The sequence below is a fragment of the Kribbella sp. NPDC051770 genome (assembly GCF_040681455.1).
Lineage (GTDB): Bacteria > Actinomycetota > Actinomycetes > Propionibacteriales > Kribbellaceae > Kribbella.
On record NZ_JBFAYT010000008.1, the window covers coordinates 396,652 to 452,153 of the forward strand.

The window sequence follows — 55,502 nt, forward strand, 5'->3', positions numbered from 1 at the left end:
CACCAGGAGAAGGGCCACCGGCCGCACATCGGCTGATCCTGCTGGACGCCGACGCGCCCCGGCCTTCCCGGCTCCCCGCGCCGCGGGGTGGTTGAGGCGGCCGGGGCAGTTGACCCGGCTCCGCTCAGCGGATCGTAGGGTGGCGGCATGCCGATCCGATTGGTCGGGCGACGGCCGGAGGTGAGTCCGGACCGGCTGCTCTCGGAGTGTGTGCCGCCACCGCGGTTCGCGGACGTGCGGTTCGCGACGTACCGGCCGGCGGCGGGGGAGCCAAGCCAGGCCGAGGCTCTCGGCGTACTGGTCGAGCGGGGCAGTGTGCTCGCCGAGCCGCGGCGGCAGAAGTCGTGGTGGCGGCGGGCTGCTCCCGAGACCGGGAAGCCGGGGATCTACCTCGACGGCGGGTTCGGCGTCGGCAAGACGCACCTCTTGGCGTCGCTGTGGCACGAGTCGGCCGGGCCGAAGATGTACTGCACGTTCGTCGAGCTGACCAACCTGGTCGGCGCGCTCGGAATGCGGACCGCGGTCGAGCAGCTGTCGGCGTACCGGCTGATCTGCATCGACGAGTTCGAGCTCGACGACCCCGGCGACACGGTCCTGATCTCGCGGCTGCTGCGACAGCTCGTCGACGCCGGGGTTCAGCTGGCCGCGACCTCGAACACGCTGCCCGACAAGCTCGGCGAGGGCCGCTTCCAGGCGACCGACTTCCTGCGCGAGATCCAGGCGTTGTCCGGGCACTTCGACGTACGCCGGATCGACGGCCCCGACTACCGGCACCGCGGCCTGCCGGTCGCGCCGACCCCGTGGACCGACGCGGCGGTCGAGGAGGCCGCTGCTGCGCGCAAGAACGCGTCGAGCGACCACTTCGTCGACCTTTACCACCACCTCGGCGAGCTCCACCCGAGCAAGTACGGCGCACTGCTCGACGGGGTGGAGACCGTCGGCATCACCGACGTCCGCGAGCTGACGGACGAGAACATCGCACTGCGCTTGGTGGTGCTCGCGGACCGGATGTACGACCGCGACATCCCGTTGCTGCACAGCGGTCTGCCGCTTGATCGGTTGTTTCCTGAGGCGATGCTCAAGGGTGGGTATCGCAAGAAGTACCTGCGTGCGCTGTCGCGTCTGATCGCGCTCGCGCACGTGGGGATGGACGCCTGAGAACCAGAGCGGCAACTCCGTCTGACACCGTTGTCTGCAACAAGCTGCAAATCCGCCGTGACCCAGGTCTCACCCCAGCCGTGGACGCCACTTCGCGGACCTCCGCACCGACTACGCTCCGGGCTTCAAGGTGCTGAGGGGGGTCCCAGTGCCATCACGTAGGACACTCAAGGAGCACATCGAATGATTCGTCGTACCCTCACGGCAGCGGTCGCCGTCCTCGGCATCGCCGCCGTGGCGCCGCTGTCGGCTTCGGCCGGCCGGCCGATCCCGCAGCCGGCGTTCAAGGCGCCGGTCGCCAACGCGCAGGCCGCGGGCACCTGCAACGTCTCGGTCCCCACCCGGGTGGCCATCAGCAAGCCGCTCCTGGTTCTGCCGGGCAAGGTCAGCGGTGACTGCAACCGGGCGGGCAACCAGTCGCTCTGGGTGCTCAACCACCCGTCCAAGGGCGATGTGAACTTCATCGGCTGGGACGCCGCCGACCCGGACCTGGACGGCACCTGGTGGGTCTACTCGACCGACGCGATCGGTACCCAGACCTTCCAGGGGCGCGGCAGCGGTAACGCCGACGGCACCACGTACACGCAGAACAGCGCTCCGACGACCGTCAAGCTGGCCGCCGGCGCCTGGATCTCGTCGTCGCGCACGGGTGACGTCGTGACCCTCAAGGGCACCTCGCTGCTGTACTCGGTCTCGAACAACGTCTTCTTCAAGCGCTCCGCCGCGGGCGTCTTCCAGTTCCGGGAGAAGGGCTCGACCACCTGGCAGACCCTCAAGGGTGGCCTGTGGACGAACTCGAAGGGTGAGGTCAGCCTTTCGTACAAGTACAGCAAGGTGCGGGACTACCGTTTCTCGCTGTACTCGACGTCGATCAGCTGGGACCTCGGCAGCGCGGTCACCACGCGCTGACGCCGTACCGCCTCCTGCCCTGTCCTCACCGGTTTGTCGGTGGGGATGGGGCAGGATGTTGTCATGGCGAAGAAAAAGGCTGACGGGTCAGGTGCCAGGCTGCTGGACGCGTTGCGGGTGCCGGTCGGACCGGTGGACCTGAGCGCTTACGACACCCGGGCGACCACCGGGTTCGACGGGTCGAAGGACGACGGCAAGGTCGCTCTCGACGCGCTCGGGGCCGAGGTGTCGGACTGGCAGGAGCGGCTCTTCGCCGAAGGGCGCAAGGGTGGCAACCGGTCGGTGCTGCTGGTGCTCCAGGGCATGGACACCTCCGGCAAGGGCGGTGTGATCCGGCACGGCGCGGGGCTGATGGACCCGCAGGGGCTGCGGATCACGTCCTTCAAGGCGCCGACGCCGGCCGAGAAGCGGCGCGGGTTCCTCTGGCGGATCCGGCAGGCGCTGCCCGGTCCGGGCATGATCGGGATCTTCGACCGGTCGCACTACGAGGACGTGCTGATCGCCCGGGTGCGGAACCTGGTCGCCCCGCCGGTCTGGACCCGGCGCTACGAGCAGATCAACGAGTTCGAGGCCGAGCTGGCCGCGAGCGGCGTGACGATCCTGAAGTGCTTCCTGCACATCTCCGCCGACCAGCAGAAGGAACGGCTGGCGGCGCGGCTCGACGACCCGACGAAGTACTGGAAGTACAACCCGGGCGACATCGACGAGCGCGAGCTCTGGCCGGCGTACGCCGACGCCTACCAGGCCGCGCTGGAGAACTGCAACGGCCCGGCGGCGCCCTGGTACGTGATCCCGAGCGACCGCAAGTGGTACCGGAACTGGGCCGTCACGACGCTGCTGACCGAGACGCTGCGCGATCTCGACCCGGAGTGGCCCAAGGCGGACTTCGACGTCGAGGGCGAGAAGGCACGGCTTGCGACCACCTGAGTGGTTGCCGGTCGAGTCGGGGGAGTCGGACACCGAGGTCTTCCGGCGAGCGGACGGTACGGCGTACGCGAAGATCGCGCCGGCGCACGGGGTCGAGGAGCTGCGGGCTGAGCGCGATCGCGTGCTCTGGCTGGCAGGGACCGGGATGCCCGGCGCTCAGGTCCTGGACTGGAGCGAGTCGGACGACGGCGCTCGCCTGGTGACGAGCGCTGTGCCTGGCGTGCCCGCGATCGACCTGCCGGTCGAGAAACGCCAGAGAGCGCTCCCTGCGATCTCGGCCGCGCTCCGAACCTTGCACGAGCTGCCCGACTGCCCGTTCACGCGGCCGCTCAGCGAGGTCGTCGACCAGGCGGCGGACGTCGTGCGGCGTGGTGCCGTGAACCCGGACTTCCTCCGCGACGAGGACCGGCAGTACCGGCCCGAGCAGCTGCTGCAGCGCGTCAAGGACGAGCAGCCGTACGCCGAGAAAACCGCCGAGCTCGTCGTCTGCCACGGCGACGCCTGTCTGCCGAACATCCTGCTCGACCCTGAGACGCTCGAGCTGACCGGCTTCATCGATCTCGGCCGGCTCGGCCTCGCCGACCGGTACAGCGATCTCGCGCTGATGGTCACGCAACTGCTCGACGAGTGGGATCTGCCCGCGGACGCGTTCCTGCGCGAGTACGGTCTGGAGGAGCCGGATCAGCGCCGGCTCGCCTTCTACCTCCAGCTGGACCCGCTCACCTGGGGGTGACCGCCGACCTGGGAGCGTGCGATGGAGACCTTGCGGACCGATGTCGTGGTGGTCGGGCTCGGCGCGTTCGGATCGGCTGCGCTCTGGCGATTGGCGGCGCGCGGCGCTGACGTGATCGGGATCGAGCGGCAGGCGATCGGGCACGCCCTCGGTTCGTCGCACGGGGTCACGCGGCTGTTCCGGATCGCCTGCATGGAGCACCCGGGACTCCCGCCGATCGCGCAGAAGTCGCTCGCGCTGTGGACCGACCTGGGCGCACAGACCGGTGAGGTGCTGATCGAGCAGACCGGCTCGCTCAACGCCGGTCCGCCGGGGAGTGAGCCGGTGGCCGGCGCGCTCGCGGCGGCGCGCACTGCCGGCGTACCGGTTGAAGAGCTGGACCACGCCGCGTTGGCGGCGCGTCAGCCGCAGTACGGCGCGCTCGGCGCGGACGACGTGGGGGTGTGGGATCCGGGCGCCGGCCTGTGCTTCCCGGAGCCGATCGTGCGCGCGCAGGTCGAGGCCGCGCGGGAGCTCGGCGCGAAGGTGTTCGCGCACACGCTCGTCACCGCGGTCGAGGTCGAGCGCGACGGCGTCCTGGTCCGTACGCCGACCGTCGAGATCCGCGCCCAGCGCGCCGTCGTCGCAACCGGCGCCTGGCTCGGCAAGGTCGTCCCCGGCCTCCCGCTCGTCCCGCGGCGTACTCCGCTGTACTGGTTCGAGCCCCGCGACCCGGGATCGGACGAGTTCACGCTGGAGCGCTTCCCGGCGTTCATCTGGCAGCGCACCGGCGGCATCGGCTTCTGGGGCCATGGCTCCGGCGACGGCTACGGCGTGAAGCTCGGCCTCGAGCACGACGGCCACGTCGCCGGCACCCCGTTCGCCGACGCCGACGAGGTCGACCGCTACGTCCACCCGCGCGCCGACGTCGACGAGATCTCGACCGCGGTCTCCGAGGCGTTCCCCGGCCTCGACCCGATCCCGGTGAAGCTCCTCCCGTGCATCGTCACCGACTCACCCGACGGCCAGTTCCTGATCGGCCGCTCTGACGACACCGACCGCCTGGTCATCGCCGGCGGCGACTCCGGCCACGGCTTCAAACACGCAGCCGGCCTCGGCGAGCTCCTCGCCCAGCTCACGCTGGACGAACCGACGTACTGCGACACCACGTTCCTCGACCCGCGCCGGTTCACGCCGACGCCCACCACCCACTAATCTCCGCCCGCGCGCCGCGGCTGAGCGCACGGACCTGGCGGTCAGACGACTTGGTGGGTGGTGGACGTCGGCGGTCGCACGACCAGTACGGCGACCAGCGCCGCCATCACCAGCGCGGTGAGCGCGAACGGGAAGGGCAGGACCGGGTCGAGGAGGACCACCACGACGCCGAGGGGGAGGACGGTGTTGACGACCCGGTCGGCGTTCTCGCGCAGGGCGATCCACCAGATGCCGAGGACGAAGACGGCGACCGGGACCGTCACCGTGAAGGACGCGGCGACCTCGCTGAGCTTGCTGTGGTGGGTCAGGACGTCGATCTCGACCTCGATCCCGGCCGAGAACGCGCCCGCGGCGGCGAACACGAAGTAGTGCACGTAGCCGTAGCGCAGCGAGCGGGCGAACGACGTGATCGCGTGGTGGTGCGGCGGCCAGAAGTAGATCCACCACAGCGCCGCGGTGACGACCAGCGTCAGGACCGAGATCGCCACCAGCGACGGCAGCGACTCGTGCTCGTGCACGGCCTCGATGATCGCGTTCGCCGAGGCGAGCAGGCTCTCGCCGAGCAGGATCAGCGTGAACAGCCCGTACCGCTCGGTGATGTGGTGCGGGTGCCACGGCGTTGTCCGACCGCCGAACTTCTCCGCGACCACCGGGACCGAGATCTCGGCCGCGATCAGCACGAACAGGAACGCGACCGCGAACGGCCCGGACATCAGCAGCCAGAGCAGCCACAGCACCTGGCAGATCGCGATCCCGCCGGCGTAGAGCAGAGTCGTCCGGCGCAGGTCGCCAGGCAGGCGGGAGGCGCGCAGCCACTGCGCGATCATCGCCACCCGCATCACGACGTACGCGAGGACGAGGATCCGGAAGTCGTTCTCGAAGGCCGGCTCGATGCCCGCGGCGAAGACGAGCACACCACCCATCTGGACGAAGGTGAGCACCCGGTAGAGCCAGTCGTCGGTGGCGAACGACGTGGCGAACCAGGTGAAGTTCATCCAGGCCCACCAGATCCCGAAGAACACCATCGCGTACGACGCGAGCCCGTCGAGCACGTGCTTCTCGGTCAGCGAGTGGTGCAGCTGCACGGCGGCGATACTCACCGCCACCACGAACACGAGATCGAAGAACAGCTCCAGCGAGGACGCCGTACGGCCGGGTTCCTCGGGGTCGCGGGGACGCATCGGCAGCAGGCGTGAGCGGGTCAGTTCACCGGCGGTCATGCCCTCGATGGTGCCAGCAACAAGTACCGGGTGCCCTGAAGGACACCCGGTACTTGTCTGAACGGATCAGGCGGTGCGGACCAGCTGCGGACGCGGCGCGGGAGCGGCCAGCGTGAGCAGGTCGAGGCCGGCGACGCCGTACCGGAGCATCACCAGGCGCGCGACCTCGGCACTGACGCCCAGCGGCCGCGAGACCGCGACGGCACCCGCCTTGCGAGCAGTCGTCTCCGCGCGGTCTGGAAGCACGCCGGGGGCAAGGAAGAAGGAGCCCACGGCAACGTGCCGCCGGCCCTCCAGCCGCCACTGCAGCACGGCCTCGGCCGGGCTCGGCGACGCGGCGGTGGTGAAGGCCGCGGTGACCGGCAGCTTGTGCCGCTGACCCCAGAGCCGCGCGAGCCGGGTCACGGCCGCGTTCGCCTGCGCGTCGCTGGAACCGGCGCAGGCCAGCACGAGCGCGTCCAGCTCCCGCACCCGCCCGTCCTTGAGCTCGGCGCGCATCCGCCGGTCGAGCACGTCGAGCAGCGTCTCGTCGTACCCGAGCACGTCGGAGGCGATGATCCGCAGGTTCGGGAACCGGCCGCGTGCCTCGTCAACGACGGCTGGGATGTCGACGCGGGCGTGGAAGGCGGTCGACAGCAGCAGCGGCAGGATCACGACCTCCTCGACCCCTTCGGCGGCGAGCTTGCCGATCACCTGGTACGGCGTGGGCGGGCAGTGGTCGAGGAAGGAGGCTTCGATCCGCAGGTCGTCACGCATCTCCCGCAGGCACGAGACCAGCGAGTGGACGGTGGCGGCCGAGCGCGGGTCGCGGCTGCCGTGGGCGAGGACTACGAGCGCAGGAGCGGTCACAGCAGTTCCCCTTCTTCTTCGTCGATCATGCCGGCTGCGAGCGTCCATCCGTCGTGGGCGTCGATCAGCAGGAAGGATCCGGTGATGGTGTTGCTGGCGTACGGATCGGCGGCCAGCGGTGCGGCGATCTTGAGCTGCACCTTGCCGATGTCGTTCAGGTCGAGCCCGGCGGCGTCGATGACTCCGAGCGTGTCGAGGTCGAGGACCCCGTTGATCTTGGTGACGATCGCCTGGGCGGTCGTGGTGGTGTGCTTGATCAGCAGCCGAGCGCCCACGGCCAGCGGGCGGTCGGACAGCCAGCACACGGTGGCCGACAGTTCCCGGCGGGTGCCGGGGGAGGAGTCGGCGGCGACGATGACCGAGCCGCGGGCCACGTCGATGTCGTCGGCGAGCCGGACCGTGACGGCCTCTCCGGCGACGGCCGAGGGACGCTCGGCGACCGCGGTCGCGGTCGCGCTGACCACGGCCCGGTCGATGCCGGCCACCGACGTACGGCGTCCGGCCGGCAGCACGATCACCTGGTCGCCGACCGAGACGGTGCCGGAGGCGACCGTTCCGGTGTAGCCGCGGTAGTCGCGGTACTGGTTGTCGGTCTGCGGGCGGATCACGTACTGGACCGGGAACCGCAGCGGCTGGCCGGAGGCGTCGGAGCGCCCGGAAGCGCTCTCCAGGAACTCCAGCAGCGTCGGGCCGTCGTACCAGGAGGTGGTCGCGGAGTGCTCGACGACGTTGTCGCCGACCAGCGCCGAGACCGGGATCGCCTGGACGTCGGCGATGCCGAGCTGGTCGGCGAGCTCGGAGACGTCCTTGCTGATGCCGCGGAAGACGGCCTCGTCGTAGCCGACCAGGTCGATCTTGTTCACGGCCAGGACGACGTGCGGGACGCGGAGCAGTCCGGCGACGGCGAGGTGGCGCCGGGTCTGCTCCAGTACGCCGTGCCGCGCGTCGACCAGGATGATCACGACGTCGGCGGTCGAGGCGCCGGTGACCGTGTTCCGCGTGTACTGCACGTGCCCGGGGCAGTCGGCCAGGATGAACGAGCGCTTGTCGGTGGCGAAGTACCGGTAGGCGACGTCGATGGTGATGCCCTGCTCGCGTTCGGCGCGCAGGCCGTCGGTGAGCAGTGCGAAGTCGAAGTCGCCGCCGCGGGCCTCGGACACGGTCTGCACGTGCGCGATCTGGTCGGCGAGGATCGCCTTGCAGTCGTGCAGCAGCCGGCCGACCAGCGTCGACTTGCCGTCGTCCACGGACCCGGCTGTTGCCAGCCGCAACAGCTTGCGCTGCGCGAGCTGCTCGAGCTCGGCGACCGGTGCTTGAGTGGTGCTCATCAGAAGTACCCCTCCCGCTTGCGGTCTTCCATGGCGGCCTCGCTGGCCCGGTCGTCGGCGCGGGTGGCCCCGCGCTCGGTGATCTCGCTGGCCGCGACCTCGATCACGACCTCCGCGGGGGAGGTCGCGGTCGAGGCGACGGCGCCGGTGCAGGACATGTCACCGACGGTCCGGTACCGGACCACGCGCTGCTCGACGGTCTCGCCGGCGCGCGGCTGGGAGTAGGGGCCGACGGCAAGCAGCATGCCGTCGCGCTCGAACACGTCCCGCTCGTGGGCGTAGTAGATGCTCGGAAGCGGGATCTCCTCGCGGGCGATGTAGCTCCAGATGTCCAGCTCGGTCCAGTTCGACAGCGGGAACACCCGGACATGCTCACCCGGCCGGTGCTTGCCGTTGTACAGCGACCACAGCTCGGGGCGCTGGTTGCGCGGGTCCCACTGACCGAACTCGTCACGCAAGCTGAAAATCCGCTCCTTCGCCCGAGCGCGCTCCTCGTCACGCCGCCCACCGCCGAACACGGCGTCGAAGCGGTGCGCGTTGATCGCGTCCAGCAGCGGGACGGTCTGCAACTGGTTGCGGATGCCGTCGTTGCGCTCCCGCAGCCGGCCGTCAGCCAGGTAGTCCTCGACCCGGGCCACCTCGAGCCGCAGCCCGAGCGCGCCGACAGTCGCGTCGCGGTAGTCGAGCACCTCGGGGAAGTTGTGCCCGGTGTCCACGTGCAGCAAGCTGAACGGCACCCCGGCCGGCGCGAACGCCTTCCGCGCCAGGTGCAGCATCACGATCGAGTCCTTGCCACCGGAGAACAGGATCACCGGCCGCTCGAACTCCGCCGCCACCTCCCGAAACACGTGGATCGACTCGCTCTCCAGAGCGTCGAGCTCGGTGACCGTTGCCGTCCCGCTCATGTGTGGAGCCCGCATTCGATCTTGCCCTGGCCGGCCCAGCGGCCGCTGCGCGGGTCTTCGCCCGGCGCGACCTGCTTGGTGCACGGCTGGCAGCCGATCGACGGGTAGCCGTCGTACTGGAGCAGGTTGACCAGGACGCCGTTGTCGGTGATGTAGCCGTCGAGGTCTTCCTGGGTCCACGGCGCGATCGGGTTCAGCTTGACCATGTCGCGCTTCTCGTCGTACTCGACGACCTGGGTGTTGGCGCGGGTCGGCGCTTCCTCCCGGCGTACGCCGGTGACCCAGGCCTTGTAACCGGACAGCACCCGGTTCAGCGGCTCGACCTTGCGCAGCGCGCAGCACTTGTCCGGCGCGGTCGCGAACAGGTCCTTGCCGTACTCCGCGTCCTGCTCCTCGACGGTCTGCTTCGGGGTCGCGTTGATCAGGTTGATCGGCAGCGTCGCGGCGACCGCGTCCCGGGTGCCGATCGTCTCGACGAAGTGGTAGCCGGTGTCGAGGAACAGCACGTCGATGCCGGGGGCAACCTCGGCGGCCAGGTGCGGGAGGGCCCCGTCGGCCATCGACGCGGTCACCACCAGCTCGGGGCCGAAGGTCTCGTGCGCCCAGGCCAGCACCTCTTGCGCCGAGGCGTCGGCTAGTCGTTCGTTCGCCTCCTCGGCGAGCGTCTTCAGGTCTGTACTCATTCCACCGTCACCCGCAGTCCGATCATCTTGAGCTGGAACACCCGTGCACACGGCCGGCACTCCCAGGCGCCGTGCCCTTCCTCCGACGGACGAAGGTCCTCGTCCCCGCAGTACGGGCAGTAGAGAGGTGCAGCGCGTTCACTCACGTCAAAGCCTCCTCTTCGGCACGGACGACCCACTGGGCGAACCGCTCGCCCTCGGACCGCTCTTTCAGGTAGTTCTGGGTGATGCGTTCGATGTAGTCGGTGAGCCCGTCCGAGGTCACCTTGTGGCCGCGCAGCTTGCGGCCGAAGCCGGCGTCCAGGCCGAGCCCGCCGCCGAGGTGCACCTGGTAGCCGGGCACCTGGTTGCCGTCGGGGCCCATCACCAGCTGGCCCTTCAGGCCGATGTCGGCGACCTGGATCCGGGCGCACGAGTTCGGACAGCCGTTCACGTTCACCGTGATCGGTACGTCGAGGTCGGGGATCCGCTCCTCGAGGTCGTCGATCAGCTGGGCCGCACGGGCCTTGGTCTCGACGATCGCGAGCTTGCAGAACTCGATCCCGGTGCAGGCCATCGTGTTCCGCCGCCAGCCCGACGGCCGGGCCTGGAACCCGAGGTCGGCCAGCTGGGCGACCAGCGACTCGACCTTGGCCTCCGGGACGTCCAGCACGATCAGCTTCTGCTGCGCGGTGGTCCGGATCCGGTCCGAGCCGTGCGCGGCGACGACCTTGGCCAGCTGCGACAGCTGCGATCCGGAGACCCGGCCGACGACCGGCGCGACGCCGACGTAGTACAGGCCGTCCTTCTGCCGGTGCACGCCGACGTGGTCACCCTGTACGGCGGGAACCTCGGGCGCCGGGCCGTCGATCAGCTTCCGGCCGAGGTACTTGTCCGACTCCAGCACCTCGCGGAACTTGTCGATGCCCCAGTCGGCGACCAGGTACTTCAGCCGGGCCCGGTTGCGCAGGCGGCGGTAGCCGTAGTCGCGGAAGATGCTGACGACGCCCTTCCAGGCCAGGTGCACCTCGTCGATCGGGATCCAGGCCCCGACGCGCTGAGCGAGCATCGGGGTGGTGGACAGCCCGCCGCCGACCCACAGGTCGAAGCCGGGGCCGTGCTCGGGGTGCACGACGCCGACGAAGCTGATGTCGTTCACCTCGGGCACCACGTCGTGCGACGGGTGGCCGGTCATCGCGGTCTTGAACTTGCGCGGCAGGTTGGAGAACTCGGTGCTGCCGATGTACTTCTCGACGATCTCGTCGACCGCCGGGGTCGGGTCGATGATCTCGTCGGCGGCGATCCCCGCGACCGGGCTGGAGATGATCACCCGCGGGACGTCGCCGCAGGCCTCGGTCGTGTAGAGGCCGACGGCTTCGAGCTTCTCCCAGATGGCGGGCACGTCCTCGACCCGGATCCAGTGCAGCTGGATGTTCTGCCGGTCGGTGATGTCGGCGGTGTCGCGCGCGTAGGTGCTGGACACCTCGGCGATCACCTCGAGCTGCTCGGTGGTCAGCTGACCGCCCTCGATCCGGACCCGGAGCATGAAGTACTTGTCGTCCAGCTCCTCCGGCTCCAGGGTCGCGGTCTTGCCGCCGTCGATCCCGGGCTTGCGCTGGGTGTAGAGACCCCACCAGCGGAACCGGCCGCGCAGGTCGGCCGGGTCGATCGAGTCGAACCCGCCGTGGGCGTAGATGTTCTCGATCCGGGCCCGGACGTTCAGGCCGTCGTCGTTCTTCTTGTTCTCCTCGTTCTTGTTCAGCGGCTCGCGGTAGCCGAGCGCCCACTGACCTTCACCCTTGCCCTTGCGGGGGCGGGCGGGCTTACGCGGAGGATCAGTTCTGGGTGCAGAGGTGACGCCAGTCATCTGGGGGCGTGTCCTTGTCTCTACAGACAGGTGCGCTCTCGCGATGGAGGCTCGAAACGTCGTCGGTTCGATCCGGTCTGCGCGGTGCGCACCCAGCGGTTGATCAGGTGATCAGGGGGCCGTGAGGGGCCCGGGCAGGGTGGCTGTCAGATCATCGAAGGACAACAGATGGCGCTGCGCATCCGCCCGAGGTCGACATGAATGCGACCTACGAGGTGGGTGGTCCGGGCAGCGAGCATGCTCACAACCATCAGCGCAGGCGACTGACAAATCAACTCTCTATCCTGCATCGCGAGATGCGTTCTCACGATGTGGATAAGTGCACCGGGTCGGTCGAGATTGTTTCGCGCTCAAATCGTGATCTGCAAGAACTATTGCACAAGACTTCTTGTCATGCGTACCGTGGTGGCATGAGCCCCGCGAACCGGCGCACCGCCGACCCGTCCGTGATCGCCGCGATCCACCATCCGCTGCGCCGCCGGCTGATCGACCTGCTCGGGGTGAACGGTCCGGCGACCGCCTCGCGGCTGGCCGAGGCGACCGGGGAGCTGGTCGGGAACGTGAGTCACCACCTGAAGGTGCTGGCCGCCGCGGGGGTGATCGAGGAGGCGCCGGAGCTGGCCCGGACCCGGCGCGAGCGGTGGTGGCGGTCGGCGAAGGCGTCGTACTCGTGGTCGATCGCCGACGCCGGGGGAGACCCGGCGGGCGAGCTGGTCGCGGAGACGGCCGAGGAGAGCAATCTCACCCACCACACGACGAAGGTCCGGCAGTGGTTCGGGCTGCGGTCGGAGTACGACGAGCCGTGGGTCCGGGCTGCGCTGTCGACCGAGAGCTGGGTCACGGTGACGCCGGAACGGCTGGAGGAGCTCGGGGCGCGGATCAGCGCCGTGATCCAGGAGTACGCCGATGCGCCGTCCGAGGGTGCGGAGGCGCACCCCGTTTTCGTCTTCGCGCACGCCGTACCGGCCCGGCCGTGACTGCGCTCACGGTCGACCTGCCGCCCCTGCGCCGGGATCGGCGGGTACAGGCCTGGATCCTCTCCGCGGGGATCTCGCAGGCCGGCGACGTCGCCTGGTACGTCGGCCTCGCGTGGAGCGCGACCCAGGTGACCTCACCGGCCGGCGCCGGCCTGGTGATGGGCATCGGCGCTCTGCCGCGCGCGCTCGTGCTGCTGTGGGGCGGCGCCCTGGCCGACCGCCTCGACGCCCGCCGCACGATGATCGTCGCCAACCTCGGCCGGATCCTGGTGCTGGCCGGCGCCGCGGCGGTGACCGCGCTCTCGGGGATCTCGCTCGCGCTCCTGCTGGTCGTCGCCGTGCTGTTCGGCGTCGTCGACGCGCTCTACGCCCCGGCTTCGGGGACGATGCCGCGCCGGATGGTGCACCCCGACGACCTGGTGAAGCTTGCTGCGGGCACCCAGTTGGCGAACCGGTTGGCGGTCTTCGCCGGTGCCCCGCTCGGCGGCTTCCTGGTCGCCCACGGCGGCCTCGCCGCGGTCATGGTGGTGAACGCGATCTCGTTCGCGGTGATCGCCGTCGCGCTGCTGTGGGTGGTCCGCCCGCGCCTTCCGCAGGTCCGGTCGGAAGGGACGTCGGTCCGCGCGGATCTGCGGGCCGGTTTCGGCTACCTGCGCCGCGACCTCCCGGCGCGAACGCTGGTGATCGCGTTCTTCGGACTCAACCTGTGCGTCGGCCCGGTTCTCGCCGTCGGCCTCGTTCAGCGGACGTCGGCCGCCGGCTGGGGCGCCGGGGCGCTGGGTCTCTTCCAGGCCTGCTCGGGCCTGCTCGCCGCGGCGGGCGCCGTCCTGGCGATGCGCTGGAAGCCGTCCAACCTCGCGCGGGCCGGGCTGCTCGCGCTCATCCTGCAAGCGGCCGGATGTGCGGCGATCGGCGTCGTCCCGCGGGCCGGTGTCTTCGTCGCGATGGGCGTCATCGGCTTCACCGCCGGCCTCGCGTCGGCCCAGTTGTCCGCGGCGTTCCAGCAGACCATCGCCCCGGCGTACCTGGGGCGGACGAGCAGCATCGTGAGCCTGTCCGACGACGCCCTGATGCCGGTCGCGATGACCGCGTTCGGCGCGTTGATCTCAGTGGCCGGGATCCCGTTCGCCTGCGGCCTGCTCGGCGCGGTCTTCGCGCTCTTGATGATCTGGTCGGCGAGCCGTTTGGATGGGGTGGCATGAAGACGATCCTGTTCGCGTACCGTGTGAGCGACCTGGAGCGCTCCCTGCCGTTCTACCGGGCGCTCGGCTACACCCAGCTCGGCGACGTGATCGACGCCGGCGACGCCCGTCTGGTCTGGCTGAAGCTGCCGGACGAGTCGAGCGTGTCGTTGGAGCTGGTGCATCGCCCGGCCGACGGCCCGGTCGGGCCCGGCGGCTTCCAGCACCTGGCGATCGACGTAGGCACGCTCGGTCTGGCGCTCGACCGCCTGCGGGCCGCCGGCCTGACGCCGAGCGAACCGGAGCTTCCAGCCGGCCCGGACGGCCCGAAGACCGCGTGGCTCGTCGATCCCGACGGCTACCGGATCGAGCTGGTCGAGTGGCCGGCCGGGGCCGGCGAGGTCTGAAGTCTTGCTGGTGAGCGAGTCGGGCGCTACTTTGTGGCGACCGATAGGAAGGTTTCCTAACGGTTAATCGTCGAGGAGCCGACCGATGCGCCCCCTCCGCCGTACCGTCGTACCGCTCGTTGTGGCCGCGAACCTGGTGCTGGCGATGACGACCACCTCCGCCGCTGCGCCGTCCGCTGCCGGGTTGGTGCGGATCAACCAGCTCGGGTACGCCGCCGGCGCTGCGAAGGTCGGGTACCTGATGAGCGGCTCGGCTTCGGCCGGGGCGAAGTTCTCGGTGCTCGATCGGTGGGGGCGGCGGGTACTGACCGGGCGGGTGGGCACGGACGCGGGGGAGTGGAACGCGGCTTACCCGCATGTGCACCAGTTGGACTTCTCGGCGCTGCGGCGGCCGGGGAAGTACCGGGTGCAGGTCGATGGGTCGGTTTCGCCTGAGTTCGAGGTGAAGGTCGGGGACGGGCTGGAGAAGTCGGCTGCCGACAAGGCTGTCGGGTTCTTCACCGAGCAACGCGACGGCGCGGAGGTGCCGAGCGGTCCGCTCGGGCGCAAGCCGGCGCACCTCACCGACCGGGCTGCCTCGGTGTACGACTGGCCTGTCTTCACCGGACCTGACACGGATCAAACGACCGGGGAGCTGCAGCGCGTCGGCGGTCCGGTCGACGTCTCGGGAGGCTGGTACGACGCCGGCGACTACCTCAAGTTCACCCACATCGCGGCGTACTCGGACTCGTTGCTCTGGGCATCGGCCCGGGACGGCGGCCGGCTGAATCCCCAGCTGCTGAAGGAAGCCCGGCACGGCCTCGACTGGCTCGACAAGATGTGGGACGAGCGGACGAAGACCCTCTACATCCAGGTCGGCATCGGCACCGGCAACGTCGAGGGCACCTTCGTCGGCGACCACGACATCTGGCGACTGCCAGAGGTCGACGACACGCTCTCTGCCCCGGGAGAGCGCTTCCTCAAGAACCGCCCGGTCTTCCGTGCCGGGGCGCCCGGCGAGCTGATCAGCCCGAACCTCGCCGGCCGGACAGCGGCCGCGTTCGCTCTCGCCGCCCAGGTCGAGCTGAACCCGCTCAAGGCGCGCCGCCTGCTCGACACCGCCGCGCAGATCTACGCCCAGGCCAAGACGACCGGCGTCACGCAGCTCGTCACCTCGCTCCCGTTCGCGTTCTACCCGGAGAGCGCCTGGCGCGACGACCTCGAGCTCGGCGCCGCCGAGCTGGCGCTGGCCGCCCAGAAGCTCCGCGACCCGCGCGCCCGGGGCTGGCTGCAGAAGGCCGGCTACTGGGCCGGCCAGTACCTCGAGCACGAAGCCGGCGGCGACACCTTCAACCTGTACGACGTGAGCGCGCTCGCCCACACCGACCTGATCCGCGCGGCCCGGGCAGATCACCGGATCGCGCTCTCCGCCGCAGATGGTCGGAACACGCTCACCGGCGCAGATCACCAGATCGCGCTCTCCGGCGCAGATCGCGGATCCGCTCACCGACCGCAGGTCAACGTGGCCGCGCTCGCCGCGGATCTGCGCGCGCAGCTGGATCTCGGCGTCCGGCGCGCGGCGGACGAGCCGTTCGGCGCGGGCGCGCAGTACGACAACTTCGACGCCGTCCCGCACGCCTTCGGCCTGGCCGCGACCGCGCGGCTCTACCGCTCCGTCACCGGCGACCGCCGCTACGACACCTTCGGCGCCGAGCAGCTGGACTGGAACTTCGGCGCGAACCCGTGGGGCGTCCCGTTCATGATCGGCGTCGGTGAGCACGTCGAGCGCTGCCCGCACCACCAGATCGCGAACATCAAGAACCGGCCGCTGATCGGTGCCGTGGTCAACGGCCCGAACTCCGCCGACCTCTTCGAGGAAGGCCTCGGCGACAACCTCGACAACATGCGCCCCTGCCCGTCGAACGGTGTCGACCGCTACGAACCCTTCACCGGCAAGGGTTCCCGCTACGTCGACGACGTCCGCTCCTGGCAGTCCTCCGAGCCGGCCGACGACTTCGCCGCGATCGCGGTCTACGCGCTGAACCTCTGACGGCCCTCCGCCGAGCCTGGGGGTCGGCGGACGCGAAGAGCGCGTGCTGCCCGGAGGCGGCACGCGCTCTTGCTGGTGGTGCTCAGTTCAGGTCGAGGCCCGGGTAGAGCGGGTGCTTGTCGAGCAGCTCGGCCGAGGCCGCGCGGACCTTGTCGGCGACACCGTCGGCGAGCACGTACTTCGCCTTCGAGGGCGCACCGGCCGACGTGGTGGTCGGGGTGACGCTGGACAGGACGTCGACCATCAGCTCGGCGACGCGGTCGAACTCGTCGCCGCCGAAGCCGCGGGTGGTCAGCGCCGGTGTACCGATCCGGACGCCCGAGGTGTACCAGGCGCCGTTCGGGTCGCGCGGGACCGCGTTGCGGTTGGTGACGATGCCGGCGTCGAGCAGCGCCGACTCGGCCTGCCGCCCGGTGATCCCGTACGACGAGACGTCGAGCAGCACCAGGTGGTTCTCGGTGCCGTCGGTGACGAGCTTGACGCCGCGCTTCATCAGGCCCTCGGCCAGCGACACCGCGTTGTCGGCGACGTTCTGCGCGTACGTCTGGAACTCGGGCTGACGGGCCTCGGCCAGCGCGACGGCCTTGGCCGCCATCACCTGGCTGAGCGGGCCACCGAGCACCATCGGGCAGCCGCGGTCGACGGCGTCGGCGTACTCGGGCTGGCACAGCACCATGCCACCGCGCGGGCCGCGCAGCGACTTGTGCGTGGTGGTGGTGGTGACGTGCGCGTGCGGGACCGGGTCGAAGTCGCCGGTGAAGACCTTGCCCGCGACCAGGCCGGCGAAGTGCGCCATGTCGACCATCAGCGTCGCGCCGACCTCGTCGGCGATCTCGCGCATCTTGGCGAAGTCGACCTTGCGCGGGTACGCCGAGTAGCCGGCGATCAGGATCAGCGGCTTGAACTCGCGCGCGGTGGCGGCGACCTTGTCGTAGTCGAGCAGCCCGGTCTCCGGGTCGGTGCCGTACGAGCTCTGGTGGAACATCTTGCCGGAGATGTTCGGGCGGAAACCGTGCGTCAGGTGACCGCCGGCGTCCAGCGACATGCCGAGCATCTTCTGGTCGCCGAGCGCCTTGCGGAGCTTGGTCCAGTCCTCGTCGGACAGGTCGTTGACGTGCTTCGCGCCGACCTCGGCCAGGGCCGGCGACTCGATCCGCTGGGCCAGGATCGCCCAGAAGGCGACCAGGTTGGCGTCGATGCCGGAGTGCGGCTGGACGTAGGCGTGCGGGGCGCCGAACAGGGCCTTGGCGTGGTCGGCGGCGGCCTGCTCGACGGTGTCGACGTTCTGGCAGCCGGCGTAGAAGCGGTGCCCGACGGTGCCCTCGGCGTACTTGTCCGAGAGCCAGTTGCCCATCGTGAGCAGGGTGGCCGGGGAGGCGTAGTTCTCGCTGGCGATCAGCTTCAGCGAGGAGCGCTGGTCCTCGAGCTCGGCCTTGATGGCGCCCGCGATGGTGGGCTCCACGGCGCCGATCACCTCGAGCGCGTTGCGGTAGGCGGCCGACGCCTTCGCGGCGTCGAAGGGTTGAGTCATCGTCGTCTCTCCTGAGGTTCGCACTTGTCGCGGCACCCAGGCGCACGGTGCCGGCGTCTTCAAGCTCCCCGGTGGTTGTCCACCTCACGCGCCAGTCGCGGTGGTAACCCTAGCGTGCTCAGGACCTCACGACAGGACGCGGTCGACTATCGAACCGAACGGTGTCGTCCGCGGCAGCGTCCCGAACACACCACCCCAGTCACCGGCCAGCCGCGAGGCCACGAAAGCGTCTGCCACGTCAGGTGTCGAGTACCTCACCAGCAACGACGCCTGCAGGCACGCGGCCATCCGCGCCGCCAGCCGGCGCGCGCCCGCTTCGGCCTCGGAAACATCGGAGAGCGCTTCCAGTACGTCGGTCACGGCCGCGTCGAGCCGGTGGTCGGCGCCTTGTGCTTGGCCGACTTCAGTCAGCCAGGCCTGCAGAGACTCCGGGCGCCGCAGCGCACGCAGTACGTCGAGCGCGTTGACCGTGCCCGAGCCTTCCCAGATCGAGTTCAGCGGGGACTCGCGGAACAGCAGCGGCAGCCCCGACTCCTCGACGTACCCGTTGCCGCCCAGGCACTCCAGCGCCTCGGCGACCATCATCGGCGTCCGCTTGCAGACCCAGAACTTGGCCAGCGGGAGCGCGATCCGGCGGAACGCCTTGGCCTGCTCGTCCCCTGACTCGGAGGCGTCGACCGCGGCCGCGAGACGCATCGAGAGAGCGGTTGCTGCCTCGCTCTCGATCGCGAGGTCGGCCAGGACGTTGCGCATGGCGGGCTTGTCGCGGAGGAGGTCGCCGAAGGCGCTCCGGTACGACGTGTGCCAGGTCGCCTCGACGAGCGCGCGACGCATCAGCGCCGCCGAGCCGAGCACGCAGTCCAGGCGGGTCGCGGCGACCATCTCGATGATCGTGCGCACCCCGGCGCCTTCGTCGCCGAGTCGGTAGCCGATGGTGTTGCGGAACTCGACCTCGCTGGAGGCGTTGGAGCGGTTGCCGAGCTTGTCCTTGAGCCGCTGCAGCGCGAAGACGTTCCGGTTGCCGTCGGCAAGGACGCGGGGGACGACGAAGCAGCTCAGGCCCTCGGGAGCCTGGGCGAGGACGAGGAAGACGTCGGCCTGGGGGGCTGAGCAGAACCACTTGTGGCCGGTCAGCAGGTACTCGTCGCCGTCACCGGTCGGGGTCGCGGCGCCGAGGCCGCCCGCGTCGCGGCCGGTCGGGGTCGCCGCGCCGAGGCTGCCCGAGTTGGCGCCCGAGCCGCCGCCGCGGCCGGTCGGCGTCGCGGTGGTGAGGTTCGCGCGCACGTCCGAGCCGCCCTGCTTCTCGGTCATCCCCATCCCGGCGAGCACACCGTGCTTCTGCCCGACCGGGAGCCGCCGCGAGTCGTACTCGGTCGCGGCCAACGCCGGAACCCATTGTGCGGACAAGGTTTCCGACGCGCGCAGCGCCGGCACCGCGGCGTACGACATCGAGATCGGGCAGCCATGACCCGGCTCGACCTGCGACCAGACGTAGAACCCGGCGGCTCTCCGCAGGTGCGGCGACGACTCGGTGCTGGTCCAGGGCGCCGCCTGCAGGCCGAAGCCGACGGCCCGGTCCATCAGCCAGTGCCACGACGGGTGAAACTCGACCTCGTCGATCCGGTGGCCGTAACGATCGTGCGTCTTCAGCGCCGGCGAGTTCTGGTTCGCCGGAAGAGCATGAGAGAGCGCTTCCTGCGATCCCGCCAGTTCTCCCACCGCCGAGAGGGCCGGATCTTTCACCAGGTCCGCATGCGGGCGCAGAGCGTCACCGAGGGACGCGTCCTGGGTGAAGAAGTTCACTCCCTGGAGTGGGGGAGCCTGATTCGTTACCGCGAATGGGTCCGCCATGTCAGTACGGTAAGCGGTATGGCACGCTCTGGGTCAGCGCGAGGCGGTGGGACGTCGGTCTCACTCGCCTGGGTGCGACGTATCCCCGCGACGACCTGGAAGCTGATCACCCAGACCGTCGGCACCTGTCTGCGCTACCGGGTCACCGGCCTGGCCGCCGAGGGAGCGTTCTTCGCGATCCTCTCGCTGCCGCCGCTGATCTTCGGGCTGGCCGGCTCGATCGGTTTCATCGCCAGCCGGTACTTCGAGGTCGAGACGATCGAGGACATCAAGATCCAGATCGCCGATCTGGCCGCCCGCGCGCTGACCGACGACTCGGTCAAGACCGTGATCGTGCCGACCCTGAACCAGGTCCTCAACGGCGGCCGCCCGGACGTCATCTCGATCGGTTTCGTGCTCGCGCTCTGGTCCGGCAGCCGGGCGCTGAACGTGTTCGTCGACACCATCACGATCATGTACGGGATGGGCGGCAAGCGCGGTATCGTCCGGACCCGCGCGCTGTCGTTCAGCCTGTACTGCGCGGCGCTGGTGATCGGCGTCATCGTGCTCCCGCTGGTCCTGGCCGGCCCGGACGCGGTCGACGCGCTGCTGCCGCACCGGCTCGACTTCCTGAACCAGCTGTACTGGCCGGTCGTGACGATCCTGTCGGCAGGCTTCCTGAACACGCTGTACCACCTGTCGGTCCCGGTCCGGACGCCGTGGGTCTCCGACCTGCCGGGCTCGTTCCTGGCGCTGTCGATCTGGATCCTCGGCAGCTTCGTGCTGCGCTGGATCCTGCAGAGCACCGTCGGCGGTACGTCGATCTACGGGCCGCTGGCGGCGCCGATCGCCGTACTGATGTGGCTGTACATGACGGCGATCGCCGTACTGATCGGTGCGGCACTGAACGCGGTGGTCGACCGGCTGTGGCCGCACAAGGCGCGGCGCGAGGCGACCGAGCCTGTGATGAAGGCCGAGCCGGACCCGCACCACGAGGACCAGCCGCTGACCCAGGGCGAGCTGCGGCCGGAGGTGAAGCTCGCGCGGACGGTCGAGGCGATGTCGCCCGGGTCGCCGGTGGATCCGCCGGGGCACGCGGTGGGGTATCCGTCGAACGAGGCGCCGGAGAAGGAGCCGACGATCCCGGAGAAGCCGAAGGCGCCAGCCGCTGCGCCTGCTCCTGCTCCTGTTGCTCCTGAAGAAGCGAGCGTCGAGCGCGCCGACGCGGACAAGGTCACCCAGTCGAACAGCACCGAATCCACCCCGCAGTAATTCCCATGCGACGCCTCGCATCTCGACCTACGCTTGCCGTACCGCGACCGACACCACCGAAGGGAGTTGAGACGACCATGAACTCCGATCTGGCCCACGAGGACCACCGAGCCGAGGGGCCCGCTCACTCCCGTACCGTCCGGCCGCCGAGCTGATCGCCGCGGCCGGACCTCCCGAAAGGTTCGTCGCACCATGTCAGCAACGCTCGCGTCCCTCGGCCTCGACCCAGCCACGGCCGACTACCTCTCCACGCTTCCCGACGGCCTGATCCAGGGCCGCGTCATCCGCGTCGACAAGGGCCTGTCCACGGTGCTCACCGAGGACGGCCCGGTCCGCGCCAGTTGGTCCGGCAGTGTGCTCGGCGCCGTCGCCGAGGACTCCCAGACCGCGCCGTGCACCGGCGACTGGGTCGCCCTCCGGTACTGGCCCGACGACCGGATCACGCTCGAGGCGATCGCTCCCCGGCGTACGGCGATCGTCCGCGCCGAGGTCGGCGGCTCGTCCCGCGGCCAGGTGCTCGCGTCCAACGTCGACGTGATCGCGATCGTCGTCGGCCTGATCCCGGAACCGAACATCGGCCGCATCGAACGCTTCCTCGCCCTGGCCTGGGAGAGCGGCGCGCATCCAGTCGTCGTCCTCACCAAGTCCGACCTGGTCGGCGACGCGGATTCGATCGCCGAGGACGTCGCCACCGCCGCGCCGGGCGCCGACGTGCTGGTGTGCAGCGCGACGACCGGCGCCGGCATCGAGGCCGTCCGCGAGCTGCTCGCGGGCAATGCCACGATGGCCCTGCTCGGCGTCAGCGGCGCCGGCAAGTCGTCGCTGGTCAACGCGCTGGCCGGCGTCGAGCTTCTCGACGTACAAGCCATCCGCGAGGACGGCAAAGGCCGGCACACGTCCGTACGCCGTGAGCTCATCCCGCTGCCACAGGGCGGCGTCGTGATCGACACGCCCGGGCTGCGGGGGATCGGTCTCCAGGAATCCGGCGAGGGTCTCGCGGCCGCGTTCCCCGACGTCAGCGGGCTGGCCGACCAGTGCAAGTTCAAGGACTGCGCCCACCAGACCGAACCCGGCTGCGCCGTACGACGGGCTCTCGACGACGGCACGCTCCCGGTCCGCCGCTACGAGAGTTGGGTGAAACTCCAGCGCGAAGCTGCGTTCATGGCCCGGCGTACGGATGCTCGGCTGCGCGCCGAGGCGAAGAAGGAGTGGGCCCGCCAGACTAAGAACTACCGCAAGGACATCACCCCACGGCAGTGAAAGACTCGCCGCATGAGTCGATCGGTGCTGGTGACAGGAGCTTCCCGGGGGATCGGCGCGGCGACGGCCAAGGCTTTCGCCGCGGCGGGCGACCGCGTCGCGGTCCACTACGGCGCGTCGGCCTCTGCCGCGGCAGAGGTGCTGGAGGGGTTGCCGGGGGAGGGGCACGTCGTCGTACAGGCTGACCTCGCGGACCCGCTGGCCATCCGCCGCATGGTCGACGAAGCAGCCTCCGCTCTGGGCGGCATCGACGTCCTCGTCAACAACGCAGCGGTCTACTCGGCGCACCCGATCCGCAGTACGTCGTACGAGGGCTGGCAGCAGGCCTGGGCCGACACCCTCGGTGTGAACCTGATCGGCGCCGCCAACGCCTGCTGGTGCGCCGTCCAGTACATGCATCGCGGCGGCCGCATCGTCAACGTCTCCTCCCGAGGCGCCTTCCGCGGCGAACCGAACCAGCCGGCGTACGGCGTGAGCAAGGCCGGCCTGGTCTCACTCTCCCAATCCCTGGCGCGGGCACTCGGCCCCGAAGGCATTGCCGTCACCGCCATCGCCCCCGGCTGGACCACCACCGACATGGCCGCCGAGGCTCTGTCGGGCGACGGCTACGACCGCCGCCGCATGGAGAGCCCGCTGGAACGCGTAGCCGCCCCTTCGGAAGTCGCCGCGGCCATCCTCTACCTGGCCTCACCCGCCGCCGAGTTCGCCACCGGCACCGTCCTCGACTTCAACGGCGGCTCGCACCTCCGCCTCTGAACTCCTCCGCGGTCATCCCGAACACGATCACGTCCTGATAGGCCCCCGCCAGGAACTCGTGATCCCGCAACAGCCCTTCCCGCTGAAACCCCAACCGCTCCTGCAGCCCGATCGACGCCGCGTTGAACGCGTAAACCCCCGCCTCGGCCTTGTGGTACCGCCGCTCCTCGAACATGAACCGCAGCAACAACGTCACCGCATCCCGCGCATACCCCCGCCGCTGATGCTCCCGCCCCACCGCGATCCCGTAACTGAACCGCCCACTGCGCCGACTCGTCTCGTTCGTCGAACAAGCCCCCACCAGCGTGTCGGAGTCCAGCGCCACGATCGCCAACTCCAGCCGATCGTCCTTCTCCCCGTGCGTCGCCCGCCCCTCGGCCCACCCCTGCATCGCGAACGCAGACCGCGGCGCATGCACCATGTCCACACTCCGCTGCATCTCACTGTCCTGATCGAACCGCAAGAAGTCAGCCCAGTCCTCAGGCTCCACCGCCCGCAACCGAACCCGCTCACCCACCCAAACAGACCCCATGCCGAAGCATTCAAACAGCGCCCGGGCTCAACAGCCATGCAATAGGAGGAACTGGAGGTTGGTGTTCATGCGGCCGAGGAGGAGCGCTTGGGCTGAGGTCGCACCGGCCGGAAGGGTGGACGGCGAGCTTTGGTGCGCCGGCGAGGCGCCCGCCGAGCGAAGCGAAGGCCCATCCGGCCGAGCCTGCACGTTCCGCCTCGTCCACCTGCTCGAACCACACGCCGCCAGCGCCGCGGGCTCGCGCCCGCCGGCGCCTCCTCGCCACTGCCGAGCGAAGCGAAGGCCCCGGCCGGAGTTGCCTCGACGTTCCGCCGTTGCCACCGACTCAAGCCACCCGGAGCGGATGCTGGTGGTTCAACGCCATGCGGTGCCAACTCCCGGCGGTCGAGCGGAGTCACGGCTGTGCGGTGATGCGGCCGAAGGCAAGTCCTTGGGCTGAGGTTGCACCGGCCGGAAATGCGTGGAGGGTCAGCGCGAGCTGTGCGAGGGGTCGTCGCCGAGCGACGGCTGGGTGGTGATGCGGCCGAGGACGAGTCCGTGCGCTGAGGTGGCATCGGCCGGAAAGGCGTCGAGGGTGGGGCGAGAGCTGTTGGGCTGGTGGCCGAACGGGGGTGCAGAGTTGGCGGGCTCAGCCGGTGGACGACCTGGCCACAGCGCTGAGCGGAGCGTTGGCCGAGCGGTGATTCGGCCGAGGAGGAATCCTCGGGCTGAGGTCGCATCGGTTGGGAAAGCGGAAAGTCGCCGGAAGGTTTGGTTATGCCGGCCAGGCACCGCCGAGCGAAGCGAAGGCGAAGCCCGACAGGCGACGCCAGCCACAGCAGCCGAGCGAAGCGAAGGCTCAGGGGGTGCGGGTGGCGAAGCCCCCGCAACGCGGCAAGCGAAGCGCAGCCGCACAAATGACGGAAGCGGCCCGGCTCGCGCTTTCCGCGAGCACAGACCGCTGCCGATGACGTGGACGATACTGGGATCGAACCAGTGACCTCTTCCGTGTCAGGGAAGCGCGCTACCGCTGCGCCAATCGTCCGGGGAATGAAGTTTGCGAGGTGGAGACGGGATTCGAACCCGTGTACACGGATTTGCAGTCCGTTGCCTCGCCTCTCGGCCACTCCACCACAGAGTCTCAGCCTGCTGACCTCTTCCGAGCGGACGACCGGGTTCGAACCGGCGACCTCAACCTTGGCAAGGTTGCGCTCTACCAACTGAGCTACGTCCGCACTCTCACCAGGAGCGTTTCGCTCCCTGCGAGAGCAGAACAGTAGCGCACTTGGGGCGCGGAAGAAAAATCAGATTCGCCCCTGGACAATGTGACGATGAGCAACCCTCCGCCACCCGCGCGCCCCCTTGCCATCCGGACGAAAGACGCCCTCGAAAGACTCGCGTCCGAGGTCGACGCCTGGGTCTCGACCGCGTCCGCGGACGGTACGCCGTACCTGGTCCCGCTGTCCTTCCTCTGGACCGGTACGACGCTGATCCTGTCGACCGCGTCGAAGAACCCGACGAGCCTGAACCTCCAGGCCAACCCGCAGCTCCACCTCGCGATCGGCGGCACCCGCGACGTCGTCCTCGTCACCGGTACGGCGGAACGCTTCACCCCGACGCAGGAGCAGGGCGACGCGTTCGCCGAGAAGTCCGGGTTCGACCCGCGGGCGCTCAAGGCGACGTACCCGTTCTTCGAGGTCACCCCGGTGCGCATCCAGTCCTGGCGCGAGGCGAACGAGCTCGAGGGCCGCGACCTGATGCTGGACGGCCGCTGGCTCAGCTGAGGCCGTCCGACCGGCTACCTCCCCTTGGCCTCGCGCAGGATCGCGGCGATCTTGTCGTACCCCCGCTTCTCCGCATGCTGCAACGCCGTGACCCCGTCACGATCGGCAATCGCCGGATCAGCCCCCGCCGCGAGCAGGATCTTCACGATCTCCTGCCACGCCTCGCTGCCCTTCCCGAGGATCACCGCCTCCAGCAAGGCCGTCCACCCGAGATCGTTGACGTGATTGACGTTGATCCCGGTCCGTACGACGCGCCGCACGTACTCCACGTGTCCGCGCTCACTGGCCGGGATCACCGAAACACCCCCGTACCGATTGCGCAGCGCAAGATCCGGCCGCGCCGGGAGCAAGGTCTCCAGCATCGCAACGCTCCCCGTCACCCCAGTGACCAGCCAAGCCGAGTCCTTTCGATCATCCTGCGCATCCGGATCCGCCCCCAGCCCGACTAGCAACCGCGCCACCTCGACCCGGTCGTTCAACGCCGCCAGCAACAACGCCGTACGCCGCTGCCCATCAGCCGACTCGATCGACGCGCCAGCAGCCAGCGCAGCAGCAGCTGCGTCAGCATCACCAGCCGTAGCCGCACCCAGCAGCGCCGCAGCAGGGGAGCCGGGCCGCTCAGCCTCCAGGACAGCACTCACCGCCTTCTGCCCGAGCTTCCGAGCCCCCTGGACCGGCGTGACCCCGTCCCGCTGAGCCGGCTTCGCCCGGTCGGCTCCAGCCGCGACCAGCAACCGCACAGTCTCCACGTACTGCGGTGTGCCCTCGCCGAGCAGCACAGCCTCGTGCAGCGCAGTCCACCCAAGCCTGTTCACGTGATCCACCGCCACCCCCGCCTGCAGCAACCGCCCGACCACTGCCGCGTGGCCACGCTCAGCCGCCCGGATCAGCGCCGTACCGCGGTAGCTGTCGAGGCTCCGCACGTCACCGCCGTGCTGCAGCGTCAGGTCGAGCAGCTCGACGTACCCCTCGCTGGCAGCGATCAGAAACGCGCTCTGCACGGTGTCATCCACCGCGTTGACGTCAGCGCCCGCGGTGATCAGCCGGCGCGCAGCAGCGACGTCGTTCTTCCAGGCGGCGGCGATGAGTTGCTGGTCCAGATCAGTCGGCACAGTGAGCCTCGGAGTAGTAGCGGATGTGGTCGGAGAAGCGGCAGGCGGCGCGGCTTCGGGCGCCGAGCAGCCCACGGTCGCCGCCATCACGACGACCGTAGCTACCGCGAGCGAGGCCTTCATCGGCGCGGCGGGTTCAGCGCGACCACCTGGTACGGCGGAGCCGCGACCTGCTCGTCGAACTTGCTGTCGACCAGCAGCAATCGCCCCTGCGCGAGCTTCGCCGTGGTGAACACCCGCTCCGGGTCGGTCGGCGTCGCAGCGACAAGCTGCGCCGACCGCCCGTCCGAGGCCAGCCGCAGCGTGCTCAGCACCTTCGAGAAGTTGCGCACCACCCACAGTGTGCGCCCCTGCTGTACGAGCCCGTCGGCGTTGACCAGGTCCGCCGTACCGGCATCGACGGCCGACACCGCGCCGGTCCGCAGCGAGAACCGCCACAGCTTGCCGACGTTGCCCTGGGCCACGACCAGCGCGGACCGGTCCGGCGACAGCACGATGCCGCCGAGGTTGAAGCCGGTCTGTGTCGGGATCGTCGTGGTCGCGTCGGCCCAGGTCCGGATCGTCCAGCGACCGTGGTGCTCGGCGACCCGGAACACCTGCGGCGCGTTCGAGTTCGTCACGTAGGCCGCGCCGTCCGGGCCGATCACCAGGTCGTTCAGGAACGCGTTCGGTACGCCGGTCCGCAGCGCCGCGAGCAGCCTCCCGTCGCGGTCGTACACCCACAGGTCCGGCGCGCCCGGGTGGTCGATGCCGTTCGGCCCGCCGGCGACGTACACCCGGCCGCGCGCGTCGACGGTGACCCCGCGAGCGGTCCAGCGCCCGTCGGTCCCGTCACCGGCCAGCCACTCGGTCGCGGCGTCGGAGCGCAGCCGGCCGCGGTGGATCTCGCCGCCGGTGGTCTCGGAGACGTAGAAGCGCTGCGCGCGGACGTCGTACCCGATGCCCTCGTACTTCGATCCGCCGGAATCGCCCGGCAGCTCGTACGTCGTGGAGCGGGCGGACGCCGTCGGGACGACGACCCCGGCGAGCGCGACGGATAGGACGAGGGTGGTGCACAGGGAGCGGACGGACATCGGAAACCTCTCATCGGCCGAACAGGTTGGTCACATTCAGATTGCCGCGTTCTGCGACTCCGGCCGACGGGAATTCGGCCACCTGTGGATAGCCGAACGGATGATTCGGAAGGCGCCGCGACGGGCCTACCATCGGCAGGACATGACGACTTCACAGACACCGGCCGCCGTGCTCGGCCAGGCCGGCGGGCTGGTGAAGGCGCTGCACACGACGTTCGTCGTCCTGGTGCTCGCCTCAGCGGTCCGCTACCTGACCGGTCACGGGTTCGGCGACCAGGCGCCCTGGATGCTCGCGGGCGCTGTGGCACTGCTGGCGACGTACGCCGCAGGGCCGGTGCTGCGCGGCTGGGTGTGGCTGGCGTTGCTGGTGCTGGTGTGGTTCGGGCTGGTGCTGCTGGCGCCGTCGTTCGCCTGGTGCGCCGTACCGCTGTCGTTCGTGGCGCTGCGAGTGCTGGCGTTCTGGCCGGCCTGTGCGGTCGTCGCCGGGATGGTGGCGACGGTAGTGGTGCAGTGGACGCGCATGGCTGACCGGCTGGACCCGACGATGGTGCTGGGCCCGGTCTGCATCGCCGTACTGGCTGTTGGCGCCTACAGGGCGCTGGAGCGGTACGCCGCCGCGCGGCAGGTGCTGCTGGACGACCTGCACGCGGCGCAGGGGGACCTGGCTGACGCCCAGCACCAGGCAGGCGCGCTGGCCGAGCGGGCGCGGCTCTCGCGAGAGCTGCACGACAGCGTCGCGCAGGGCCTGTCCAGCATCAACCTGCTGCTGCAGGCCGCCGAGAGCGAGTGGACCGACCGGCCGGCGGCCGCGCGTGAGCATGCGGCTCAGGCGGCGGCTACTGCTCGGGATGGGCTGGATGAGGTACGTCGAGTGGTCAGGGACCTGGCGCCGGCTGAGCTGACGAGCTCTGGTCAGCCAGCGCTGCCCGGTGCGCTCCGGCAGACAGGTGCGCGGCTGGCTGCGGCGAGCGGGGTCGACATCCGGGTGCAGGTGCACGGGACGCCGGTGTCGCTCGGGGCTGAGGTGGACACCGCGCTGCTGCGCACTGCGCGTGGTGCGCTGGCCAACGTGCTGGAGCACTCAGCGGCTACGACAGCTGTCGTCACGCTGACGTACCAGCCGGACGCGGTGTTCCTGGACGTCCGCGACGACGGCCGCGGCCTCGGACCCGGCCCGACTGATCCGGACCGCGGACGCGGGCTGGCCGGGATGCGCGATCGCCTGAGCCACCTCGGCGGCACGCTGGTGCTGGAGAGCGAGCCGGGCGAGGGTACGGCGCTCGCAGCGTCGATCCCGCTGGCTGGAGCGCCGTCGTGATCCGGGTCGCGCTGGTCGACGACCACCCCGTCGTACGGGCGGGGATGCGAGCGCTGGTCGAGGGCCAGGACGATCTGTCCGTCGTCGGCGAGGCCTCCGACGCGCACAGCGCCGTGCAACTGGTGGCGGCGATCCGGCCGGACGTCGTACTGATGGATCTCAACCTCGGCGACGGCCCCGGCGGCGCGGAAGTGACGGCTAGTCTGCGAGCGCTGCCCGAACCGCCGTACATTCTCGTCCTCACGACGTACGACACCGAGGCTGACATCACCAGCGCCATCGACGCAGGCGCCTCCGGCTACCTTCTCAAAGACGCCCCACCCGACGACCTCTTCCGCGCTATCCGCGGCACCGCCCGCGGCGAGACCATCCTCGCGCCGGCGGTCGCGGCGCGGCTGATCCGCCGTACCGGGCCTCAACTCACCGAACGCGAAGTCGAGATCCTCGGCCTCCTCGCGACCGGCGCCGCCAACCGCGAGATCGCCCGCCGCCTCTTCGTCAGCGAGGCCACGGTCAAGTCCCACCTCTCGCACATCTACACGAAACTCGAGGTCGACACCCGCGCCGCGGCCGTCGCCCGGGCGATCGAGCAGCGCATCATCCGCCCACCCAGCTGAGCCCTTGTCGTCTTGATCAGCGCTCCGTAGCGTGCCCCGGAAGGCGTGGGGGGACCACGCGCGCTGATGTTCCGTGGGGGAGCAGATGAAACTCAGATCAGTCCTGGCTGCGCTTTTTGCGATCGTGCTGACAACGACCGCGCTACCAGCCCAAGCAGCGGCACCGAAGAACGGCTACCTCGTCTTCTCGCAGCAGTTCACGACGATGGTGACGCAGCTGCCGAACGCGGCGTCGTACGTGTTCCTCGGCGTCGGCCAGAACCCGAAGTACTCACCCGACGGCACCCGCGTCGCCTACTTCCGCGACGAGGAGGCCCGCCCCGGCACCGACATCTGGGTCGAGCGCCTCTACGTCCGCACCCTGACCACCGGCACCGAGACCGTCGTCGCCGAGTTCTCCCAGGACTTCACCGACCGCACCCTGACCTGGGCCCCCGACGGAGCCTCCATCGTGTACGCCGAAGGCCGCAGCCTGTACCGCGTCGTGGTCAGCACCGGCGTCCGCACGGTCGTCTGGCACTCCGGCACCCTGATCGCCGAACAACCGGCGTACGCGCCGGACGGCACTCGGATCGCCTTCGTCACCCACCTGTACTACGAGAACGACGCGCGCTCGATCACCACGGTGAAGCCGGACGGCACCGGGCTGCATACGGTCTTCGCCGGTACGGCTGGGTCGAACAACGAGTACCCGGACTGGTCGCCGGACTCGAAGACCATCGCGTTCGTCACCAACAAGTACGACGCTGCTCGGACTGAGCTGGTCACTCTGCCGCGCAGCGGCGCGGGCGCGCCCTTCCGCGTGAGCCACACCGCGCATCCGTCGTCGCACGACCTGGCCGGTGTTGCGTGGTCTCCGAACGGCAAGAAGATCGCGACGCTGGAGGCGTATCCGGAGTACCTGCCGGGGGAAGGGCCGTTCGACGAGCGGCGGGTTGTGCGTGCTTACACGCCCGATGGTGCGTCCGTCACCCAACTGACCAATCCCATCCCCGGCGATGGCACGGGCAACCCGCCCGGGTTGGACTGGGCCCCGAAGGTGTCCTGAGCAACTGAAGCGCCGGTGCGGCCGAGGAGGTTGCTTTGGGCTGAGGTCGCACCGGCCGGGAATGCGTTGGGAGGTGGCCTGCGCGGGTAGCTGCCGAGCGATGCGAAGGCCCACCCGCCAGACCACCCCAGCCACAGCAGCCGAGCGAAGCGAAGGCGCAGGGGGTGCGGGTGGCGGAGCCCCCGCAACGCGGCAAGCGAAGCGCAGCCGCACAAAATGACGGAAGCGGCCCGGTCCACGCTTTCCGTGGACACGAGCCGCCGCCGATGACGTGGGCGATACTGGGTTCGAACCAGTGACCTCTTCGGTGTGAACGAAGCGCGCTACCACTGCGCCAATCGCCCGTCGGGTTTTCGTGTTGCTGGTGTTGCTCGGGAGAAACCATAGCGCATGGAACGGCGACGTACGAAACCGGCCGGGCTACTCTTGCTGCAGGACGGAGACCCCGTCGCGTTGGAGACGTGATTGTGACTTTCTCGCACGACACCGAGCACGCGCTCGGCACGCTGGTCCGGCTGGTGAACACGCTGCCCGGGCCGAACAGCCAGGTCGACACGATGGACTCGCTCGAGGATCTGGAGAAGTTCGTCCAGGAGCGTGAGTTCAGCGCGGTCGGGACGCTCACCGAGACGGACCTGCAGGAGGTCCGGGATCTGCGGCCGTTGTTCTCGCCGGTGTTCACGACCGGTTCGGACGCGGAGGCGGCGGCGATGATCAACGCGATCGTCGCGCGCGGTACGACCACGCCGCGGCTGACCAACCACGACGGTCACCCGTGGCACATCCACTACTCGCGCGACGGCGCGTCGCTGACCTGCCGGATCACGGTCGAGTGCGGGATCGCGCTCGCCCAGGTGATCTCGGCCGGCGAACGCGAACGGCTCCGCCGCTGCGAGGCACCGGACTGCGACGACGCGTTGATCGACCTGTCGCGGAACCGGTCCAAGCGGTACTGCGACGCGCGCACCTGCGGCAACCGCCTGCACGTCGCGGCGTACCGGGAACGCCGCAAGGCGTCGGGGGAGTAGCAGCTCCTCGTACGACGTACGCGACGAAGCCGCGCCGGTGTGAGCACCGGCGCGGCTTCTCGTTCTGCCTGTACGGCGTACGGCCTACGGGTCGACGTCCTCCGCGGACCGCTCGGCGAACACCTTCGCGACCGCCGCCGTGACCTCGCCCGGCGCGGCCAGGTCGCGCTCGTCGGCGCGGTGGATCGCCTGCACGTCGCGGGTCGTCGAGGTGAGGAAGATCTCGTCCGCCTCGGCCAGCTTGGCCAGCGGTACGTCGCGCTCGACCGCGCCGAACCACGCGATCACCAGCCCGCGGGTGACACCGGCCAGCGCGCCCGACTCGAGCGTCGGCGTGACGAGCTCACCGTCGTACACGCAGAAGATGTTCGAGCCGGTGCCCTCGCACAGGTCACCGACGGTGTTCGCGAAGATCGCCTCGCTGGCGCCGCGCTCCTTCGCGTAGGCGAGGGCGCGGACGTTCTCGGCGTACGACGTGGTCTTCAGCCCGGCGACCGCGCTGCGCTCGTTGCGGACCCACGGGACCGTGACGATCGCCGAGGTCGGTGCCGGCGCGGTGATCGCCTGCGAGGCGACGACGAGCGTCGGGCCGGTGGTGCCGCGATCCGACGACAGCGGCGAGACGCCGCCGGTGTACGTGATCCGCAGCCGGCCGAACGCGATGTCCGGGTCGGCCTTCACCACGGTCGCGATCGCGTCCTCGACCTGGGCGACATCCGGTGCCGGCAGCCCCAGCCCGGTCGCGGAGCGGACCAGCCGCTCCAGGTGCTTGGTCACCGCGAACGGCTGCCCGTCGACGATCTTCAGCGTCTCGAAGACACCGTCACCCGTGGTCAGCCCGTGATCCAGCACCGACAACCCCGTCGAGGCCGGGTCCGGCAGTACGGCCCCGTTGAGCCAGACGATCATTCCTGCTCCTTCCAACGGCCCACACAGTAGCTCTCGGTACGCCGATTCGTCTTACACCGTTGGGATTTCGGCGTGAGCGGCGTGATCAGGCGGTGAACGCAGGGTGACGAAGGGGTACCCCGATTTTTGTTCTCACGCCTGGATGGGCTACTGTTCTTCTCGCGCCGGGGAACGAAAAACCGGTCGCAACGCGGACGTAGCTCAGTTGGTAGAGCGCAACCTTGCCAAGGTTGAGGTCGCCGGTTCGAACCCGGTCGTCCGCTCGGAGAGGGTATCCGGCAGGCCAGCTTTCTCACCTGGTGGAGTGGCCGAGAGGCGAGGCAACGGCCTGCAAAGCCGTGTACACGGGTTCGAATCCCGTCTCCACCTCTGAACAACTCAACACCTGGACGATTGGCGCAGCGGTAGCGCGCTTCCCTGACACGGAAGAGGTCACTGGTTCGATCCCAGTATCGTCCACGTCATCGGCAGCGGTCTGTGCTCGCGGAAAGCGCGAGCCGGGCCGCTTCCGTCATTTGTGCGGCTGCGCTTCGCTTGCCGCGTTGCGGGGGCTTCGCCACCCGCACCCCCTGAGCCTTCGCTTCGCTCGGCTGCTGTGGCCGGGGTTGCCTGTCGGGTTCGCCTTCGCTTCGCTCGGCGGTGCCTGGCTGGGGCGGTCTGCCAGGGGACTTTCGCTCCGCTCGGCGCTGCGGTTGCTCACCGGACCAACCCACCCGCGAACTCCCGGCCGGTACAGCCTCAGCCACCAGCAGCCGTGTCGGCCGCATCAGCACTTCAGGACACCAGCCGGTGTACGCCGGAACGCAGCGGACAGACCAGCGGCGGAGCGGGCGCCTCGGCCGTGGGCGGGCGGCCAGGGGCCTTCGCTCCGCTCGGCACCTGTAGTTGCCCGCCGGAGCAACCCACCCGCGAACTCCCGGCCGGTAGAACCTCAGCCACAAGCAGCCATGTCGGCCGCATCAGCACTTCAGCACACCAGCGGGTGTCCGCCGCAACGCAGCGGACAGATCGGCGGCGGCGCGGCGGGCGCGCGCAAACAACATCGCCCGATGGGACTTTGCACCGACCATCGCGTTCTGTCCGGTAACTCCCCGGGCAGGATAGGTTTCGCGCGGTGATCAGTGAGGGTCACGCGGATGACTTCTGGGGGGCATGTGTCTGGCGCTGCTGGGGGCGGGTTCGAGGGGTTCGAGGCGCTGGTTGAGCTGGTGCGGTTGCGGTATCGGCGGTGGCGGAAGTGGTTGGGGCGGGAGGACACGCCGCCGATGTTGGCTTGTGTGCAGCCGACGTTGCATCAGCGGCCGGGCCTGCTGGCAGGGATCGGGGAGCAACTGCGGCCGCGGGATCGGCGGCAGAAGCCGGTGCCGTTCGGGTACGTCGATCTGGGGTCGCACCGGACCACGCGGTCGGATGCGGATCATGATCTGGCGCCGATCGATGTGAAGGACGTCGAGCAGCTGCGGACGGTGCTGGCGGCTGTGACCGGGCAGTTGGGGACGGGGAACGGCGGCAACTACAAGTTTCGGCGGTTCTTTCTCGTCAACTGGTTGATGAAGATCGAGGTGCCGGAGCCTGAAGGTGGGCCGCCGGCGATCAGCGGCCGGATGTTTCGGCGGACGCTCGCGACCGCGGGGGATGACGGCGCGGCGGCTGCCCGGTACGCCGTGGAGAGTCTGCCGCGGTTCGTCGCTGCGGGGCTGCTGTTCGTGGTGATGGGATTCCTACGAGTCCTGCACAGCGGTCGGATCCCGGGGCGCTACCGCTGGTTTCGGAACCAGGACTTCCTGCCGCGTGGCGACGACAGCTTCGCGGAGCTCGCGTACCGGATCACCGCTCACCAGTGGCGGTCGCAGGATCCGGGACAGATCGCGCGGCTGCTCGTCGGCGCGTTCTTGCAGGATCTTCGGGAGGCCTATCCTCGCCGCGGTCTGCTCCGCAGGTACCGCACGACCTTCCCGATCGTGCTGCTCGACGGGATCACGCGCGACAACGGCGGCTACCCGCTGATCCGGACCGTCGCGGACGTACGGAACGCGACGCGCACGTTCGACCCGCTGCTGCTGATCACGTCCAGCCGCCTCGTGCCGCCGTTGGCGGAGCCGCCGGCCGAGGACTCGTCGTTGGAGAGCAAGACCCCGGCGGAGCTGGTGCAGGGGTGGAACGAGCGGATCGAGGCGTTGAGCCGGCGGCGGGAGATCGTTGCCTGGATCATCCCGATCACCGTGCACGCGCGGGACGAGAACGAGCCGGCGGGGCCGCCGGCGCGGTTCCTGAGCCGGCCGCCGACGCCGTGGCGGCGGACGCGGGTCGCTCGTGGGGTGGCGGCGCTGGTCGCGCTGGCGGTGATCGGTGGCAGTTACACGGCGTACGGCGTGGTCGACGACGAGCGCCGCTGCGGTGACGGGTTCCAGTGGCGGGACGGGACCAGCTGGGTCGGGTCGGACCCGATCGCGGACTCGGTCGCGCGCATCGACGGCACCTGCGTCGGTGTCTCCGACGGGTCGAACAGCCTGCTGCTGCCGAGCACGCAGTTCGACGACGTGCGCGGCCTGATCTTCGCCCAGAACGAGAAGGTACGCCGGGTGCACGCGGAGACCGGTCGCCCGTTGATGACGCTGGTGTTCGTCGCGGCCGTGGCCGACCAGGTCGGGATCGACAACGCCCTGGCCGCGCAGCGCGAGCAGCTGGCGGGGATGGCGGTCGTCCAGGCCCGGCAGCTCGATCGCAACCGCGACGGCGAGCCGCTGCTCCGCGTACTGATCGCGAACGCCGGGCCGCAGCTCGGCCACACCAAGTTCGTGGTCGACCGGTTGCGGGTGCTGATGAAGGACGACCCGAGCATCGTCGCCGCGACCGGGCTGCACGAGAGCCGCGAGTCGACGCAGGCGATGGTCAAGGAGCTCGCCTCGGCCGGCATCCCGTCGATCGCGGCGACGCTGACCGCGGACACGATGGTCGACACCTCGCGGCTCTACTTCCAGATCTCGCCGCAGAACCGCCGCGAGGCCGCGGTCGCCGCGGCGTACCTGAACCAGTTGATGGCCTCCGGCAAGGACGCGTTCGGGCACCGGCTCACCCGCCGGGCGCGGCTGTACAAGTCCGCCGACCCGAAGGACACCTACAGCCAGAACCTGGCCGCCGACCTCCAGGAGAGCCTCGCGCAGCGCGGGATCGCGGTCACGACGAGCGAGATCCGGCCCGACGGTCAAGGCGCGGGTGGGACGGACGCGGAGGCGGCCGGCCGGGACGCGTGCGACGCCGCGGGTGCGGCCGTCCTGTACGCCGCCCGCGGGCTGGTCGACTTCCAGGCGTTCCTCGACGGCATCACCGATCGATGCCCGAAGCAACCGCCGTACCTGCTGGCCGGGGACGACGTCACCAAGCACGTCGCCGAGCGTGCGGTGAGTGCGGCGAACCGGGCGGTGCCGTACCAGTACCTGTCGCTCGCGATCGCGCCCGAGCTCGGGGGAGCGGCCTCACCGGCGGCGGCGAACTTCTACCAGCGGCTGAAGGAGCTCTTCGACTACGAGGGCGACCCGCAGCGGTCGCGCACGCTCGACGGGCACGCCGCGCTGAGCTTCGACGCCGGGTACAGCGCGGTCCTGGCGGTCCGGTTCCTGGCCGAGAACAACATCGCGATCAGCAGCGCGACGCTGTGGCCGGCGTTGCTGTCGATCACCGACCACGCGGGGCAGCAGCGCCGGTACGAGGGCGTCACCGGGACGATCGACTTCGGTGGGCGGATCGACCAGCGGGTGCCGGTCAACAAGCCCGTCTACATCGTCACCTTCAAGGACGGCCGGGCGACGGCGAAGGACAACCTGGTCTGCGGTGCTCCCGCCGGTCGCGAGAGCACCCTGACCCGGCCGTGGTGCCCGATCGATCAGTAGTAGCGGCGCAGGTCCGGCCAGAGCTGCGACCACGGCTTGGCCGGGCCGGTGCAGACGAGAACGTAGGCGCCTTGTTCCTCGTTGTCGACGTCGTGGCCGTTGTCGACGCGGGCGGCTTCGGTGCAGGTGCCGAAGTGCGACTCGTACTGCGGGGCGCGTTCCTGGGTCACGACGACGACTGGGCCGTCGTGGTCGTCGGGCGGCGCGGGCCAGTCGGCGTAGCTCATGTGGCCCGAGTACGCCGTGGGCAGGTCGGTGCCGTACTTGGCGAGCGCGCCGGCTTCGCCGTAGTTGGAGGCGAAGATGACGGCGCGGGCGCGATCGTCGGCCGGGAGCTGCTGCCAGACGGTCGTGACGGCGCGGGTGAGTTCGGGCCAGCCGATCTGTTCGCCTTGCTCGGCGTTCACCGGGAGGACGAGGTTGACGGCCGACTCGGGGAGCACCGGCAGAGTGAACGCGGCGGAGGTGATCGCGGTGAGGAGGGCTGCCGCGGCGAAGACCGTACGGCGTACTGCCTGACGCCCGCCGTGAAGCCAGTCGAGCGTCGGTTGGGTGCCTGCGGCAACCAGCACGAGGAGCAGCGGCAGGGCGTAGTACGACTTGCCGCCGGTCGCGAGGACGATGACGCACAGGATCGGGTAGGAGAGCGCGACCGGGCGCGACCAGCGCAGCGCGGGCGTGCGCCAGAGGCGTAGGAAGCCCGCGATCCAGACCGGCAGGAGGAAGGGGGAGAGCTGCGCGATCTGGAGCGGGACGAACATGATCCGGTTCTCGGTGCCGTCGTCCTCGCTGATGCCGCCGGCGACGATGAGCTGCGGCCAGTCGTTCGCGGCCTGCCAGATCAGGTTGGGAGCGGCGATCAGGGCGGCCGCGGCGATGCCCGCGGGGAGGTGCCAGGTCTTCAGGACGCTGCGCGGACCAGTGACCAGTACGGCGATCAGCAGCGCTGCCAGCGGAAGGACGACGAGGTACTTGTTCTCCAGCGCGACGCCCGTAGTGACGCCGAGCGCGATCCACCAGCGCGGGTCGTTCGTGCGGAGCAGGCGGAGCGCCAGGAAGGCGATCACCATCCAGGCCAGCAGGTCGAACGTCGCGGTGGAGACCATGTGGCCGGTGCCGAGGACGAAGCCGGACAGCGCCGTGCAGACCGCGGCGAATATCTGAGCGTTGCGCTCTCCCGCGAGCTCGCGCGCGATCAGGGCGACGACGACCACGGTGAGCGCGGCGCTGAGCGTCGCGACGACGCGCAGGCCCATCGGGTTGTCGCCGAAGAGCGTGATCGAGATCTTGGCGAGCAGTGGAGTGAGCGGCGGCTGGTCGGTGTAGCCCCAGGCCAGGTGGTCGGCGGCGACGCGGAAGTAGAGCTCGTCGCGGTGGTAGCCGTACCGGCCGGACAGCGCGGTGAGCACGGCGGCGACGGCGAGAGCAATGAGAGTGACGGGGACGGTGGCGAAGGCAGGGACCGACGGGCGCGTCATGCGCGAATGTTGCCAGTCGGCGGGGGCCTCAGCTAGGGCTCGAGCAACTCGGGGGAGCGCTCTCTGTCGAGCAGGACGACGCGGCCGGCGAGGGCGTCGTCTTCGATCAGCCGGACGACTGTGTCGGTGAGGGTTTGGAGGGGGATCAAGGCGGGTCCGCGCTCGGCCGGTGGGAGGGCTTCGCGCTCGGCGATGCCGCGGTCGGTGGCGACCCAGTCGGGGACGACGCAGTTGACGCGGACGCGATGGGTTTCGCGGAGCGGCGCCAGTGTGCTGGTGAAGCGGATCAGGGCGGCTTTGGCGGCGCTGTATTCCGGGGAGACGTGCGGGCCGAGCCCGCGGCCGGCGGTCGAGCCGAGGTTGATGACGACGCCGCCGCCGGCTTCGCGCATGGGGTCGAGGACGAGCTGGGTGGCGAGCATCGGGGCGCGGAGATTGAGGTCGAGTGACGCCGACCAGCGGGCCGGGTCGGCGTCGGGGAAGCACGGGCGCAGGACGGCGCCACCGCCGGCGTTGTTGACGAGGATGTTGGGGCGAGTGCGGTCGAGGAGCGCGGTGAGCGCTTGGTCGTCGAGGACGTCGAGATGTTCGTACTGCGCTGAAATGGTTCTGGCAGCTTCCTGTCCTGCTGTGTCGTCCACGTCGACGAGGACGACCTCGGCCCCCTCGGCGGCCAGCCGGGCGGCGATCGCTCGGCCGGTGCCGACAGCGGCGCCGGTGACCAGGGCTCGTTTCCCGGAGATCTCCATGCGGCCCACCCTGCCCGGCGGCACCGACAGAACTGGTTGGTATGAGACAGGGCACTTGTCTGGAGCGGGGTTGGGTGTTTTGGTATGTCAACCTGCCCGCCGAGAGGAGGCTCGGATGACGCTGCTCTACGAGCAGATCAGTGCGCACGTGCTGGAGGAGATCCGCAGCGGCGTGCTCGGGCCCGGTGACCGGGTCGCCTCCGAGATGGAGCTGGCGGCGCAGTTCGAGGTCAGCCGGATCACGTCGAAGCGCGCGCTCGAAGTGCTGCGGGAGGCGGGGCTGATCGAGCGCATCCGTGGGAAGGGCTCCTTCGTCGTCCAGGACCTGCCGGACCTGGAGGGCGTCACGACGCCGCTGCGCGGCCGGATCCGGAGCCGGCCGGCGCGCAAGCGCCCGGGGACGATCGGCCTCGTCGTACCGGACGTGTCGGAGGCCTACGGACTGGAGCTGCTGCGCGCGATCGAGGAGCGCTGCGCCGATCACGGCGTCCACCTGCTCGTACGCCGTACGCGGGGCCGCCAGCCCGACGAGGAGAAGGCCGTCGACGCGTTCGTCGCCTCCGGCGAGGTGGACGGGATGATCGTGTTCCCGGTGCACGGCGACTACTACAACGCGAGCCTGCTCCGGCAGGTGCTCGACGGCTACCCGATCGTGCTCGTCGACCGGCACCTGTCCGGCATCCCGGTGGCGGCGGTGCACACCGACAACGTCGCGGCGGCGCGGGCGCTGACCGAGCGGCTGCTCGAACGCGGGCACCAGGAGATCGCGTTCGTGTCGCCGCCGCCGCTGAACACGTCGAGTATCGAGGAGCGGCTGAAGGGTTTCCGCGCGGCCTTCGGAGAGCGCTCCCCGAGCGATCTCCGGGCGCACCAGCTCACGACCCTGCGCGCGACTTTGCCGGGGTCGTTCACCCCGGAGAGCGTGGACGCGGACGTCGCGACGATCCGCGCGTTCCACGCTGAGTCGCCCGAGGTCACGGCGTACGTCGCGTGCGAGTACAACCTGGCGCGGATGCTCGACCGGGCACTCGCGTCTCCGGGCTCTGCGTCGCGGACGGCCTCGGCCGGCAGCCGCTCAGCGCCGGTGATCGCGTGCTTCGACTCCCCGGGCGACCCGATCTCCGGTACGCCGTACCTGCACGTCCGCCAGGACCAGGAGGAGATGGGTCGCCAGGCCGTCGACCTGCTGCTGGCGAGGCTGCGCGGCGAGACGGTGCCGAACCTGTCCCTGGTCCCGTTCCAGCTGGTCGATGCCGACGACAACTGACTTTCGGCAGTACTGCGGTGACGTCGTCGGTGTGTAGCGTCGGACGGTGACGTGGCGGCGGGCGGGTGACCTCGGGCTGTGGGCCGGTCTGTCCTTCCTCGTGGTCGCAGAGAGCGGTTCCCGGGGCGACCCGTACTGGTTCATGGGCGGGTGCGTCGCGCTGCTGGCCGTCGCGGTGCTGCTCCGGCGGACCAGGCCGCTGATCGCGCTCTCCGCGGTGATCTTGGCCGAGGCGGTGATCATCGGCGGTGCGACCATGAACGCGACGCTGGGGACACCGGTCGCGCTGGTCCCGGCGATCTCGGTGTTCGCGTACCTGGCCGGGCGGCGCGAGACGCAGCTCCGGTCCTTCGTCGCCTTGTCGAGCGCGGCGGTGGTGCTGGTGCTCGCGTTGATGCTGATCCTGGCTCACGACATGTCGGTGGCCGACTCGGTGCTCAGCTGGCTGGCCGTCGTACTGGGCACGCTCGTGTTCGCCGTGATGCCGTGGCTGATCGGCCGCTACCGCGCGCAGCAGGCGCTGCTCGCGACCGCTGGGTGGGAGCGCGCCGAGCGGATCGAGCGGGAGCAGCAGCTCGAGGTCGACCAGGTCCGGCTGCGAGAGCGCTCTCGGATCGCTGAGGACATGCACGACTCGGTGGGCCACGAGCTGAGCCTGATCGCGCTGCGCGCCGCCGCGCTGGAGGTCGATGCGGAGCTGCCGGAGCGGCACCGGCGGGCCGCGACCGAGCTGAGAGAAGCGGCCGCGACGGCGACCGAGCGGCTCGGCGAGATCATCGGCGTACTGCGGGACGCGGAGGCGCAGGCGCCTGTCGTGCCGAGTGACGAGTCGGTCGCGGAGCTGGTCGAGCGAGCGGCGGCGTCAGGGCTGGCGGTGCGGCTGGTGCAGGAGGGCGCGGCCGAGGCGTCGCCGATGGTCGACCGGGCGATCCACCGCGTGGTGCAGGAGTCGCTGACGAACGCGAGCAAGCACGCTCCGGGCGCCGAAGTGGTGGTCACGCTGACGCGCCGCGAGGACGAGATCGTGGTGAAGGTCGCCGACACGGGAGCGACGCGGGCCGCGGAAGTCGTGTCGAGTGGAACGGGGCTTGCGGGACTCGCCGAGCGCGTGCGTTTGGTGGGCGGAACGCTAACCGCAGCACGGTCCGGGACCGGGTTCGAGGTCGTCGCTCGCGTACCGCGAGGCGGCGGCCGGCCCGAGCCCGTCATCACCCCACGCACCGCCACCGCCGACGAGCTCGACGTCGTACGCCGGCGAGCCCGCCGCGGCCTGGTCACCGCGCTCCTCGTCCCGGCCGGCCTCGCCGCCGCGATCGGCGTCATTGCCCTCGGCTACTACCTGGTGACCGGCTTCAACTCGGTCCTCCCGCCTCCCCAGTATGACGCCCTCCGGATCGGGCAGAGCCGAGCCGACGTCGACCCCGTGCTCCCCAAGATGCAGATGCTCGACCCGCCACGGCAGCGCGCGACCGAGCCCGACGGCTGGAACTGCCACTACTACCGCCCCGACGGCCCGTTCTCGATCACCTACGCCTATCAACTCTGCTTCCACGACAACGTTCTGGTGTCCAAGGCGATCGTCCAGACCGGATCGATCGCGCCGACACCGGAGACCACCACCGGTCCCGAACCGGAAGAAGGGTCCCGATGATCAGGGTGCTGCTGGCCGACGACGAGGCGATGGTCCGGGCCGGGGTCCGGGCGATTCTTGCCTCCGACGACCGGATCGACGTGGTCGCCGAGGCCGGTGACGGGGCCGAGGCGGTCGAGCTCGTGCAGAAGCACCGGCCGGACGTCGCGGTGCTCGACATCCGGATGCCGCGGATGGACGGGCTCGCGGCCGGTGCGGAGATCCGCCGGACGACGCCGGACACGGCGGTGGTGATGCTGACGACGTTCTCCGAGGACGCCTACATCGCGAAGGCGCTCGGCGACGGCGCGAGCGGGTTCCTGCTGAAGTCCGGGGACCCGCGGGAGCTGATCGCCGGGCTGAAGGCGGTCGCGGACGGTGCGGCGTACCTGTCGCCGAAGATCGCGCACCGGGTGATCGCCGAGCTCGGTGCCGGCAGCGGCGGCGGCCGGATGGCCAGGGCTGCTGAGGCGAAGGAGCAGATCGGCGTCCTGAGTCCACGTGAACGCGAGGTGCTGGCGCTGGTCGGCGCCGGGCTGTCCAACGCCGAGATCGCCGCGCGGCTGTATCTCGTCGAGGGCACCGTGAAGGCGTACGTGAGTGCCGTACTGACCCGGCTGGACGTGAAGAATCGTGTCCAGGCAGCGATCATCGCCTACGAAGCGGGCCTGGTGAACTGACCGCGTTGTTGGCTGACGCCGCAATGGGTACCGGCGTCACGTGGCCGGAAGGGGCCGCCGACGCTCCGGCGGGTGACACCGGATGGACACTTGGTCATGGGATAGTGGGACCTCCCGGCGGGACCGTTGCCCGGGAGGACCAGCAGAGCCGGGGCGGCGGCACCGCCTCGTTGAGAGAATCAGGGGACCCAGGTCGTGACCGACTCGCACAACTCCGGACAGCACAAGGACCGGGAAGCGGCGGCGGCCGAGGTCCGGAGGATGTGGCAGCCGACGCCGTCCTGGAGCCAGCCGGACCCCGGCGCCCAGGCCGAGCCCGAGGCGACCGAGCCCGCCGAGGAGAACCAGGACGCCCTGGCTCAGGAGTTCCCCGGCGACTCGTGGTCCAAGCCGAGCCAGCCGGGCCAGGCGACGCCGTACAGCAACAGCCAGCCGGAGGCCGGTACGCCGAGCAGCGCCGGTGCTGGTAGCGGTAGCGGTGCTGGTGCGCACAGCGCCGGTACGGCGGGCGCCCACAGCGCGAGCACGCCCGAGCCCGAGACGAACCCGTGGGGCTCCAGCAAGGCGAGCAGCGGCGAGGCCAGCTCGTGGAGCATCGCCAACCCGGGCTCCGCGAGTGGTGCTCCCACCGGAGCTCCGGCCGCGACGCCTGCGGCAGCAGGTCCGCCCGCTGCCGACCCGTGGACGCAGCCGGCCGAGCAGCCCGAGCAGCAGGCGCCGCAGCTGTCTCCCACCGCCCAGCAGTTCTTCCCGCAGGGCATCCCGAACCAGCACCCGCAGCAGCCCCAGCGCGAGGTGTCGTACCGCGCCGAAGAGCTGATGCAGGCGCTGCCGCTCCCGCGGGAGGCCCCGGCCGAGCGCGGTGTCCGCAGCGTGCTGCGGCTGCGTCCGGGCAGCTCCGAGCGGGTAGAGCGGATCGCTCGCGCCACCGCGGCGACGGCGTTCCGGCGTCCGGTGACGATCACCGTGGCCAACCCCAAGGGCGGCTCGGGCAAGACGCCGACCACCCTGCTGCTGGCCGGTGCGCTCGGCCAGGCCCGTGGTGGCGGTGTGGTGGCCTGGGACAACAACGAGCTGCGCGGCAACATGCACCTGCGCACCCACGACACCAACGCCCGCTCCACCGTCACCGACCTGCTGCAGGCGATGCCGATGCTGACCCAGCCGGACGCCCGGCTCGGCGACGTCGCGGCGTACCTGCGGCACCAGGTGGCCGGCCAGTACGACGTGCTGACGTCCGCGACCACGACGTACTCGCAGATCGAGGCCAAGGACTTCGACCAGATCCACCGGCTGCTGAGCCGCTTCTACAAGGTGCTGGTGATCGACACCGGCAACAACGAGGGCTCCAGCAACTGGCGCGAGGCGATGAAGGCGTCCGATGCGCTGGTCATTCCGATCAAGTGGAAGAGCCTGTCCTGCGCTGCCGCCGTGCAGATGCTGGAGGAGCTCGACCACCAGGGCCCGGAGGCCCAGCGGCTGATCCGGCGCGCGGTGATCGCCGTCAGCAACGGTCCCGGCGACGTCAACAAGGAGGTCGAGAAGCAGCTGCGCCCGTACTTCGAGTCGCGCGCCGCCGCTGTCGTCGACATCCCGACCGACCCGCACATCGCTGCTGAGGGTGCGCTGGACCACTCGGCGCTGCAGCCTTCCACGCGGCGTGCCGGGCTGGAGCTGGCGGCCAAGGTCGCCGAGCAGATCACCATCGCGCTCAACGTTCCTCGCTGAGTCGCTGAGTCGCTGAGAGGAGGGGGCTTCCGCTGGGAAGCCCCCTCCTTCTGCGTGGGTCAGGCGTCGCGCCGCTCCAGCACTCTGAGCCCCAGCGCGAGTCCACCGACCGCCCACACCACCAGTACGCCGAGAGCGGCCGCTGGTGACAGCAGGTCGCTGCTGCCGCCCAGGAACGCCTCACCCGCGCCGCCTGGCAGCAGCGCGGCCAGCCACTGCAGTGCGCTGATGCTGCTCTGCCCCAGCATCAGCGGGACGACCATCAGCAGCAGGAACGCTGCCGTCAGCGTGCCGGCGGTGTTGCGGATCAGGAACGCGATGCCGGCTGTGAAGAGCCCGGCGAGCATGGCGTAGACACCGATCTGCAGCAGCTCCGTCACGAGCGCCGACGCGGTCCAGTCGGCCCAGCGGCCGGCTGCGAGGCCGGCGCCGACTGCTGCGACCAGGCCCAGCAGTGCGCCGTACAGGAAGAGCACGGGGGCCAGTACGACGGCCTTGCCGAGGACAACGTTCCGGCGTACGGGCGTCCACTGCACGGTGCTGCGGATGCTGCCGGTGGCGTACTCCGACGTCACCGGGACCATCGCGAACGCCGCGATCACCACCTGCACGATCATCAGCGCACCGACCGCCATCGCCCCGACTTCTGCAGGCGGAGCGGGCAGGCGGTCCGGCGCTGGGTTGTCGCGTTCGAAGGCCGCGCTGAAGCCGAGCTGGAGCCCCAGCAGGCCGGTCAGCAGCACGGCGCCGACCATGTTCAACCAGGTCGAGCGGACCGACCAGAGCTTCGTCCACTCCGACGCCACCGCGCCGCGCAGGCCGCCGGACGTCGACGTGTGGTGGACGGTGATGGTTGCCGTACTCATCGTTCTCCTACGGTGGTGAGCTCGACCTCGAGCTGAGGTTCAGGGGTGCGCCTCTTGCGGCGCTGGTGCCGGACGACCTCGACCAGCAGCGTGACGGCCATTGCGAGACCGATGCCGAGGAGCACGCCCTTCAGCGGGTTGTCCTCGAAGGCCTTGCCGCCGATGTAGCCGACCAGGGAGCAGTAGACGCCCCAGCTGATCGCTGCAAGTCCGGCGAAGAGCGAGAACTTGCGGGCCGGGTAGCGGACCGCTCCCATGGTCAGCGTGACCGCGGTGCGACCGCCGGGGATGTAGCGGGCGACCACCAGGACCAGTCCGCCGCGTTCGGCGAGTGCTGTGCGTGCCCACTGGGTCATGGCGTGCCGCTTGGTTCCTGGCTTGGTCCTGTCGATCAGCCGGCCTCCTGCGCCCCGGCCGAGGAAGTAGGAGACGTGGTCGCCGAGGAAGGCACCTGCTGCGGCGATCACGATCACGCCGTACAGGTTGGGCTCGCCGGTGGCTGCGAACACTCCAGCGGTGACGACCAGCGTCTCGCTGGGGATCGCCGGGAAGAACCCGTCGAGCGCTGCGAAGCCGAAGAGGGCCAGGTAGATCCACCAGGAGGACATCAGCTCCTCGGTGAAGTGCAGGATCGCGTCACTCATGAGGCCACCGCCATGCCGTACTGCACGCTGTCAGCAGTCAGCTCCATGTAGGCCTCTTCCAGCGACGCCTGCTGTGTGGACAGCCCGTGCACCCGTACGCCGAGCTCGTAGGCGAGGTCGCCGACCCGCTGCACCGGTACGCCGGTCACGACGAGCTGGTCGCCCCTGGACTCGACCTGCTCGGCCTCAGCGGTCAGCCGGTCCCGCAGGGCCGCTCTGGCGTTGGCGTCCGGGACTGTGACGTGCACGGAGGTCCGCGACGAGCCGGCGATCACCTGGTCGATCGGTGCGTCGGCGATCAGCCTGCCGCGGCCGATCACCACCAGCTGGTCCGCGGTCAGCTGCATCTCGCTCATCAGGTGGCTGGACACGAAGACGGTCCGGCCCTCCGCCGCCAGCGAGCGCATCAGCTGCCGGACCCAGCGCACGCCGTCCGGGTCGAGGCCGTTGACCGGCTCGTCGAACATCAGGATCTCCGGGTCGCCGAGCAGCGCGCCGGCGATCCCCAGCCGCTGGCCCATGCCGAGCGAGAACTGACCGGCGTGCTTGCCGCCGACCTCGTCGACACCGACGATCCGCAGTACTTCGTCGACCCGGCTGACCGGTACGCCGTTGCTGCGGGCCATCGCGACCAGGTGGTTGCGGGCGCTGCGGCGCGGGTGCAGCGCCTTCGCGTCCAGCAGTGCGCCGACCTTGGCCAGCGGGACCGGCCAGTCGGCGTACGGGCGGCCGTCGACCAGTGCCTGCCCCGCGGTCGGGCGGTCGAGGCCGAGGATCATCCGCATCGTGGTGGACTTGCCGGCGCCGTTCGGACCGAGGAAGCCGGTCACCCGGCCCGGCGAGATGGTCAGGTCGAGCGCGTCCACGGCGGTCGTTCCGCCGTGGTGCTTGGTGAGTCCTGCGAGGGTGATCACGGCTGCCCTTCCGGTTCCTGGAGTGTGCTTCGAACTTAGAAATCCGGAGGGGGCCGGCACATCGGACCAACGGCTGGACGGACCCCCGACTTTCGTCAGGTCGGGGCTACGACCGGGGGACCGCGGCCTGGCCTGTGGATGGCGTGTCAGGGCCTGCGGCGGAAGTGGATACCATCACTGCGTGACCGGCAGCTGGGCCGATCACGCAGACCCGAGGAGAGCAACGTGTCGGAAGTCAAGGTCCATCTGATCGGCGTCGAGGGCGAGGCTGAGCGGAGTGTGACCGAGACGACGACGATCGGGGAGCTGTTCGCCGAGCTGTTCGGCCAGGACCGCTCCGCCATCGCCGCCCGGGTCAACGGTGAGCTGCGGGACCTGTCCCGGGTGGTCGCCGACGGTGACGAGATCGAGCCGGTCAAGGCCGGTTCCGAGGACGGCCGCGCGATCATCCGGCACTCGACCGCGCACGTGCTCGCGCAGGCGGTGCAGGAGCTGTTCCCGGAGGCCAAGCTGGGCATCGGCCCGCCGGTCGAGAACGGGTTCTACTACGACTTCGACGTCCCGACTCCGTTCACCCCCGACGACCTGGGTGCGCTGGAGAAGAAGATGCAGCAGATCATCAAGGAGCGGCAGCGGTTCAGCCGCCGGGTGGTCTCCGACGACGACGCGCGCAGCGAGCTGGCCGCCGAGCCGTACAAGCTGGAGCTGATCGGGATCAAGGGCTCCGCGGCCGACGCCGCCGAGGGGGCCTCGGTCGAGGTCGGTGGCGGCGAGCTGACGATCTACGACAACGTCCGGCGCGACGACAGCGTGGCCTGGAAGGACCTGTGCCGCGGGCCGCACGTGCCGGCGACCGGTTACCTGGGCAACTTCAAGCTGATGCGCACCGCGGCGGCGTACTGGCGGGGGAGCGAGAAGAACCCGCAGCTCCAGCGGATCTACGGCACGGCGTGGGAGTCCCGCGACGAGCTGAAGGCGTACCTGACCCGGCTGGAGGAGGCCGCCAAGCGCGACCACCGCAAGCTCGGGACCGAGCTCGACCTGTTCAGCTTCCCCGACGAGATCGGCTCCGGCCTGGCCGTCTTCCACCCCAAGGGCGGCGTGCTGCGCAAGGTGATGGAGGACTACTCCCGCCAGCGCCACGTCGAGGACGGCTACGAGTTCGTCTACTCGCCGCACATCACCAAGGCGCAGCTGTTCGAGACCTCGGGCCACCTGGACTGGTACGCCGACGGCATGTACCCGCCCATGCACCTCGACGAGGAGCGCGGGCCGGACGGCGAGATCCGCAAGCAGGGGCAGGACTACTACCTGAAGCCGATGAACTGCCCGATGCACAACCTGATCTTCGACGCGCGCGGGCGGTCCTACCGTGAGCTGCCGCTGCGGCTGTTCGAGTTCGGGACGGTGTACCGGCTGGAGAAGTCCGGTGTCATCCACGGGATGACCCGGGCCCGCGGCTTCACCCAGGACGACGCGCACATCTACTGCACCCGCGAGCAGATGCGCGACGAGCTGAAGAACCTGCTCACCTTCGTGCTCGGCCTGCTGGCCGACTACGGCCTCGACGACTTCTACCTCGAGCTGTCGACGAAGAACCCGGAGAAGTTCGTCGGCTCCGACGAGGTCTGGGAAGAGGCGACCGAGACGCTGCGCGAGGTGGCCGAGTCGTCTGGTCTCGAGCTGGTCCCGGACCCGGGCGGCGCCGCGTTCTACGGCCCGAAGATCTCCGTCCAGGCCCGCGACGCGATCGGCCGCACCTGGCAGATGTCGACGATCCAGCTCGACTTCAACCTTCCCGAGCGCTTCGAGCTCGAGTACACGGCTTCGGACGGTTCGCGGCAGCGGCCGGTGATGATCCACCGGGCGCTGTTCGGCTCGATCGAGCGGTTCGTCGCGGTGCTGACCGAGCACTACGCCGGCGTCTTCCCGCCGTGGCTCGCGCCGGTCCAGGTGATCGGCATCCCGATCACCGACGGGCACGTCGACTACCTGTTCGAGATCGCCCAGCAGCTCAAGGCGCAGGGCATCCGGATCGAGGTCGACGCCTCCGACGACCGGATGCAGAAGAAGATCCGCAACGCCCAGAAGTCGAAGGTCCCGTACATGCTGATCGCCGGCGACGAGGACATGGCCGCGGGCTCGGTCTCCTTCCGCTACCGCGACGGCACCCAGAAGAACGGCGTCCCGATCGCCGACGCGATCACCGAGATCGTCGAGTCGGTCCAGAAGCGCGTCCAGGTATGACGGATCCCGGGGCGACTCCTCCGGGTGCCGGGGGACCGCCGTCGCCCGGAGCGCAGCCGTCGGCGGCCGGCGGGCGGCCGCCTGGTTCGCCGTACGAGCCGGACGAGTTGGTGGAGCAGGTGGGGGTCGGCGACGCCGACCCGTTCCTGCGGTTGTGGACGCCGCACCGGATGGCGTACATCGCTGGCGAGAACAAGCCGACGAGCGACGCCGAGGGTGCGTGCCCGTTCTGCCGGATCCCGTCGCTGCCGGATGCCGACGGGCTGATCGTCCAGCGCGCGGGGGCGGCGTACGCCGTACTGAACCTGTACCCGTACAACCCCGGGCACCTGATGGTCGTCCCGTACCGGCACGTCGCGGACTACACCGAGCTGACTCCCGCGGAGGTCGCCGACGTCGCCCGCCTCACGCAGGAGGCGATGGTCGCCGTCCGCGTGGTCTCGGCGGCGCACGGTTTCAACATCGGCATGAACCAGGGCGAGATCGCCGGCGCGGGCATCGCGGCACACCTCCACCAGCACGTCGTCCCGCGCTGGGGCGGCGACACCAACTTCATGCCGGTGATCGGCCAGACCAAGGTCCTCCCGCAACTGCTCGCGGACACCCGCTCCCTCCTCGCGAAGAACTGGCCGGCGGAGGCCTAGCGGAGGAACAGCGGCAGGAGCGGGTCGACGATGTCGAGCAGGGAGGCCAAGGGGATCTCCCGGGGTGGGTCGGTCAACGCGCTGACGCGGACCACTCGGCGGCCGTTGCGGAAGACCAGTTCTCCTTGGGCGGGCAGATAGTAGCCCGGTCGGCCGATCGGGGCCGAGCGCGGCGGGGGAGTCTGGTTCGCCTCGGGGATCGTGTCGGCGTTGAGGGACTCGACGATGGCGACCGTGGCTTCGGTGGTGCCCCAGATGCAGGTGAGGGCTCCGTTGACGCGGTAGTCGCGACGGAGCTGGACGAGGACACCGATGAAGCGCTCGGCCATCGCGTTCGACACCTGGCAGGCCGCGTCGGACTGGCGGGCCGGGCGGATCACCTGCGGTACGGCGTTGCGCGCCGAGACCGCGACGCGGAGCAGTTCGCCGTCGGGGAGCCCGGAGGCGCTGGTGACCCGGACGATGCGGTCGCGGGTCTCGAAGACGATCCCGCGGCCGCTGGTCCGCGCACCCGGTCCGAGATCCCGCGCTGAGCCGCCGAGCTTGTCCGCGGGCTCGAACATCCCGAGCGTGTTCGCGACCCGCTCGAGCGTCCCCGGGTGCGCCGGGAGCGAGCTGACACCGATCGTCACCGGCTGCCCGCCGACGACGAGCGTGCACAGGTCGAACGCCGGCAGGCCGCCGTCGTTCCACCCGAAGGCCTTCGCAACCCACTTGCTGCTCGGCCGCCGTACGAGGTTCTCCGGCGCGGCCACCGCCGCGCAGGCATGTGGACCGGCCTGCCCGACGCTGCCGTCCACACCTTCGGGTTGTGGCGGTGCGATCACAGTAGGCACCACCGCAACTGGCCGCGGCGGCTCCACCGGCGGCTCGTCCGCCCGCTGTGCGACCGAGCAGCCAGGCAGTAAGCCGACGGCTAGCAGGAGGAGGCCAGTACGGCGTACCGGCCGCATCAGGTCGCTCCGATGCAGTGGGCGAGTGGAGGCGGGGTGGTGCTTGCGGGGAGCGTACGGGGCGGGTGGAGGTGGAGGAGGTCGGTTCGGGGCACCGCGCGGGGTAGGTCGGTTGGGCGGGCGAGGCGGAGGTGGTCGGCTCCGCGCACCGCGCGGAGCAGTTCGCTCGCGCGCACCTGGTGGAGCTGGCCTCCTGTGGGCAACAGCAGGCGCAGGGCGGCGCGGCGTACCGGCGCAAGTTGGCCGGTTCGGTGGGCCGGGCGGGGGTTGGGCATGGGGGTCTCCGCGGCCGGGGGGCTTGGGCGGGTGATGCCATGGTGCGCCTCGGGTGTGCGGGTTCGCCAGTGCTGCCGGAGCGGCTGGGAGGGGTGTCGGGGTGGCGCTGTCACCTGTTGGTGGCCGGGCTGGACTACGATCGCGTCGCCATGCTTAACAGATTCCGGCAGTTCTGGACCAAGGTGATCACGCCGATCGCCACCCTTCTGCTGCGGCTCGGGGTGAGCCCGGACGCGGTCACCCTGGTCGGCACGATCGGCGTCGCCGCGGGTGCGCTGGTCTTCTTCCCGCGCGGGCAGCTGTGGATCGGGACCCTGGTGATCACGCTGTTCGTGTTCTCCGACCTGATCGACGGCTACATGGCGCGGACGTCGGGCACGTCGTCGAAGTGGGGCTCCTACCTGGACTCCACCCTCGACCGGCTCGGCGACGGCGCGATCTTCGGCGGGCTCGTGCTGTTCTACGCCAACTCCCGCGCCGGCGACTCGACGCTGATGGCGGCGGTGACGCTGTGGGCACTGGTGATGGGCGCGACCACGTCGTACGCGCGGGCGAAGGCGGAGAGCCTCGGCCTGCACGCCAGCGGTGGTCTGGCCGAGCGGGCCGACCGGCTGGTGTCGGTGCTGGTCGTCGGCTTCTTCTCCGACGTGTTCAACCTGCCGATCCTGCTGCACATCGTCCTGTGGTACCTGGCGATCGCCAGCACGATCACCGTCGTGCAGCGCACGCTGTCGGTCCGCAAGCAGGTCCTCGCCGATCCGGCCAACGCGGGCCTCGGTACGCCGCCGAGCGGAAACGCGGGTACGCCGACGGGCGGCAGTACGGCGCCCGGCGGCGGTCCGCTGGCCGATGGCAGCTCGGCCCCCGGCGGCAACGAGCCTCCCGCCGACGGCCCCGAGCACCCCAGCTCCACCAGCTGACGATGGACGGTCTGCGCCAGCGCTCGGTCGACCTGGCCTTCGCGCTGGCGTGGGCCCTCGTACGCCGCCTCCCGGAGCCGGTGGTGACCTGGCTGTTCACCCGCGCCGCCGACTTCGTCGTCAAACGCGACGGCAGCGGCGTCCGCCGGTTCCGCGCCAACCTGGCCGTTGTCCGCCCGGCAGCCACAGCCGACGAGCTCGATGCGCTTGTCAGCGCCGGCATGCGCTCCTACCTGCGCTACTGGCAGGAGGCATTCCGCCTCCCCGAGTGGGACGACGACCGCATCGTCGGCCGCGTCCGCACGGTCAACGAGGAGCGCCTCCGCGACGCCCACGCCGCCGGCAAGGGCGTCATCTGCGCCCTCCCGCACCTCGCTAACTACGACCACGCCGGCGCCTGGGCCGGGCGCACCGGCATGCCCGTCTCGACCGTCGCCGAGCGGCTCAAGCCCGAGTCGCTCTTCGACCGCTTCGTCGCCTACCGCGCGAAGCTCGGCATGGAAGTCCTTCCGCTGACCGGCAGCGACGAGCACGTGTTCGGCGTACTGGCCGAGCGCCTTCGCGCGGGCGGTTTCGTCTGCCTGGTCGCCGACCGGGACCTGTCCGAGCGTGGTGTCCCGGTCGAGTTCTTCGGACGCAAGTCCCGGATGCCCGCCGGCCCGGCCGCGCTCAGCGTCCGCACCGGCGCCCCGCTGATCCCGGCGACACTCCACTACGACGGCCCCGACCTCGTGATCACCTTCCACCCGCCGATCCCGCGCGAGGGCGGTCCGGCCGCGATGACGCAGCGCTGCGCGGACGCGTTCGCCGAAGGCATCGCCGCGCACCCGCAGGACTGGCACATGCTGCAGCGCATCTTCGTGGACTGACCGATGCGGATCGGCATCGTGTGCCCGTACTCCCTCGGTACGCCGGGCGGCGTGCAGAACCACGTCCGCGACCTCGCCGAGGCGCTGCTCGCCCGCGGCCACCAGGTCTCGGTGCTCGCCCCGGTCGACGACGACCAGGTACCGCCGTACGTCGTGTCGGCCGGTCACGCGGTCGGCGTCCCGTACAACGGCTCGATCGCCCGCGTCACCTTCGGCCCGCGCACCGCGGCGCGGGTCCGGAACTGGCTGGCCGACGGCCGGTTCGACGTCGTTCACGTGCACGAGCCGACGACCCCGAGCGCGTCGATCCTCGCGCTCTGGGCGGGCGACGGCCCGTTCGTCGCCACGTTCCACACCTGGCAGGTCCGTTCCCGCGCGATGAGCGCCGCGTCCGGTCTGCTCCGGCCGGCGCTGGAGAAGCTCGACGCCCGGATCGCGGTCTCGGAGAACGCCCGCTCGATGATGGTCCAGCACATCGGTGGCGAGGCGGTGGTGATCCCGAACGGCCTGTACGTCGACCGCTTCGCGGGCCGGGTCCGCCCGGAGTGGCGTGGCACCGACGGCACGATCAGCTTCATCGGCCGGATGGACGAGCCGCGCAAGGGCCTCGCGGTGCTCCTCGCCGCGGTTCCCGCGCTGGTCACGCAGCGGCGCGGCCTGAAGGTGCTGATCGCGGGGACCGGCCAGGGGGAGGAGGCGCGGCGCTCGCTTCCGGCGTACTGCCGCGACAACGTGATCTTTCTCGGCGCGATCGACGACGAGGCCCGCGCGGACATGCTGGCGGGCTCGGATCTGTTCGTCGCGCCGCACCTGGGCGGCGAGAGCTTCGGGATCGTGCTGCTGGAGGCGATGGCCGCCGGCGCTCCGGTCGTGGCCAGCGACTTCACCGCCTTCCACCAGGTCCTCGACGGCGGCCGGCTCGGGGAGCTGTTCGAGCCCGGTTCGCCGGACGCGCTCGTCGCGGCGGTTCTGCGCCTGCTCGCCTCGCCCGACGAGCGCGGCAAGCTGCGCGACGCCGGGCTGTCCGCCGTCCGCCGGTACGACTGGTCGACGCTCACCGACGAGATCCTGGCCGTGTACGAGCTGGTGGTCAGCTGAGGCAGCGGCGATCCTCGCGCTGATCTGTGACGGGTTGAAGCGGCCTACACCTCCTCCGCGAGGCCGACGAAGATCCCGGACGGGCCGCGCAGGTAGCAGAGCCGGGTCGTGTCGCCGTACTGCGCGATCTGGCCGGCCAGTTCGCCGCCGAGCGGGCGCAGCCGGGCGACGACGTCCTCGATGTCGGTCACGGAGAACATCACCCGGTGCGTGCCGACGATGTTGTGCGGCGGCTTCTGCGGCGCGGGTGCGGCGACAGGGGAGAGGTACTGCGAGAGCTCGAGCCGGCCGGGTCCGTCCGGGACCTTCATCATCGCGATCCGGCAGTGGACGCCGTCGAGACCGACGCACTGGTCGGCGAAGCCGCCGACGACCTCGCCCTCACCTTCGAGCGTCAGGCCGAGCTCGGTGAAGAAGGCAACCGCAGCCGTCAGGTCGTCGACGACGATGCCGACGTTCTCCATCCGCTGGAGCGTCATGGTGGTTCTCCTCGGGTCGGGCGGCCGGTGCGGCCGCTGGTGACCCTAGGACGAAGCCGGTCCGGGCTCCTCGACATCGCGGCGACGGAAAGCTTCGAGCAGGCTCGCGCGCGAAGCGGAACTCAGCGCATCGGTGGGCAGGCTGTTGAGCGCCCGCGTCGTGCGCCGGACCTGGTCGAGGTAGTGGTCGCAGCCCTCGCAGCCGTCGAGGTGCGCGACGAAGGCCTGCTCCTCGGCCGGGGTGAGAGCGCGTTCCAGGTACGCCGTGACCTGTTCGACGAACTGCCGGCACTCGAGCTCGTTCACGAGGATTCCTCCTGGGTGTAGTACGTCTCCAGCCTGCCGCGCACGAACGCACGGGCGCGGTGCAGCAGCACCCGCTGGTTGGCCGCGGTGATGTCGAGCAGCTCGCAGACCTCGTCCGAAGCCCAGCCCTCGGCGTCGCGGAGCGCGATCACGATCCGCTGCCGCTCCGGCAGCTCCTCGAGCGCGGCGATCAGCAGCTCCCGTACTTCGGAACCGAGCGCTCCGCTCTCCGGCCAGCGGGCCGGCGGCTCCCACCAGTGCCCGGGGAACGGGTCGCCGTCGGCCTGGAAGCGGCGCGGGTCGACCGAGATCGCGCTCTCCAGTTTCTCGGTCGGGACGATCCGGTGCTCCCGGATCCCGCGGCGCTTGGCCGTGTTGGTGAGGATCCGGTAGACCCAGGTCCGCAGCGACGAGCGTCCCTCGAACCGGTCGAGGCCCTCGACCACCGCCAGCCACGCCTCCTGCACGACCTCGGCCGCCGACTCGTCGGTCGAGACGTAGCTCCGGGCGAGCCGGAGCATGCCGGGGGACCAGCGGTCGAGAACGAGCGAGAACGCGCTCTCTTCGCGCGCACACAACCGGCGCACGAGCACGGTGTCCACGGGCAGGTCCTCCATCGGTTCAGGCTAGTGACCGGTGGCGGGCGACCCACAGCAACGCACCGGCGGCCAGGACGACGGCGCCCGCGAGCAGCCAGCCGGCGCCGTACACGTCGGTCTCCTGCGTGACCGCGCCGAACCCGAGCGCGAACGGCGTGAACAGCAACCAGGAGACGGCGCTGATGCCCGACGCGACGCCGGTCCGGATCGTGGAGTCGACGGCGTCGTGCACCAGGTGGCTGACGTGGATCCCGATCACCACGACGAGCACGGTGAGCGTCACGATCGCGACGGTCAGCACGGCCAGGCTCCCGCTCGTCAGCAGTACGCCGGAGCAAGCGAGCATCACCAGAGCGACCGTTGCCGCGGGCAAGCGCCGGTTGAGGTGCAGCCGCCCGGCGAGCAGCCCGCCGAGGCCGAGCGCGCTCACGACACCGGCCCAGAACGGCCCGTAGAAGCCGGCCGGCGCGTCCAGTTCGAGCAGCCACAGCGGGCCGAACTCGTACATCGCCTGCAGGATCAACGCCGCCAGCACCGCCGCCGTCGCCACCGGAACCAACCGGCCGCGATGCAGGATCGCGCGCACGGTCACCCGCAGATGCTCGCGCAGCGGAGAGCGCTCACCTGTCTCGTGCAGCCGCGGCTCGCGGAACCGGGAGAGCGCGATCAGCGACCCGGCCACGAACGGCAGCGTCACGAAGTACGTCAGCCGGGTCGACGACACGGAGGCGATCCACCCGCCGGCGAGCGCGCTCGTGACGAGCGCGGCGCTCTCGATCAGCCGGATCCGCCCGATCTCCCGCTCGTACGCCGTACTGGTGCCGGTCTGTTCGAGCACGCTGTCGTAGACGACCGCCTCGACGGTGCCGG

51 protein-coding genes and 7 tRNA genes (2 of these 58 only partly in view) are annotated in these 55,502 nt (G+C 70.3%); 31 read left to right on the forward strand and 27 right to left on the reverse strand.

Going from position 1 to position 55,502, the window contains the following annotated elements:
* The 6 genes from AB0M01_RS26905 to solA form a co-directional block, all read left to right on the forward strand.
* Positions 1-36, forward strand: the 3' portion of a protein-coding gene (locus tag AB0M01_RS26905; protein ID WP_363674196.1) for an alkaline phosphatase family protein. The gene continues 1,260 nt to the left of window position 1, outside the view; the window shows 36 of its 1,296 coding nt (coding positions 1,261-1,296); its start codon lies beyond the left edge, outside the window; its stop codon occupies positions 34-36.
* A 111-nt stretch (positions 37-147) separates the two neighbouring features.
* Entirely contained in the window at positions 148-1,158 is a 1,011-nt protein-coding gene (gene zapE, locus AB0M01_RS26910; RefSeq protein ID WP_363674198.1) for a cell division protein ZapE, read from the forward strand.
* Positions 1,159-1,341: 183 nt separating this feature from the next.
* Complete coding sequence (locus AB0M01_RS26915; protein WP_363674200.1) at positions 1,342-2,067, forward strand: hypothetical protein; 726 nt, start codon at positions 1,342-1,344, stop codon at positions 2,065-2,067.
* Positions 2,068-2,130: 63 nt separating this feature from the next.
* Positions 2,131-2,994 carry a PPK2 family polyphosphate kinase gene (locus AB0M01_RS26920; protein ID WP_363674202.1) on the forward strand — a complete coding sequence of 288 codons (864 nt, stop codon included), beginning with the start codon at positions 2,131-2,133 and terminating at the stop codon, positions 2,992-2,994.
* Positions 2,981-3,727 (forward strand): aminoglycoside 3'-phosphotransferase, encoded by a 747-nt coding sequence (locus tag AB0M01_RS26925; RefSeq protein WP_363674204.1) that lies wholly within the window; start codon positions 2,981-2,983, stop codon positions 3,725-3,727. Before AB0M01_RS26920 ends, AB0M01_RS26925 begins: the two co-directional genes overlap by 14 nt.
* Before the next feature lie 21 nt (positions 3,728-3,748).
* On the forward strand, positions 3,749-4,921 hold the full coding sequence (gene solA, locus AB0M01_RS26930) for an N-methyl-L-tryptophan oxidase (protein WP_363674206.1): 1,173 nt from the start codon (positions 3,749-3,751) through the stop codon (positions 4,919-4,921).
* 41 nt (positions 4,922-4,962) lie between these two features.
* On the opposite strand, the gene AB0M01_RS26935 is transcribed toward solA, so the two are convergent.
* The 7 genes from AB0M01_RS26935 to AB0M01_RS26965 form a co-directional block, all read right to left on the reverse strand.
* A complete protein-coding gene (locus tag AB0M01_RS26935) occupies positions 4,963-6,141 on the reverse strand; it encodes a low temperature requirement protein A (RefSeq protein ID WP_363674208.1) in 1,179 nt (392 codons plus the stop codon).
* Between the two features lie 66 nt (positions 6,142-6,207).
* The gene (locus AB0M01_RS26940; RefSeq protein WP_363674210.1) at positions 6,208-6,990 is read right to left on the reverse strand and encodes a sirohydrochlorin chelatase; all 783 of its coding nucleotides are present in this window, start codon (positions 6,988-6,990) and stop codon (positions 6,208-6,210) included.
* The gene (locus tag AB0M01_RS26945) at positions 6,987-8,318 is read right to left on the reverse strand and encodes a GTP-binding protein (RefSeq protein WP_363674212.1); all 1,332 of its coding nucleotides are present in this window, start codon (positions 8,316-8,318) and stop codon (positions 6,987-6,989) included. Before AB0M01_RS26945 ends, AB0M01_RS26940 begins: the two co-directional genes overlap by 4 nt.
* Positions 8,318-9,223, reverse strand: a complete 906-nt coding sequence (cysD, locus tag AB0M01_RS26950; RefSeq protein WP_363674214.1) for a sulfate adenylyltransferase subunit CysD — start codon at positions 9,221-9,223, stop codon at positions 8,318-8,320. Before cysD ends, AB0M01_RS26945 begins: the two co-directional genes overlap by 1 nt.
* Positions 9,220-9,906, reverse strand: a complete 687-nt coding sequence (locus AB0M01_RS26955) for a phosphoadenylyl-sulfate reductase (protein WP_363674216.1) — start codon at positions 9,904-9,906, stop codon at positions 9,220-9,222. Before AB0M01_RS26955 ends, cysD begins: the two co-directional genes overlap by 4 nt.
* A complete protein-coding gene (locus AB0M01_RS26960) occupies positions 9,903-10,052 on the reverse strand; it encodes a hypothetical protein (protein ID WP_166665480.1) in 150 nt (49 codons plus the stop codon). The genes AB0M01_RS26955 and AB0M01_RS26960 overlap by 4 nt, the downstream gene beginning before the upstream one ends.
* Positions 10,049-11,752, reverse strand: coding sequence for a nitrite/sulfite reductase (locus AB0M01_RS26965; RefSeq protein ID WP_363674218.1), 1,704 nt, complete (start codon positions 11,750-11,752; stop codon positions 10,049-10,051). Before AB0M01_RS26965 ends, AB0M01_RS26960 begins: the two co-directional genes overlap by 4 nt.
* Before the next feature lie 410 nt (positions 11,753-12,162).
* Here AB0M01_RS26965 and AB0M01_RS26970 point away from each other — a divergent pair, with 410 nt between their 5' ends.
* The 4 genes from AB0M01_RS26970 to AB0M01_RS26985 all read left to right on the forward strand — a co-directional run bounded on the left by AB0M01_RS26970 (position 12,163) and on the right by AB0M01_RS26985 (position 16,346).
* On the forward strand, positions 12,163-12,729 hold the full coding sequence (locus AB0M01_RS26970; protein ID WP_363674220.1) for a helix-turn-helix domain-containing protein: 567 nt from the start codon (positions 12,163-12,165) through the stop codon (positions 12,727-12,729).
* Entirely contained in the window at positions 12,726-13,931 is a 1,206-nt protein-coding gene (locus AB0M01_RS26975) for an MFS transporter (protein WP_363674222.1), read from the forward strand. Before AB0M01_RS26970 ends, AB0M01_RS26975 begins: the two co-directional genes overlap by 4 nt.
* Positions 13,928-14,317 carry a VOC family protein gene (locus AB0M01_RS26980; protein WP_363674224.1) on the forward strand — a complete coding sequence of 130 codons (390 nt, stop codon included), beginning with the start codon at positions 13,928-13,930 and terminating at the stop codon, positions 14,315-14,317. The genes AB0M01_RS26975 and AB0M01_RS26980 overlap by 4 nt, the downstream gene beginning before the upstream one ends.
* 85 nt (positions 14,318-14,402) lie before the next feature.
* Positions 14,403-16,346 carry a glycoside hydrolase family 9 protein gene (locus tag AB0M01_RS26985; protein WP_363674226.1) on the forward strand — a complete coding sequence of 648 codons (1,944 nt, stop codon included), beginning with the start codon at positions 14,403-14,405 and terminating at the stop codon, positions 16,344-16,346.
* An 82-nt stretch (positions 16,347-16,428) separates the two neighbouring features.
* Here AB0M01_RS26985 and AB0M01_RS26990 read toward each other — a convergent pair whose 3' ends face one another.
* Both AB0M01_RS26990 and AB0M01_RS26995 read right to left on the reverse strand, forming a co-directional pair.
* Complete coding sequence (locus tag AB0M01_RS26990) at positions 16,429-17,877, reverse strand: glycine hydroxymethyltransferase (RefSeq protein WP_363674228.1); 1,449 nt, start codon at positions 17,875-17,877, stop codon at positions 16,429-16,431.
* 126 nt (positions 17,878-18,003) lie between these two features.
* The gene (locus AB0M01_RS26995) at positions 18,004-19,728 is read right to left on the reverse strand and encodes an acyl-CoA dehydrogenase family protein (RefSeq protein ID WP_363674230.1); all 1,725 of its coding nucleotides are present in this window, start codon (positions 19,726-19,728) and stop codon (positions 18,004-18,006) included.
* Between the two features lie 72 nt (positions 19,729-19,800).
* On the opposite strand from AB0M01_RS26995, the gene AB0M01_RS27000 reads away from it, so the two are divergent.
* The 3 genes from AB0M01_RS27000 to AB0M01_RS27010 all read left to right on the forward strand — a co-directional run bounded on the left by AB0M01_RS27000 (position 19,801) and on the right by AB0M01_RS27010 (position 22,995).
* Positions 19,801-20,979 (forward strand): YihY/virulence factor BrkB family protein, encoded by a 1,179-nt coding sequence (locus tag AB0M01_RS27000; protein WP_363674232.1) that lies wholly within the window; start codon positions 19,801-19,803, stop codon positions 20,977-20,979.
* A 192-nt stretch (positions 20,980-21,171) separates the two neighbouring features.
* Entirely contained in the window at positions 21,172-22,239 is a 1,068-nt protein-coding gene (gene rsgA / locus AB0M01_RS27005) for a ribosome small subunit-dependent GTPase A (RefSeq protein ID WP_363674234.1), read from the forward strand.
* A gap of 12 nt (positions 22,240-22,251) precedes the next feature.
* On the forward strand, positions 22,252-22,995 hold the full coding sequence (locus AB0M01_RS27010) for an SDR family oxidoreductase (protein WP_363674236.1): 744 nt from the start codon (positions 22,252-22,254) through the stop codon (positions 22,993-22,995).
* Here the strand turns inward: AB0M01_RS27010 and AB0M01_RS27015 are convergent.
* The 4 genes from AB0M01_RS27015 to AB0M01_RS27030 form a co-directional block, all read right to left on the reverse strand.
* Positions 22,967-23,527, reverse strand: coding sequence for a GNAT family protein (locus tag AB0M01_RS27015; RefSeq protein WP_363674238.1), 561 nt, complete (start codon positions 23,525-23,527; stop codon positions 22,967-22,969). The genes AB0M01_RS27010 and AB0M01_RS27015 overlap by 29 nt on opposite strands.
* 952 nt (positions 23,528-24,479) lie before the next feature.
* Positions 24,480-24,551: transfer RNA gene (locus AB0M01_RS27020), tRNA-Val, on the reverse strand.
* 17 nt (positions 24,552-24,568) lie between these two features.
* A tRNA-Cys gene (locus tag AB0M01_RS27025) sits at positions 24,569-24,639 on the reverse strand.
* Positions 24,640-24,668: 29 nt separating this feature from the next.
* A tRNA-Gly gene (locus AB0M01_RS27030) sits at positions 24,669-24,741 on the reverse strand.
* Between the two features lie 96 nt (positions 24,742-24,837).
* Between AB0M01_RS27030 and AB0M01_RS27035 the strand changes: the two genes are divergently transcribed.
* Entirely contained in the window at positions 24,838-25,290 is a 453-nt protein-coding gene (locus AB0M01_RS27035; protein WP_363674240.1) for a pyridoxamine 5'-phosphate oxidase family protein, read from the forward strand.
* 14 nt (positions 25,291-25,304) lie between these two features.
* Here AB0M01_RS27035 and AB0M01_RS27040 read toward each other — a convergent pair whose 3' ends face one another.
* Complete coding sequence (locus AB0M01_RS27040) at positions 25,305-26,402, reverse strand: ankyrin repeat domain-containing protein (RefSeq protein WP_363674242.1); 1,098 nt, start codon at positions 26,400-26,402, stop codon at positions 25,305-25,307.
* A 119-nt stretch (positions 26,403-26,521) separates the two neighbouring features.
* Positions 26,522-27,475, reverse strand: a complete 954-nt coding sequence (locus AB0M01_RS27045; protein WP_363674244.1) for a gluconolaconase — start codon at positions 27,473-27,475, stop codon at positions 26,522-26,524.
* Between the two features lie 142 nt (positions 27,476-27,617).
* Between AB0M01_RS27045 and AB0M01_RS27050 the strand changes: the two genes are divergently transcribed.
* From AB0M01_RS27050 to AB0M01_RS27060, 3 genes are all read left to right on the forward strand, one after another.
* Positions 27,618-28,793: a sensor histidine kinase gene (locus tag AB0M01_RS27050; protein WP_363674246.1), complete on the forward strand. Its 1,176-nt coding sequence runs from the start codon at positions 27,618-27,620 to the stop codon at positions 28,791-28,793.
* Positions 28,790-29,410: a response regulator transcription factor gene (locus AB0M01_RS27055; protein ID WP_363674248.1), complete on the forward strand. Its 621-nt coding sequence runs from the start codon at positions 28,790-28,792 to the stop codon at positions 29,408-29,410. Before AB0M01_RS27050 ends, AB0M01_RS27055 begins: the two co-directional genes overlap by 4 nt.
* Before the next feature lie 85 nt (positions 29,411-29,495).
* Positions 29,496-30,458 carry a hypothetical protein gene (locus AB0M01_RS27060; RefSeq protein WP_363674250.1) on the forward strand — a complete coding sequence of 321 codons (963 nt, stop codon included), beginning with the start codon at positions 29,496-29,498 and terminating at the stop codon, positions 30,456-30,458.
* A gap of 272 nt (positions 30,459-30,730) precedes the next feature.
* On the opposite strand, the gene AB0M01_RS27065 is transcribed toward AB0M01_RS27060, so the two are convergent.
* A tRNA-Val gene (locus AB0M01_RS27065) sits at positions 30,731-30,802 on the reverse strand.
* A gap of 123 nt (positions 30,803-30,925) precedes the next feature.
* Here AB0M01_RS27065 and AB0M01_RS27070 point away from each other — a divergent pair.
* Positions 30,926-31,486, forward strand: a complete 561-nt coding sequence (locus tag AB0M01_RS27070) for a CGNR zinc finger domain-containing protein (RefSeq protein WP_363674252.1) — start codon at positions 30,926-30,928, stop codon at positions 31,484-31,486.
* Between the two features lie 84 nt (positions 31,487-31,570).
* Here the strand turns inward: AB0M01_RS27070 and AB0M01_RS27075 are convergent, their stop codons facing one another.
* Positions 31,571-32,395 (reverse strand): aminotransferase class IV, encoded by an 825-nt coding sequence (locus AB0M01_RS27075; protein ID WP_363674254.1) that lies wholly within the window; start codon positions 32,393-32,395, stop codon positions 31,571-31,573.
* Between the two features lie 190 nt (positions 32,396-32,585).
* Between AB0M01_RS27075 and AB0M01_RS27080 the strand changes: the two genes are divergently transcribed.
* The 4 genes from AB0M01_RS27080 to AB0M01_RS27095 all read left to right on the forward strand — a co-directional run bounded on the left by AB0M01_RS27080 (position 32,586) and on the right by AB0M01_RS27095 (position 36,285).
* Positions 32,586-32,658, forward strand: a tRNA-Gly gene (locus tag AB0M01_RS27080).
* A gap of 35 nt (positions 32,659-32,693) precedes the next feature.
* Positions 32,694-32,764, forward strand: a tRNA-Cys gene (locus tag AB0M01_RS27085).
* 18 nt (positions 32,765-32,782) lie between these two features.
* A tRNA-Val gene (locus tag AB0M01_RS27090) sits at positions 32,783-32,854 on the forward strand.
* Positions 32,855-33,531: 677 nt separating this feature from the next.
* Positions 33,532-36,285 carry a hypothetical protein gene (locus AB0M01_RS27095; protein WP_363674256.1) on the forward strand — a complete coding sequence of 918 codons (2,754 nt, stop codon included), beginning with the start codon at positions 33,532-33,534 and terminating at the stop codon, positions 36,283-36,285.
* On the opposite strand, the gene AB0M01_RS27100 is transcribed toward AB0M01_RS27095, so the two are convergent.
* Both AB0M01_RS27100 and AB0M01_RS27105 read right to left on the reverse strand, forming a co-directional pair.
* Entirely contained in the window at positions 36,279-37,763 is a 1,485-nt protein-coding gene (locus tag AB0M01_RS27100; RefSeq protein WP_363674258.1) for a glycosyltransferase family 39 protein, read from the reverse strand. The genes AB0M01_RS27095 and AB0M01_RS27100 overlap by 7 nt on opposite strands.
* 32 nt (positions 37,764-37,795) lie before the next feature.
* Positions 37,796-38,512 carry an SDR family NAD(P)-dependent oxidoreductase gene (locus AB0M01_RS27105; RefSeq protein ID WP_363674260.1) on the reverse strand — a complete coding sequence of 239 codons (717 nt, stop codon included), beginning with the start codon at positions 38,510-38,512 and terminating at the stop codon, positions 37,796-37,798.
* A gap of 115 nt (positions 38,513-38,627) precedes the next feature.
* On the opposite strand from AB0M01_RS27105, the gene AB0M01_RS27110 reads away from it, so the two are divergent.
* The 4 genes from AB0M01_RS27110 (at position 38,628) to AB0M01_RS27125 (ending at position 43,817) form a co-directional block, all read left to right on the forward strand.
* Complete coding sequence (locus tag AB0M01_RS27110; RefSeq protein ID WP_363674262.1) at positions 38,628-39,779, forward strand: GntR family transcriptional regulator; 1,152 nt, start codon at positions 38,628-38,630, stop codon at positions 39,777-39,779.
* A 46-nt stretch (positions 39,780-39,825) separates the two neighbouring features.
* The gene (locus tag AB0M01_RS27115; protein WP_363674264.1) at positions 39,826-41,430 is read left to right on the forward strand and encodes a histidine kinase; all 1,605 of its coding nucleotides are present in this window, start codon (positions 39,826-39,828) and stop codon (positions 41,428-41,430) included.
* Entirely contained in the window at positions 41,427-42,089 is a 663-nt protein-coding gene (locus tag AB0M01_RS27120) for a response regulator transcription factor (protein ID WP_363674266.1), read from the forward strand. Before AB0M01_RS27115 ends, AB0M01_RS27120 begins: the two co-directional genes overlap by 4 nt.
* A gap of 195 nt (positions 42,090-42,284) precedes the next feature.
* Positions 42,285-43,817 (forward strand): AAA family ATPase, encoded by a 1,533-nt coding sequence (locus AB0M01_RS27125; protein ID WP_363674268.1) that lies wholly within the window; start codon positions 42,285-42,287, stop codon positions 43,815-43,817.
* Between the two features lie 59 nt (positions 43,818-43,876).
* Here AB0M01_RS27125 and AB0M01_RS27130 read toward each other — a convergent pair whose 3' ends face one another.
* Genes AB0M01_RS27130 through AB0M01_RS27140 form a run of 3 tightly spaced genes read right to left on the reverse strand, consistent with a single transcriptional unit; the run spans position 43,877 to position 46,241 of the window.
* Positions 43,877-44,683, reverse strand: a complete 807-nt coding sequence (locus AB0M01_RS27130) for an ABC transporter permease (RefSeq protein WP_363674270.1) — start codon at positions 44,681-44,683, stop codon at positions 43,877-43,879.
* A complete protein-coding gene (locus AB0M01_RS27135) occupies positions 44,680-45,327 on the reverse strand; it encodes a DedA family protein (RefSeq protein ID WP_363674272.1) in 648 nt (215 codons plus the stop codon). Before AB0M01_RS27135 ends, AB0M01_RS27130 begins: the two co-directional genes overlap by 4 nt.
* Positions 45,324-46,241, reverse strand: a complete 918-nt coding sequence (locus tag AB0M01_RS27140; RefSeq protein ID WP_363674274.1) for an ATP-binding cassette domain-containing protein — start codon at positions 46,239-46,241, stop codon at positions 45,324-45,326. The genes AB0M01_RS27135 and AB0M01_RS27140 overlap by 4 nt, the downstream gene beginning before the upstream one ends.
* Before the next feature lie 225 nt (positions 46,242-46,466).
* Between AB0M01_RS27140 and thrS the strand changes: the two genes are divergently transcribed.
* Together thrS and AB0M01_RS27150 are read left to right on the forward strand one after the other, a co-directional pair.
* Positions 46,467-48,488, forward strand: coding sequence for a threonine--tRNA ligase (thrS, locus tag AB0M01_RS27145; protein ID WP_363674276.1), 2,022 nt, complete (start codon positions 46,467-46,469; stop codon positions 48,486-48,488).
* Positions 48,485-49,132 carry an HIT domain-containing protein gene (locus AB0M01_RS27150; RefSeq protein ID WP_363674278.1) on the forward strand — a complete coding sequence of 216 codons (648 nt, stop codon included), beginning with the start codon at positions 48,485-48,487 and terminating at the stop codon, positions 49,130-49,132. Before thrS ends, AB0M01_RS27150 begins: the two co-directional genes overlap by 4 nt.
* Here AB0M01_RS27150 and AB0M01_RS27155 read toward each other — a convergent pair.
* On the reverse strand, positions 49,129-49,959 hold the full coding sequence (locus AB0M01_RS27155; protein WP_363674280.1) for a hypothetical protein: 831 nt from the start codon (positions 49,957-49,959) through the stop codon (positions 49,129-49,131). The two genes, AB0M01_RS27150 and AB0M01_RS27155, sit on opposite strands and share 4 nt — an antisense overlap.
* Positions 49,960-50,510: 551 nt before the next feature.
* On the opposite strand from AB0M01_RS27155, the gene pgsA reads away from it, so the two are divergent.
* The 3 genes from pgsA to AB0M01_RS27170 are packed head-to-tail and all read left to right on the forward strand — an operon-like array spanning position 50,511 to position 53,248.
* On the forward strand, positions 50,511-51,281 hold the full coding sequence (gene pgsA, locus AB0M01_RS27160; protein ID WP_363674282.1) for a phosphatidylinositol phosphate synthase: 771 nt from the start codon (positions 50,511-50,513) through the stop codon (positions 51,279-51,281).
* Between the two features lie 2 nt (positions 51,282-51,283).
* A complete protein-coding gene (locus AB0M01_RS27165) occupies positions 51,284-52,150 on the forward strand; it encodes a phosphatidylinositol mannoside acyltransferase (RefSeq protein WP_363674284.1) in 867 nt (288 codons plus the stop codon).
* Between the two features lie 3 nt (positions 52,151-52,153).
* Entirely contained in the window at positions 52,154-53,248 is a 1,095-nt protein-coding gene (locus tag AB0M01_RS27170; RefSeq protein WP_363674286.1) for a glycosyltransferase family 4 protein, read from the forward strand.
* A gap of 44 nt (positions 53,249-53,292) precedes the next feature.
* Here AB0M01_RS27170 and AB0M01_RS27175 read toward each other — a convergent pair whose 3' ends face one another.
* The 4 genes in view from AB0M01_RS27175 to AB0M01_RS27190 are tightly spaced (at most 45 nt apart) and all read right to left on the reverse strand, a layout consistent with a single transcriptional unit that may run on beyond the window.
* Positions 53,293-53,727 carry a VOC family protein gene (locus AB0M01_RS27175; protein WP_363674288.1) on the reverse strand — a complete coding sequence of 145 codons (435 nt, stop codon included), beginning with the start codon at positions 53,725-53,727 and terminating at the stop codon, positions 53,293-53,295.
* Positions 53,728-53,772: 45 nt separating this feature from the next.
* Entirely contained in the window at positions 53,773-54,033 is a 261-nt protein-coding gene (locus AB0M01_RS27180) for a zf-HC2 domain-containing protein (RefSeq protein ID WP_363674290.1), read from the reverse strand.
* Positions 54,030-54,650, reverse strand: coding sequence for a sigma-70 family RNA polymerase sigma factor (locus tag AB0M01_RS27185; RefSeq protein ID WP_363674292.1), 621 nt, complete (start codon positions 54,648-54,650; stop codon positions 54,030-54,032). Before AB0M01_RS27185 ends, AB0M01_RS27180 begins: the two co-directional genes overlap by 4 nt.
* A gap of 4 nt (positions 54,651-54,654) precedes the next feature.
* Positions 54,655-55,502 carry the 3' portion of an MFS transporter gene (locus AB0M01_RS27190; protein ID WP_363674294.1) on the reverse strand. 358 nt of this gene lie beyond the right edge of the window, so 848 of the gene's 1,206 nt are visible here — the last part of the coding sequence; its start codon lies off the right edge, out of view; it ends in the stop codon at positions 54,655-54,657.

Excerpts from the sequence above, each read along its gene's own strand:
- AB0M01_RS27035 (WP_363674240.1), top strand. The coding sequence starts at position 24,838 with ATGAGCAACCCTCCGCCACCCGCGCGCCCCCTTGCCATCCGGACGAAA.
- AB0M01_RS26955 (WP_363674216.1), bottom strand. The coding sequence starts at position 9,906 with ATGAGTACAGACCTGAAGACGCTCGCCGAGGAGGCGAACGAACGACTA.
- AB0M01_RS27170 (WP_363674286.1), top strand. The coding sequence starts at position 52,154 with ATGCGGATCGGCATCGTGTGCCCGTACTCCCTCGGTACGCCGGGCGGC.
- AB0M01_RS27095 (WP_363674256.1), top strand. The coding sequence starts at position 33,532 with ATGACTTCTGGGGGGCATGTGTCTGGCGCTGCTGGGGGCGGGTTCGAG.
- AB0M01_RS27060 (WP_363674250.1), top strand. The coding sequence starts at position 29,496 with ATGAAACTCAGATCAGTCCTGGCTGCGCTTTTTGCGATCGTGCTGACA.
- AB0M01_RS27010 (WP_363674236.1), top strand. The coding sequence starts at position 22,252 with ATGAGTCGATCGGTGCTGGTGACAGGAGCTTCCCGGGGGATCGGCGCG.
- AB0M01_RS27045 (WP_363674244.1), bottom strand. The coding sequence starts at position 27,475 with ATGTCCGTCCGCTCCCTGTGCACCACCCTCGTCCTATCCGTCGCGCTC.
- cysD (WP_363674214.1), bottom strand. The coding sequence starts at position 9,223 with ATGAGCGGGACGGCAACGGTCACCGAGCTCGACGCTCTGGAGAGCGAG.
- AB0M01_RS27185 (WP_363674292.1), bottom strand. The coding sequence starts at position 54,650 with ATGGAGGACCTGCCCGTGGACACCGTGCTCGTGCGCCGGTTGTGTGCG.
- AB0M01_RS26970 (WP_363674220.1), top strand. The coding sequence starts at position 12,163 with ATGAGCCCCGCGAACCGGCGCACCGCCGACCCGTCCGTGATCGCCGCG.
- AB0M01_RS26915 (WP_363674200.1), top strand. The coding sequence starts at position 1,342 with ATGATTCGTCGTACCCTCACGGCAGCGGTCGCCGTCCTCGGCATCGCC.
- AB0M01_RS27150 (WP_363674278.1), top strand. The coding sequence starts at position 48,485 with ATGACGGATCCCGGGGCGACTCCTCCGGGTGCCGGGGGACCGCCGTCG.
- AB0M01_RS27110 (WP_363674262.1), top strand. The coding sequence starts at position 38,628 with ATGACGCTGCTCTACGAGCAGATCAGTGCGCACGTGCTGGAGGAGATC.
- AB0M01_RS27120 (WP_363674266.1), top strand. The coding sequence starts at position 41,427 with ATGATCAGGGTGCTGCTGGCCGACGACGAGGCGATGGTCCGGGCCGGG.
- AB0M01_RS27130 (WP_363674270.1), bottom strand. The coding sequence starts at position 44,683 with ATGAGTACGGCAACCATCACCGTCCACCACACGTCGACGTCCGGCGGC.
- AB0M01_RS27165 (WP_363674284.1), top strand. The coding sequence starts at position 51,284 with ATGGACGGTCTGCGCCAGCGCTCGGTCGACCTGGCCTTCGCGCTGGCG.
- solA (WP_363674206.1), top strand. The coding sequence starts at position 3,749 with ATGGAGACCTTGCGGACCGATGTCGTGGTGGTCGGGCTCGGCGCGTTC.
- AB0M01_RS27050 (WP_363674246.1), top strand. The coding sequence starts at position 27,618 with ATGACGACTTCACAGACACCGGCCGCCGTGCTCGGCCAGGCCGGCGGG.
- AB0M01_RS26990 (WP_363674228.1), bottom strand. The coding sequence starts at position 17,877 with ATGACTCAACCCTTCGACGCCGCGAAGGCGTCGGCCGCCTACCGCAAC.
- AB0M01_RS26935 (WP_363674208.1), bottom strand. The coding sequence starts at position 6,141 with ATGACCGCCGGTGAACTGACCCGCTCACGCCTGCTGCCGATGCGTCCC.
- AB0M01_RS26965 (WP_363674218.1), bottom strand. The coding sequence starts at position 11,752 with ATGACTGGCGTCACCTCTGCACCCAGAACTGATCCTCCGCGTAAGCCC.
- AB0M01_RS26985 (WP_363674226.1), top strand. The coding sequence starts at position 14,403 with ATGCGCCCCCTCCGCCGTACCGTCGTACCGCTCGTTGTGGCCGCGAAC.
- AB0M01_RS26980 (WP_363674224.1), top strand. The coding sequence starts at position 13,928 with ATGAAGACGATCCTGTTCGCGTACCGTGTGAGCGACCTGGAGCGCTCC.
- AB0M01_RS27135 (WP_363674272.1), bottom strand. The coding sequence starts at position 45,327 with ATGAGTGACGCGATCCTGCACTTCACCGAGGAGCTGATGTCCTCCTGG.
- AB0M01_RS26995 (WP_363674230.1), bottom strand. The coding sequence starts at position 19,728 with ATGGCGGACCCATTCGCGGTAACGAATCAGGCTCCCCCACTCCAGGGA.
- rsgA (WP_363674234.1), top strand. The coding sequence starts at position 21,172 with ATGTCAGCAACGCTCGCGTCCCTCGGCCTCGACCCAGCCACGGCCGAC.
- pgsA (WP_363674282.1), top strand. The coding sequence starts at position 50,511 with ATGCTTAACAGATTCCGGCAGTTCTGGACCAAGGTGATCACGCCGATC.
- AB0M01_RS27175 (WP_363674288.1), bottom strand. The coding sequence starts at position 53,727 with ATGACGCTCCAGCGGATGGAGAACGTCGGCATCGTCGTCGACGACCTG.
- AB0M01_RS27105 (WP_363674260.1), bottom strand. The coding sequence starts at position 38,512 with ATGGAGATCTCCGGGAAACGAGCCCTGGTCACCGGCGCCGCTGTCGGC.
- AB0M01_RS26920 (WP_363674202.1), top strand. The coding sequence starts at position 2,131 with ATGGCGAAGAAAAAGGCTGACGGGTCAGGTGCCAGGCTGCTGGACGCG.
- AB0M01_RS27015 (WP_363674238.1), bottom strand. The coding sequence starts at position 23,527 with ATGGGGTCTGTTTGGGTGGGTGAGCGGGTTCGGTTGCGGGCGGTGGAG.
- zapE (WP_363674198.1), top strand. The coding sequence starts at position 148 with ATGCCGATCCGATTGGTCGGGCGACGGCCGGAGGTGAGTCCGGACCGG.
- AB0M01_RS26945 (WP_363674212.1), bottom strand. The coding sequence starts at position 8,318 with ATGAGCACCACTCAAGCACCGGTCGCCGAGCTCGAGCAGCTCGCGCAG.
- AB0M01_RS27100 (WP_363674258.1), bottom strand. The coding sequence starts at position 37,763 with ATGACGCGCCCGTCGGTCCCTGCCTTCGCCACCGTCCCCGTCACTCTC.
- AB0M01_RS27075 (WP_363674254.1), bottom strand. The coding sequence starts at position 32,395 with ATGATCGTCTGGCTCAACGGGGCCGTACTGCCGGACCCGGCCTCGACG.